Origin of the sequence: Pseudophaeobacter sp. 1A16562 (genome assembly GCF_041008785.1) — a bacterium.
Lineage (GTDB): Bacteria > Pseudomonadota > Alphaproteobacteria > Rhodobacterales > Rhodobacteraceae > Phycobacter > Phycobacter gallaeciensis_A.
The window spans coordinates 338,690-384,878 of record NZ_JAXGFT010000004.1 but is presented as its reverse complement, the minus strand read 5'-3'; the positions used below and the strand labels follow the sequence as shown (position 1 = coordinate 384,878).

At 61.4% G+C, this 46,189-nt stretch carries 45 protein-coding genes and 1 tRNA gene (1 of these 46 only partly in view); 26 read left to right on the top strand and 20 right to left on the bottom strand.

Translation table 11 applies throughout. The annotated features are described in order from the left end of the window. The 6 genes from SM764_RS22580 to SM764_RS08270 form a co-directional block, all read right to left on the bottom strand. A partial coding sequence (locus SM764_RS22580; RefSeq protein ID WP_490363073.1) for a DUF8602 domain-containing protein occupies positions 1-117 on the bottom strand: 117 nt, incomplete at its 3' end. Positions 118-211: 94 nt separating this feature from the next. Beyond that, positions 212-901, bottom strand: a complete 690-nt coding sequence (locus SM764_RS08290; protein WP_369001501.1) for a hypothetical protein — start codon at positions 899-901, stop codon at positions 212-214. Between the two features lie 2 nt (positions 902-903). Next, positions 904-1,488: a hypothetical protein gene (locus SM764_RS08285; RefSeq protein WP_369001500.1), complete on the bottom strand. Its 585-nt coding sequence runs from the start codon at positions 1,486-1,488 to the stop codon at positions 904-906. A 275-nt stretch (positions 1,489-1,763) separates the two neighbouring features. After that, positions 1,764-2,408, bottom strand: a complete 645-nt coding sequence (locus SM764_RS08280) for a hypothetical protein (RefSeq protein WP_369001499.1) — start codon at positions 2,406-2,408, stop codon at positions 1,764-1,766. Further along, positions 2,405-2,653: a hypothetical protein gene (locus tag SM764_RS08275; protein WP_369001498.1), complete on the bottom strand. Its 249-nt coding sequence runs from the start codon at positions 2,651-2,653 to the stop codon at positions 2,405-2,407. Before SM764_RS08275 ends, SM764_RS08280 begins: the two co-directional genes overlap by 4 nt. Then, entirely contained in the window at positions 2,650-2,976 is a 327-nt protein-coding gene (locus SM764_RS08270) for a hypothetical protein (protein ID WP_369001497.1), read from the bottom strand. The genes SM764_RS08275 and SM764_RS08270 overlap by 4 nt, the downstream gene beginning before the upstream one ends. Before the next feature lie 304 nt (positions 2,977-3,280). Between SM764_RS08270 and SM764_RS08265 the strand changes: the two genes are divergently transcribed. The 3 genes from SM764_RS08265 to SM764_RS08255 all read left to right on the top strand — a co-directional run bounded on the left by SM764_RS08265 (position 3,281) and on the right by SM764_RS08255 (position 6,270). Continuing rightward, positions 3,281-3,544, top strand: coding sequence for a helix-turn-helix domain-containing protein (locus tag SM764_RS08265; RefSeq protein ID WP_065271008.1), 264 nt, complete (start codon positions 3,281-3,283; stop codon positions 3,542-3,544). Positions 3,545-3,865: 321 nt separating this feature from the next. Beyond that, positions 3,866-4,147 carry a hypothetical protein gene (locus SM764_RS08260; protein WP_274838520.1) on the top strand — a complete coding sequence of 94 codons (282 nt, stop codon included), beginning with the start codon at positions 3,866-3,868 and terminating at the stop codon, positions 4,145-4,147. Between the two features lie 1,031 nt (positions 4,148-5,178). Next, positions 5,179-6,270: a tyrosine-type recombinase/integrase gene (locus tag SM764_RS08255; RefSeq protein WP_369001496.1), complete on the top strand. Its 1,092-nt coding sequence runs from the start codon at positions 5,179-5,181 to the stop codon at positions 6,268-6,270. A gap of 74 nt (positions 6,271-6,344) precedes the next feature. Here SM764_RS08255 and SM764_RS08250 read toward each other — a convergent pair. The 3 genes from SM764_RS08250 to SM764_RS08240 all read right to left on the bottom strand — a co-directional run bounded on the left by SM764_RS08250 (position 6,345) and on the right by SM764_RS08240 (position 7,663). After that, positions 6,345-6,420 (bottom strand) — tRNA-Val (locus SM764_RS08250). A gap of 73 nt (positions 6,421-6,493) precedes the next feature. Next, positions 6,494-7,069, bottom strand: coding sequence for a histidine phosphatase family protein (locus tag SM764_RS08245; protein WP_369001495.1), 576 nt, complete (start codon positions 7,067-7,069; stop codon positions 6,494-6,496). Positions 7,070-7,192: 123 nt separating this feature from the next. Next, entirely contained in the window at positions 7,193-7,663 is a 471-nt protein-coding gene (locus tag SM764_RS08240; RefSeq protein WP_274828426.1) for an Lrp/AsnC family transcriptional regulator, read from the bottom strand. 127 nt (positions 7,664-7,790) lie between these two features. Here SM764_RS08240 and putA point away from each other — a divergent pair, with 127 nt between their 5' ends. Together putA and SM764_RS08230 are read left to right on the top strand one after the other, a co-directional pair. Beyond that, positions 7,791-11,231: a bifunctional proline dehydrogenase/L-glutamate gamma-semialdehyde dehydrogenase PutA gene (gene putA, locus SM764_RS08235; RefSeq protein WP_369001494.1), complete on the top strand. Its 3,441-nt coding sequence runs from the start codon at positions 7,791-7,793 to the stop codon at positions 11,229-11,231. Between the two features lie 72 nt (positions 11,232-11,303). After that, positions 11,304-12,086 (top strand): rhomboid family intramembrane serine protease, encoded by a 783-nt coding sequence (locus SM764_RS08230; protein WP_369001493.1) that lies wholly within the window; start codon positions 11,304-11,306, stop codon positions 12,084-12,086. A gap of 120 nt (positions 12,087-12,206) precedes the next feature. On the opposite strand, the gene SM764_RS08225 is transcribed toward SM764_RS08230, so the two are convergent. Then, positions 12,207-12,992 (bottom strand): inositol monophosphatase family protein, encoded by a 786-nt coding sequence (locus SM764_RS08225; RefSeq protein WP_065270677.1) that lies wholly within the window; start codon positions 12,990-12,992, stop codon positions 12,207-12,209. A 244-nt stretch (positions 12,993-13,236) separates the two neighbouring features. On the opposite strand from SM764_RS08225, the gene SM764_RS08220 reads away from it, so the two are divergent. Further along, positions 13,237-14,277 (top strand): NADPH-dependent curcumin/dihydrocurcumin reductase, encoded by a 1,041-nt coding sequence (locus tag SM764_RS08220; RefSeq protein ID WP_369001492.1) that lies wholly within the window; start codon positions 13,237-13,239, stop codon positions 14,275-14,277. Positions 14,278-14,343: 66 nt separating this feature from the next. Here the strand turns inward: SM764_RS08220 and SM764_RS08215 are convergent, their stop codons facing one another. Further along, positions 14,344-15,249, bottom strand: a complete 906-nt coding sequence (locus SM764_RS08215; RefSeq protein ID WP_369001491.1) for a LysR family transcriptional regulator — start codon at positions 15,247-15,249, stop codon at positions 14,344-14,346. A 94-nt stretch (positions 15,250-15,343) separates the two neighbouring features. On the opposite strand from SM764_RS08215, the gene metF reads away from it, so the two are divergent. Then, positions 15,344-16,213: a methylenetetrahydrofolate reductase [NAD(P)H] gene (metF, locus tag SM764_RS08210; protein ID WP_065270680.1), complete on the top strand. Its 870-nt coding sequence runs from the start codon at positions 15,344-15,346 to the stop codon at positions 16,211-16,213. Between the two features lie 102 nt (positions 16,214-16,315). After that, positions 16,316-16,807 (top strand): PaaI family thioesterase, encoded by a 492-nt coding sequence (locus tag SM764_RS08205; RefSeq protein WP_369001490.1) that lies wholly within the window; start codon positions 16,316-16,318, stop codon positions 16,805-16,807. 17 nt (positions 16,808-16,824) lie between these two features. Here SM764_RS08205 and SM764_RS08200 read toward each other — a convergent pair whose 3' ends face one another. The 3 genes from SM764_RS08200 to SM764_RS08190 are packed head-to-tail and all read right to left on the bottom strand — an operon-like array spanning position 16,825 to position 21,382. Continuing rightward, complete coding sequence (locus SM764_RS08200; RefSeq protein ID WP_065270682.1) at positions 16,825-17,907, bottom strand: T6SS phospholipase effector Tle1-like catalytic domain-containing protein; 1,083 nt, start codon at positions 17,905-17,907, stop codon at positions 16,825-16,827. Continuing rightward, positions 17,885-20,182, bottom strand: a complete 2,298-nt coding sequence (locus SM764_RS08195) for a xanthine dehydrogenase family protein molybdopterin-binding subunit (protein ID WP_368947079.1) — start codon at positions 20,180-20,182, stop codon at positions 17,885-17,887. Before SM764_RS08195 ends, SM764_RS08200 begins: the two co-directional genes overlap by 23 nt. Positions 20,183-20,224: 42 nt before the next feature. Beyond that, positions 20,225-21,382: a type III PLP-dependent enzyme gene (locus SM764_RS08190; protein ID WP_368947078.1), complete on the bottom strand. Its 1,158-nt coding sequence runs from the start codon at positions 21,380-21,382 to the stop codon at positions 20,225-20,227. Positions 21,383-21,514: 132 nt separating this feature from the next. Here SM764_RS08190 and SM764_RS08185 point away from each other — a divergent pair, with 132 nt between their 5' ends. From SM764_RS08185 to SM764_RS08115, 15 genes are all read left to right on the top strand, one after another. Beyond that, positions 21,515-21,958 carry an Lrp/AsnC family transcriptional regulator gene (locus tag SM764_RS08185; protein ID WP_065270684.1) on the top strand — a complete coding sequence of 148 codons (444 nt, stop codon included), beginning with the start codon at positions 21,515-21,517 and terminating at the stop codon, positions 21,956-21,958. 331 nt (positions 21,959-22,289) lie between these two features. Further along, positions 22,290-25,427: a valine--tRNA ligase gene (locus SM764_RS08180; protein WP_369001489.1), complete on the top strand. Its 3,138-nt coding sequence runs from the start codon at positions 22,290-22,292 to the stop codon at positions 25,425-25,427. A 172-nt stretch (positions 25,428-25,599) separates the two neighbouring features. Beyond that, complete coding sequence (locus tag SM764_RS08175) at positions 25,600-25,893, top strand: DUF1330 domain-containing protein (RefSeq protein WP_065270686.1); 294 nt, start codon at positions 25,600-25,602, stop codon at positions 25,891-25,893. Positions 25,894-25,934: 41 nt separating this feature from the next. Further along, a complete protein-coding gene (locus SM764_RS08170) occupies positions 25,935-26,417 on the top strand; it encodes a tellurite resistance TerB family protein (RefSeq protein WP_065270687.1) in 483 nt (160 codons plus the stop codon). Next, the gene (locus SM764_RS08165) at positions 26,399-26,839 is read left to right on the top strand and encodes a tellurite resistance TerB family protein (protein ID WP_369001488.1); all 441 of its coding nucleotides are present in this window, start codon (positions 26,399-26,401) and stop codon (positions 26,837-26,839) included. Before SM764_RS08170 ends, SM764_RS08165 begins: the two co-directional genes overlap by 19 nt. After that, on the top strand, positions 26,836-27,618 hold the full coding sequence (locus SM764_RS08160; protein WP_368947076.1) for a phosphate/phosphite/phosphonate ABC transporter substrate-binding protein: 783 nt from the start codon (positions 26,836-26,838) through the stop codon (positions 27,616-27,618). The genes SM764_RS08165 and SM764_RS08160 overlap by 4 nt, the downstream gene beginning before the upstream one ends. A gap of 202 nt (positions 27,619-27,820) precedes the next feature. Further along, positions 27,821-28,567, top strand: a complete 747-nt coding sequence (locus tag SM764_RS08155; RefSeq protein ID WP_065273507.1) for an ABC transporter ATP-binding protein — start codon at positions 27,821-27,823, stop codon at positions 28,565-28,567. Positions 28,568-28,611: 44 nt separating this feature from the next. Next, complete coding sequence (locus SM764_RS08150; protein ID WP_065270690.1) at positions 28,612-29,322, top strand: transporter substrate-binding domain-containing protein; 711 nt, start codon at positions 28,612-28,614, stop codon at positions 29,320-29,322. 128 nt (positions 29,323-29,450) lie between these two features. Further along, positions 29,451-30,332: an ABC transporter permease gene (locus SM764_RS08145; RefSeq protein WP_368947116.1), complete on the top strand. Its 882-nt coding sequence runs from the start codon at positions 29,451-29,453 to the stop codon at positions 30,330-30,332. After that, positions 30,329-31,135 (top strand): ABC transporter permease, encoded by an 807-nt coding sequence (locus SM764_RS08140; RefSeq protein ID WP_369001486.1) that lies wholly within the window; start codon positions 30,329-30,331, stop codon positions 31,133-31,135. Before SM764_RS08145 ends, SM764_RS08140 begins: the two co-directional genes overlap by 4 nt. A 147-nt stretch (positions 31,136-31,282) precedes the next feature. Then, positions 31,283-32,602: a glutamine synthetase family protein gene (locus tag SM764_RS08135; protein WP_369001485.1), complete on the top strand. Its 1,320-nt coding sequence runs from the start codon at positions 31,283-31,285 to the stop codon at positions 32,600-32,602. Positions 32,603-32,659: 57 nt separating this feature from the next. Beyond that, positions 32,660-33,340: a type 1 glutamine amidotransferase gene (locus tag SM764_RS08130; RefSeq protein WP_369001484.1), complete on the top strand. Its 681-nt coding sequence runs from the start codon at positions 32,660-32,662 to the stop codon at positions 33,338-33,340. Next, entirely contained in the window at positions 33,340-34,698 is a 1,359-nt protein-coding gene (locus SM764_RS08125; RefSeq protein WP_065270694.1) for a glutamine synthetase family protein, read from the top strand. Before SM764_RS08130 ends, SM764_RS08125 begins: the two co-directional genes overlap by 1 nt. A gap of 73 nt (positions 34,699-34,771) precedes the next feature. Next, a complete protein-coding gene (locus SM764_RS08120; protein ID WP_065270695.1) occupies positions 34,772-36,082 on the top strand; it encodes an NAD(P)/FAD-dependent oxidoreductase in 1,311 nt (436 codons plus the stop codon). Between the two features lie 208 nt (positions 36,083-36,290). Then, positions 36,291-37,499, top strand: a complete 1,209-nt coding sequence (locus SM764_RS08115) for a DegT/DnrJ/EryC1/StrS family aminotransferase (RefSeq protein ID WP_369001483.1) — start codon at positions 36,291-36,293, stop codon at positions 37,497-37,499. Positions 37,500-37,690: 191 nt separating this feature from the next. Here the strand turns inward: SM764_RS08115 and phaR are convergent, their stop codons facing one another. Then, positions 37,691-38,257, bottom strand: a complete 567-nt coding sequence (gene phaR, locus SM764_RS08110; RefSeq protein ID WP_065273509.1) for a polyhydroxyalkanoate synthesis repressor PhaR — start codon at positions 38,255-38,257, stop codon at positions 37,691-37,693. 227 nt (positions 38,258-38,484) lie between these two features. Here phaR and SM764_RS08105 point away from each other — a divergent pair, with 227 nt between their 5' ends. Further along, complete coding sequence (locus SM764_RS08105; RefSeq protein ID WP_369001482.1) at positions 38,485-39,357, top strand: NAD-dependent epimerase/dehydratase family protein; 873 nt, start codon at positions 38,485-38,487, stop codon at positions 39,355-39,357. Between the two features lie 141 nt (positions 39,358-39,498). Here the strand turns inward: SM764_RS08105 and SM764_RS08100 are convergent, their stop codons facing one another. Together SM764_RS08100 and SM764_RS08095 are read right to left on the bottom strand one after the other, a co-directional pair. Further along, positions 39,499-39,942, bottom strand: a complete 444-nt coding sequence (locus tag SM764_RS08100; protein ID WP_065270698.1) for a phasin, PhaP — start codon at positions 39,940-39,942, stop codon at positions 39,499-39,501. Positions 39,943-40,075: 133 nt separating this feature from the next. Continuing rightward, complete coding sequence (locus tag SM764_RS08095; RefSeq protein ID WP_065270699.1) at positions 40,076-41,878, bottom strand: PHA/PHB synthase family protein; 1,803 nt, start codon at positions 41,876-41,878, stop codon at positions 40,076-40,078. A gap of 148 nt (positions 41,879-42,026) precedes the next feature. Between SM764_RS08095 and phaZ the strand changes: the two genes are divergently transcribed. After that, complete coding sequence (gene phaZ / locus SM764_RS08090; RefSeq protein WP_065270700.1) at positions 42,027-43,304, top strand: polyhydroxyalkanoate depolymerase; 1,278 nt, start codon at positions 42,027-42,029, stop codon at positions 43,302-43,304. Between the two features lie 4 nt (positions 43,305-43,308). Continuing rightward, positions 43,309-43,899: a DUF6151 family protein gene (locus SM764_RS08085; RefSeq protein ID WP_369001481.1), complete on the top strand. Its 591-nt coding sequence runs from the start codon at positions 43,309-43,311 to the stop codon at positions 43,897-43,899. A 43-nt stretch (positions 43,900-43,942) separates the two neighbouring features. Here the strand turns inward: SM764_RS08085 and SM764_RS08080 are convergent, their stop codons facing one another. The 3 genes from SM764_RS08080 to SM764_RS08070 all read right to left on the bottom strand — a co-directional run. Then, positions 43,943-44,701 (bottom strand): alpha/beta fold hydrolase, encoded by a 759-nt coding sequence (locus tag SM764_RS08080; protein WP_369001480.1) that lies wholly within the window; start codon positions 44,699-44,701, stop codon positions 43,943-43,945. A 115-nt stretch (positions 44,702-44,816) separates the two neighbouring features. Further along, the gene (locus SM764_RS08075) at positions 44,817-45,254 is read right to left on the bottom strand and encodes a VOC family protein (protein ID WP_369001479.1); all 438 of its coding nucleotides are present in this window, start codon (positions 45,252-45,254) and stop codon (positions 44,817-44,819) included. After that, positions 45,254-46,189, bottom strand: the 3' portion of a protein-coding gene (locus SM764_RS08070; RefSeq protein WP_369001478.1) for an alpha/beta hydrolase. 57 nt of this gene lie beyond the right edge of the window; only the last 936 of its 993 coding nucleotides appear in the window; the start codon falls outside the window, past its right edge; its stop codon occupies positions 45,254-45,256. The genes SM764_RS08075 and SM764_RS08070 overlap by 1 nt, the downstream gene beginning before the upstream one ends.

The following is a 46,189-nucleotide window of genomic DNA, read 5'->3' as shown; positions in this document are numbered from 1 at the left end:
TGCCTCCGAAGGTCGGTCCCGGTTCTGCTTCTCGGCACGTTCATGCGCCTTGCAGTAGATCGTCCCAACCTCAACCAGACGGGAGCACCCGCCCTGCGCACAGGGTTTCTTCGGCATAAGCCCTCCCCCAAACGCAAAAGCGCCCGGAGCAGGATCTCTGCTTCGGGCGCAATTCAGACAGGTGCTTTATGTCAACAGATTGAGATCCGCGTCAACCCCTTTGCCATGGCGTTCTTGGCGGCATCGCCTCCGTCACCACAAAGGACGTCAGATGGCAGGCCGCCTGGAAGATGTGCCGCAGGTGCAAAAGCGCCCCGTACCAGCTGAGATACCGGCGCCGCGCCGCTGCAATCTCCCGCCCCGTCACGCTGTAGCCAACAGGGCACCAGGACCCATCCGCCCGCTTGCCAAGCTGATCCGCAGGCCAGCGCAGCCCGGGCACCCGGCACACCTCCACAGCTGCAAACCGCCCGTGTTTCGTGCCCCGCCAGTCCAGCGGTGCACAGCGCTGCTTTGCATCCATCAGGCAATCCGGTCGCTCGCCGACCCGGGCCAGCTCTGCAATCTGCACCGCCATCCGTCGGCCTCCATAGATCTCGGGCAGGCAGGCCAGTGACGCCGCAACCATATCGGCATCATGGTGGCGCGGCGATGTCCCGCCGCCCTGCACCCGGCATCCCAGCTGCGCCTGCTGCATCATCAGGTATTCCATCCCAATCCCCGGTCGCGCTCCGGTTTCCCGCTCGATCTCGTCAAAGTCGAGCCCGACCTTTTCCCGCTGGAACGCCCATTCGATCAGGTCCAGAACCCCGACCGCCAGCCTGCCACTGCGCGGGGCCCGGACCCCGGTCAGCGCCGCGCCCCGAGCATTACCCAGAACCGGACACTCAAGAACCGCCATGTTCATGCCGCCCCCTTTCGGCGGGCCTGATCCGCAATGTCCTGGCACCTTTGCAGCGCGGCCCGGCGCTGCAGGCGGAACCGGTCTTCGGTCGCGCTGATCGCATCGCCCCGCGCCAGGCGCATCTCGATATCCTCCAACCGCCGCACGGGATTGTCCGCGCTTTCCCGGATCTTGGTCTGGCTCCACCGACCCGGCCATTCCCGCCCGGCGGTGATGAACTCCAGAAGCTCCGGCGCCCAGCCCTGCCGGATCGCCCTGAGGCCCAGCTCATCGCGGAACACATTCAGCATCAGCGGCGATGGCCCGGTATCCGGCGCTTCCTTCTCCCGCGCCTTGGCCAGGATCTTCAGCGCAATAGGAAACCGGTCTTTGTTCTTGCCCTCGGGGTGCGCCTCGATCCACTCCCTGAGATCCGTCAGCCCGTCTTCGCTCATATAGGCAAGCTTCTGGCGCAGTTCCTTCTTCATGACTTCAAACTTGGCCAAAGTCGCCGTTGACGGCCTCGCCAGCCCCAATGCCTCCAGCGGCGCAATCAGGATGTCCTGCACCCGCTTTTCTCCCGCTGCCTGCTCTTTCGCATCCATCGCCTCTGTCTCCTTTCTAAGCCTGTTCCGACATCCCGGTAGCCACGCGGTGGCCCCTCTGGCCCTGCCCGCTGCGGTGCGCGTTCCGTCAGTCTCGTTTCATTTCTTTTCGTTTCTTCTCCTTTCAGCGGTGACGGAAACCGCGCAAAAAAAGGAGAGAACCGTATCGATCCCGGGAACTTCCGTGATTTTCCGGGTCAGTTCCGTGATTTTCAGTGATTGTTCCGTGATGTTCCGTAACCGTCACGGAAAGTCACAGGTGGTTACAGAACCGCTCAGCCCTGCCCCGGGCCGCGCCCCGGCACCTGTCCCTGCAGCTGGAATTCATCCAGCGCCTTGCGGATGAAGGCCTCGCGGCGCTGCACATCGGGATAGGTCTCTTCCAGCCAGCCGTGGAACCGCTCCAGGAAGTCCGGCGCCCGCAGCAGCTGCCCAGCCCCGATCCGCACCTCGATCATGTCGCGCAGATCCTTCAGCCGCTTGTTCACCCGGCGCTGTTCCTTATCCGCCAGATTGGCCCGGCGGGATTTCAGCGCCTCGATGGCAACTTCCGTCACCACCTTATGCGCATAGCGGACCTCGCCATTGTCACAGCGCACCAGCGACCAGTTGTGCAGCGGCGTGATCTCCCGATTACACAGCTGCCGCCAGCGATCGACCGAGATCTCCGCCGCATTCGCCAGCAGCCGCTCATCCGTGGGCAATGTGCCCACCGGCGTTTCCTCGTGGGAGACGCAGAACAGGTTGAACCCGATCCAGCCGACCTCTGGCTCCGCCAGCTGACGGAATTCGCTGCGGCGCCAGCGTTTCAGGTTCCACTGGATGAAGAAGTGACTGTCGAGCCGGTCATGCGACGAAATCGGATAATCCGGCAGATCCCCGGAGTCGACAGGCCGCAGGAAGTTCGGCGCGGTGCTCATGCGAAGACCTCCGTCAGATCCTGCGCCCGGCCCGACTGATACGGCCGCATCTCTGCCGGGCGCCAGCGACCCGCGACAGCCCTACGGCGATAGCGGTGCCCCCAGCCCCGGTGCATGCAGATGTTACGGCAGGTCTCCGCGCTGGCCCCGGTGAAGGCCGCGAGATCAGCCAGTGTGCAATCGCCACCGGCCTCGCAGGTCAGCCACCAGATCTGGTAGGCGATCCGTTCAATCCGCACATTCATGCTGCGGCCCTCCTCATTTCTTCCTGGAAAAAGCCCGGCGCGCCGGGATCGGTCAGCATGACCAGCAGCGCGATATGGCTGGTGGGCGCCGTAACCGCGCTCCACCAGTTGAGCGCCGTCTGGAAGCTGACATCGCAATACAGCGCCACCTCACGCGGGCTGTTGAACCGCTCGCGGAAATACGCAGACCAAAGGTCCGCCGCGGTGGATTTAAGCGCATAGGGGTCAAACCGATTTGACCAAGACGCTGTATCGACAGACGTGCCAGGTTGCTCGCATGGCACATCATTGCTCACAATCAGGGTTAGACGCGGGCCGCTCATGCGGCGGCCCCCTTACCCGAGGACGGCTTAACCATCGCAAACCAAGCTGTTTCGCATTTCAGGCCCCGTGCCTCGCACAAAACCTTTATGCTCAAGTACCAAGACGCAGGGAAAACACCCCGCGCGATGGCGTTGCTTACGGCTGTTGGTCGAACGCTGACAGTGTCGGCGATTTCTTTTCGGCCGATCACATCGGCTATCTGGGTGACATTCATCATGCTGGCAATATCCACGTTTTGTGGATTATCTCAAGTCCACATTTTGTGGTTTGCCTAGAATTCACAAAATGTGATCCAAAGAACCCATGAACATCGCCAACAAAACCTACCCCGAGATCGCTGATCGCCTGGTTGCCATTCGCAAAGCGTTCGCTCCCGACGCGAACCAAAAGGAATGGGCGACCAAGCACGGGTTCAATGCGACTCAGGTCAACAACTGGGAAAAAGGGCTCCGGCGCATTCCCGTAGAAAACGCCGAAAAGCTCTGTGAGACCTACGGCGTGACTCTGGACTTCATATACCGCGGGAGAAGAGACGGCCTTTCAGAGACCGCTTCAAAGGTGCTCTGATTGCACCTGCCTATGTGTTTCACGACGTGATCCAAGGGAACGCCTAGCTCGTCTGCGATTTCAATCATCCTGTCCAATCTCTTGTCTACTGCCTTCATACGCTCTTTGCCCGCAAAGTGTTCTCATTTTGTTCTCGTTTTTGATCCAGAAGTAGAACTTCCAACACATGCTGGTCAATCGGTCTTCTGAGGCCCCACTAGCACCAGTATTTACCTGCCCCGATGAGCTCCTCCGCTCAAAAATCCACTTTTTGTGATTTTATTATTGCAATATCCACTTTTTGTGAATTATCAATACATCCATCAACCGATGGAGGATTGAATGCAAGATTTTAAGAACACCGTGCTGCGGGACGCCCGCCGGATCGTGGGATCCCCGGCAGACTACATTGACGACCCTGACCAGTTCGCCGCGGCATGGGCGGCCATGAAAGCCGGGCGCGGCCAGGGGTTTGATCCCGCTCGCCTGCACCCCCAGCACCTTGTGGACCGGCCCGGCCCGACGCCGGAACCGACAGAGCAGATCCTCGCCCGCGCGGGCCAGAAAGCCCGCGCTGTGATCGAGGCCAAAAGCCTGCCGATCCGTCGCCGCCATGTGGCCTGACCCGGCCCGGCCTGTCGCTCCTACTGCTGTCACTCACGGCAAACATCGAACGACACAGGCAACTCCGCGCGGCCCACCCGCGCCCTCCCACTGAACAACCAAATAAGCGGCGCGGGCTGGAGGATTACCTGCGCCGCTGATCAACAGAGTTTCCGCGCCCGGTCCCCGAAGGCGCGGATAAGCGCGGGCGGCGCAATCCTCCAAATCAAGTCGCCCGCGCATCAAAGACGAGGCCCCAATGCGAAAAACCGCATATCCACACCAACAACAAATCTATTCAGACATGCAGCAGTTGGCGAATACGCCCCTCTTCAGACGCGCCGCCCTGTTCAGGAATGCAGGCGGCACCCTGACCCCGCCACACGAGGACTGCCGCTGGGATTATGATGCAAGCCACTGGTGGGCCTCTTTGCACGGCATGACGGCACATGGCGCCAGCCGGACCGATGCTATCCGCGGATGGTTACATGCGGCTCGGCAAGGTTTTCGGGCCGACCCGTCCCGCCGCGCAACAGATGACCGCCCGGACTGCCCCTACAATGGGCAGGCTGCGCTTTGAACAGAACGACAGAACCAGAAAGCTGTGCACCACCTGCCGCTGTACAGTCGAGAAGCACAAGGCCAGCCTCAGGAACACAGCCCTTTGGCCTACGGGCGTTGTGGCTGCATTTCGCCAATGAACTGGAAGTCAGGCGACTGGCAAAACTCCACCTGCGGATCCAGCGCAAACAGAATGCCCTGAACCAGCTCATCAATGAACGACAAAAAATCATGAACCGATGCATCCGCCGTATGCGCCGCGCCAATGGCAAGAACTGAAAACCCGAGCTTGGCAACCGACAGAAGGAAACAAAAAACATGGCAAATCGGCCAGCACTGTTCACCAAAGCTGACCTCCGCCGCTTTGCAGGTGTAGCCGAGGAATGCGGCAAGACCGTTGCCGTTCGCCCAGACGGCACCCTAGTCATGGTTGATGTGGAAGCCCTGCCGGTACCCAGGCAGACGAAGAAAACCGAAAAAGGCCCCCGACAATGGTCAAGATAGAACTGCCAGGGCTGATCCGCGAACCGATGCCATCTGGCAATTCCCGCCTGCGAGTGCGTGTAGCTGGAGATAAAAGGCGTCGGATCACCCTCAAGGTCGGATTGGACAGCCCACACTTCATGGAAGCCTACCACGCTGCCCGCGCCGGAGTGCTGTACGAGCCTCCAGCGCGCCCGGCGGACATGGCAGTACAGAAGTCAACAGAATGGCTGTGGCTGGTTTTCCTGGAGCACATGGAAGCCATGGAAACCGCCGGAGAAATCAAGCCAGCAACTATTAAACAGCGTCAGCATGTAATCGGGCGCTTCCTGGACCACGAAGTCGATGGCGCGCTATTGCGCGAGTACGACGCCGCTGTCCCGCAGGAGGTGATTGTCGAGTTCCTTGACACCCTGATCGAGAAGCCCGGCGCCCGAAAGAACACCATCGGCGCCCTACGCGCGATGTACAAATTCGCCGATGAGCGCGGATATGTTCGCCCCAACCCAGCCAAGGGGATCAGCACCACGTACAAATCAGCAGGCGGCGCCACACCCTGGACAGTCGATGATCTAAAAAAATTCCGCGAGCGCCATCCCTTTGGCACAATGGCTCACCTGGCCCTGACCGTCTTTATGTTCACCGCCTGCCGCGTCTCTGATGCAATCTGGATCGGACGAAATAACGAATCCACCAGCAACGGTATCCGCTGGCTTGGCTGGCAGCCACGAAAGAAGGGGTCCACATATGTGGAAATCCCGATCATGCCCCCACTGGCCAATGCTATCGCTGCGCAGAAAGTGTCTCATGGGGATGGGTGCTATCTGCTCAGCTCACTCGGCACGCCGTTTTCCTCCAGCGACAGCTTCAGGAACCGGTTCAAGACCTGGTGCAGAGAAGCCGGTCTGCCGGACCGAAGCCCACACGGCATTCGAAAGGCGGCTGGCCACCTATTGGCGCTGGAAGGCGCCACTCAACACCAGATCATGGCGGTGCATGGGCACTCCCAAGCGGCCACGTCAGAGATCTACACAAAAGACGTAGAACGCCGCCGACTGGCCGCTGATGCGGTTGCTAAACTAGCCAGTATGGACTGGTAGGTGTCCCACGCCACCAAATTGCCCCCAAATTTGGGACACTCAGGCATTGATTTAATTGATCATTGGGGAAGGTATGGTGGGTGATGAGAGACTCGAACTCCCGACATCTTCGGTGTAAACGAAGCGCTCTACCAACTGAGCTAATCACCCGATGAAGCGGGATTTAGAGAAATCCCCGTGGCAGCGCAAGAGCTTCCTCGCGTTTTTTGTCACAAAAATTCGCTCAGCGTAAAACCGTTTCCCGGCCCTGCTCCAGAACATAGACACAGCCCTGTCCATTCGACAATTTTGCCTGCTCCGATCTGTCCAATCCGCATATGATTCCACGCATTACCTGCCCCAGAAGACCATGCGCCACCACAACAGAAGGCGCACTGAGCGCTTGCAGGAAATCCAGTGTCCGCGCGTGGAAGCGCTCGTACCCCTCACCGCCGGGCGCCGCGCAGAACATATCCAGCGGCGTGGTGTTCCGCGCAAAGATATCCGGGTAGTCCTGCTCCAGATCCACCAGCCGGTGGCCCTGAAAATCACCGGCGTGAACTTCGGCCAGACGGGCGTCCGTGGTAAATGCGCGACCTGCCAGAGCGATCTCTGCGGTCTGCTGCGCCCGGCCCAGAGGCGAGACATAGCACGGCGGGTTTTCCGCATGCAGGATCGGCTGCATCAATTCGGCCTGACGCTGCGCATGTTCCAACCCCAGCGGGCTGAGACGGGACTCCAACTGCCCCTGAACGCGGCGCTCGGCGTTCCATTCGGTTTGCCCGTGGCGCAATAGCCAGATTTTGGGATACTCGCTCATGTAATGCTGCCTCATTTTCTTACCGAGCGAGGCGCCCCGGCCTGCCCGCTGTTGGAGGCAAGATGGGGGAATTTCCGGGGTCTGTCCATCCCAACGCGCGCAACAGCACCCCCTGCACACCACCTAAAGCTGAGCGAGGGCGCCGTCTTCCTTGACCGCCTGCATCGCCACATAGGTCGAGGTCGAGGCCACATGCGGCAGCGAGGAAATCTTCTCTCCCAGCACCGCGCGATAAGCCGACATCGAATGGGTGCGCACCTTCAAAAGGTAGTCGAAATGGGAGGCCATCAAATGCACCTGCTCAATCTCCGGGATCCGCGCCACGGCAGCGTTGAATTTCGCCAGCGCCGCCTCGCGGGTGTCTTCCAGCTTGACCTCGACAAAGGCGACGTGATCAAGCCCCAGCCGGATCGGATCCAGCAAGGCCCGGTAACCGGTGATAATGCCTTCGGCCTCCAGCCGTTTCAGCCGGGTCTGGGTTGGCGATTTGGACAGGCCGATGCGGCGGGCCAGATCCGCAACCGAAATCCGGCCATCCTCGCCCAGCACATGCAGAATCGCGCGGTCATACCCATCAAGATCGCTATAGTTCAATTGACCCTCCTAGAGCGCAAATTTGCGGCAATTGAACTGAGTATCCCCCACAATCAGGCGAATGTCCCGCAATATTTGCTGTATTCTGGGCATCAGACTTTTTGCGGAACATAGTGGAGCCTTCTGCATGACACACGCCCCCGCCCCCCAGAGCCCCGACACACAGCAGGATCAACTGCGTTATCGCATTGATGCAGGCACCTACGTCGATCAGGACGCCATGCGCGACCAACTGGTTGCCACCGCCGCCCTGCCCGCAACCGAACGTGCGGCGATCTGCGCCAATGCGGCCGCCCTCGTGCGGGATATCCGTGGCCATTCGGCCCCGGGGTTGATGGAGGTATTCCTGGCGGAGTACGGTCTGTCGACCGATGAAGGGATCGCCCTGATGTGTCTGGCCGAGGCGCTGCTGCGGGTGCCGGATGCCGATACCATCGATGCCCTGATCGAGGACAAGATCGCGCCGTCTGACTGGGGCAAACACCTGGGTCACTCCTCCTCCTCGCTGGTCAATGCCTCGACCTGGGCGCTGATGCTGACCGGCAAGGTTCTGGATGAGGCCAAGCCAAGCCCGGTGCGCGCATTGCGCGGCGCCGTCAAACGTCTGGGTGAGCCGGTGATCCGCACCGCCGTGGGCCGCGCGATGAAGGAAATGGGCCGTCAGTTCGTTCTGGGCGAAAGCATCGAAAGCGCGATGAAGCGCGCCGCCGGAATGGAGGCCAAGGGCTACACCTATTCCTACGACATGCTGGGCGAAGCCGCGCGTACCGAAGCGGACGCCTCCCGCTATCACCTGTCCTATTCAAAGGCGATTTCTGCCATCGCCGTGGCCTGCAACAGCGATGACATCCGCAAGAACCCCGGCATTTCCGTGAAACTCTCGGCGCTGCACCCGCGTTATGAACTGGCGCAGGAAGCCCGGGTGATTGAACAGCTGGTGCCACGGCTGAAGGCGCTGGCGCTGCTGGCCAAGGCCGCCGGCATGGGCCTCAACGTCGATGCCGAAGAGGCCGACCGGCTGTCGCTGTCGCTTGAGGTGATTGAGGCGGTGGTCTCTGATCCCGCACTCGCGGGCTGGGACGGCTTTGGGGTTGTGGTACAGGCCTATGGCCCGCGCACCGGTCTGGCGATTGATGCGCTCTATGAGATGGCCGAGAAATACGACCGCCGCTTCATGGTGCGGCTGGTCAAAGGCGCCTATTGGGACACCGAGATCAAGCGCGCACAGGTCGAAGGCATCGACGGTTTCCCGGTCTACACCAACAAATCGCTGACCGATGTGTCCTATATCGCCAATGCGCGCAAACTGCTGGGCATGACCGACCGCATTTACCCGCAGTTTGCCACCCACAACGCCCATACCGTCAGCGCCATCCTGCATATGGCAGAGGACAGCAGTGTCTATGAATTCCAGCGCCTGCACGGCATGGGCGAAACCCTGCACCAGATGGTCAAGGAGCAGAACGGTACCAACTGCCGGATCTACGCGCCCGTAGGCGCGCACCGCGACCTGCTCGCCTATCTGGTGCGGCGCCTGCTGGAAAACGGCGCCAACAGCTCTTTCGTGAACCAGATCGTGGATGAAAACGTCCCGCCCGAGGTGGTGGCCGCCGACCCATTCGACGCGGTTGCCGATGTCAGCCGTAGCATCCCCACCGGCCCGGAGATGTTTGCGCCCGAGCGCAGCAACTCCATGGGGTTTGATCTGGGCCACGCGCCGACGCTGGCTGCCATCGAAGCCGCCCGCGCGCCCTGGCGCGACCACCAATGGCAGGCCGGGCCTTTGCTCGCGGGAGCAGCCGTGCCGGATGCCGCCGAGGATGTGACCAACCCATCGGATCTGACGCCAGTGGGACAGCTCACCCCATCGAGCGTGGCGGATATCGAAACGGCGCTCGCATCCGCCCAGCCCTGGAACGCATCTGCTGCGGATCGGGCGGCGGCCCTCAACAAGGCGGCGGATCTGTACGAGGCAAACTACGGCGAACTCTTCGCGCTGCTGGCACGGGAGGCGGGTAAATCCATCCCCGATGCCGTGGCCGAGCTGCGCGAAGCGGTGGACTTCCTGCGCTACTACGCCGCCCGCATTCCGGATGCTGCGCCAGCCGGGATCTTCACCTGCATTTCGCCCTGGAATTTCCCGCTCGCGATCTTCTCGGGGCAGGTTTCAGCAGCGCTGGCTGCTGGCAACGCCGTTCTGGCCAAACCAGCCGAGCAGACGCCGCTGATCGCCCATCGCGCCGTGCAGCTGCTGCATGAGGCAGGCGTTCCGCGGTCCGCCCTGCAACTGGTGCCCGGTCCCGGCTCGCGCGTTGGTGCGGCCCTGACCTCGGACCCGCGCGTTGGCGGCGTGGCCTTTACCGGCTCAACCGCAACAGCCCTGCGTATCCGCCGTGCCATGGCGGCAAACCTGAAACCCGGCGCGCCGCTGATTGCGGAAACCGGCGGGCTGAACGCAATGATCGTGGATTCCACTGCGCTGCCGGAACAGGCGGTGCAATCGATCCTCGAAAGCGCCTTTCAATCCGCAGGCCAGCGCTGCAGTGCCCTGCGCTGCCTCTATGTGCAGGAAGACATCGCGGATGATTTCCTGAAGATGCTGAAAGGCGCGATGGACACGCTGACCCTTGGCGACCCCTGGCATCTGTCCACCGACAGCGGCCCGGTCATCGACGCAACCGCACGGGCGGGCATTCTGGCCCATATCGACGCCGCGCGCGCCGAAGGTCGGGTGCTGAAAGAGATGCAGACACCGCAGGGCGGCACCTTTGTGGCGCCCACTCTGATCGAAGTGCCCGGCATCGCCGCGCTGGAGCAGGAAATCTTTGGTCCGGTGCTGCATGTGGCGCGTTTCAAATCGCGGGATCTGGACAGGGTGATCGCCGAGATCAACGGCACCGGTTATGGTCTGACCTTTGGCCTGCACACCCGGATCGATGACAGGGTGCAGCACGTTTGCGACCGGATCCACGCGGGCAATATCTACGTCAACCGCAACCAGATCGGCGCCATTGTCGGCAGCCAGCCCTTTGGCGGCGAAGGCCTGTCCGGCACCGGCCCCAAGGCGGGTGGTCCCTTCTACCTGTCGCGCTTCTGTGCACCGGATCGTCAAAACAGCGCAGAGACCTGGTCAGGCGCTGCAGGCCAGCTGCCCGGCGCAATTGGGACGGCGACGGCGCCTGTCACCACCTCTCTGCCCGGGCCGACCGGCGAATCCAACCGGCTGACCGTCACCGCCCGCCCGCCGCTTTTGTGCATGGGGCCGGGGGCCAAGGCTGCCGCCGCACAGGCTAAGGCGGTCATGGAGCTTGGCGGCACCGCCATTCAGGCGAACGGCATGCTCGACCTGCAGCAGCTTGTGAACCTTCAGGACATCGCGGGTGTTCTGTGGTGGGGCGATGAGGACGCCGGTCGCCAGATCGAAGAGACCCTCGCCAAACGGGACGGCCCCATCGTACCGCTGATCCCCGGACAGCCCGACCGTGCCCGGGTCCTGGCCGAGCGCCACGTCTGCGTCGATACGACGGCCGCCGGCGGCAACGCCGCGCTGCTGGGCGGCAGCGCCTGACGGTCAAGATCCGGCAACAGCTCCGCCCGATAACTGCTTGACGCTGGGCCGAAACCGGCCCAGCGTTCCCGCATGTTTCCGCTGCGTGATCACAATCCATCCGGGCGCACGCCCTATGTCGTCTACCTGCTGATGGCAGTGAATATCGCGGTGTTTCTATATGCCGTGACCACCTACACCAGCCCCCGGCTGATGGCAGGCTTCTACTATACCTACGGCATCGTTCCGGCTGAACTCTCCTACGGTCGCCATCTCAGCAGCTTGTTCACCTCGATGTTCCTGCACGCGGGTTTCATGCATCTGGCCGGGAATATGCTGTTCCTTTGGATTTTCGGCGACAACCTCGAAGACGAGATGGGCCACCTGCCGTTTCTGGGTTTCTACCTATTGGCAGGGCTTGGCGCCGGACTGATCCACGTGATGGCAGGCCCAATGTCCAACGTGCCCACGGTCGGGGCATCTGGTGCGATTGCCGGGGTCATGGGGGGCTACCTTCTGATGTTTCCAAAGGCGCGGGTGGATATCCTTCTGGTGCTCATCATCTATTTCCGGGTCTTTTCGATCCCTGCCTTCATCATGCTGGGGGTCTGGCTGGCGCTGCAATTCATCGGCGGGCTTGGCGCTGATCCCAACACCGGCGGGGTCGCCTATTGGGCGCATACGGGCGGTTTCATCGTTGGCATGGCGCTCTGCCTGCCCCTGTGGATGAAACGCGGCGGCCCTGTGTTCTGGAACCGTACCCATGGTCGCCCCGATCATCCTGATACCCATTACACCTATAGCCCCAGCCGCATTCCCCGCCTGCCCCGCAAGAGCCGCCATCCGCATTCAAGGCCGGGTCCCTGGGGCAAATAACCAAATCCTGCCCAGGTGGATAAATGAAGAAGCGCGCGCAACCGCTGGGATTGCACGCGCTTCTTAATGTGGAATTCTTGTGGACGTCCTGAGGATAACCCCGGCACCCCTGTCTTGGGATCAGCCCCGGATCACTTTCGCAAAGGCTTCGAACATCGGCTCGTTCGCGCAAACGACTTCGCCGGATTCGAGAATGCTCTCCTCGGGGTCCAGCGCCTCGATCAACCCGCCGGCCTCTTTGACGATGATGATGCCAGCCGCCATGTCCCAGGCGTTCAGGCGACGTTCCCAGAAGCCTTCGTAGCGGCCAGCCGCCACATAGGCCATGTCCAGCGCCGCAGCGCCCCAGCGGCGCACACCGGCGCAGGCGGGCATCAGCCGCGCCAGATCCTGCAGGGTCGCAGGCAGATCCGAGCGACCGCCAAACGGCAGACCGGTTGCAAAGATGGATTCGATCATCCGGTGACGGCCCGACACCCGGATGCGGGTGTCGTTCATCCAGGCACCGGCGCCCTTTTCGGCAAAGAACATCTCGTCCTTGGCCGCGTCATAGATCACTCCGGCCACGATCTTGCCCTTGTGCTCAAGCGCGATCGAAATCGCCCAATGCGGCAGGCCGTGCAGGAAGTTGGTGGTGCCATCAAGCGGATCCACGATCCAGCGGCGGGTAGGATCCTCGCCGGGGGTCTCTCCGCCCTCTTCGGCCAGCCAGCCGTAGGTCGGGCGCGCGCCCATCAGCTCATCCTTGAGGATCTTTTCCGCGGCGATATCCGCCCGGGACACAAAGTCACCCGCGCCTTTCATCGAGACCTGAAGGTTCTCAACCTCGCGAAAGTCTTTCACGAGGGAGCGGCCTGCCTTGCGGGCGGCCTTGATCATCACATTAAGGTTCGCGCTGCCAATCATATCTGCAGACTCCTGTGTCGGTCGGGGAGATGCCGGTCAAACAGTGCCTATACGCGCCCTGCCCCTTCTTGCCAAGAGCCAATACCCTGCAATTCCGGGACAGCGCCTTTGCCTTCTTTGCCGTCGGGTTATTTTCGAGGATGGTTGCATTCCGCAAAACTGAACTACACAGTTCAGATAAGCCGCATCGCCCCAGTGAGACACAGGTGAGACGGACAGTGACACAATGGATAGGGAGATCCAAATGACCGAACAGATGCAGCGTATCGTGCTGGCCAGCCGCCCGGACGGAGAGCCCACGGATGACAATTTCCGCCTTGAAACCGTTGACCTGCCCCAGCCCGGCGAGGGCGAAGTGCTTGTGAAATCGCACTATATGTCGCTGGACCCCTATATGCGTGGCCGCATGGACGATGCCAAATCCTATGCCGCGCCGGTGCCTATCGGCGGCACCATGGAGGCCGGCGCCGTGGGTGAGGTCATCGCGTCGAACAGCCCGCACTTCAAACCGGGCGATTTCGCCTTTGGCATGCTGGGTTGGGCCAGCCACGGCTGCCTGCCAGCCAAGGAACTGCGCAAGCTGGATCCAGCACAAGGTCCGATCACCGCAGCGCTTGGCGTGCTGGGCATGCCCGGTTTTACTGGATGGCATGGCTTGACCGCCTATGGTCGGCCTGAAGCGGGCGAAACCTTGGTGGTGGCCGCCGCAACCGGTCCCGTTGGTTCAATGGTCGGACAACTGGCCAAACTGGCAGGCCTGCGCGTTGTCGGCATCGCGGGTGGCGCCGACAAATGCAAACTGGCGACCGAGACCTTCGGCTTTGACGCCTGCCTTGATCACCGTGCTTATGCCGATGCGAAATCCCTGCGCAAGGATCTGGCCGAGGCCTGCCCCAAGGGCATCGACATCTATTTCGAAAACGTCGGCGGCAAGGTGCTGGAGGCGGTGCTGCCGCTGATGAACCCGCATGGGCGTATCCCGATCTGCGGCATGATCGCCTGGTACAACGCCGGCGGTCTGGGCGCAGGCGCATCGGATGTGGCGCTGACCGGGCCCAACATCTGGCGCAATATCCTGGTGAAATTCCTGTCGGTGAACGGCTTCATCATCTCGAATCATTTCGACCGCTACCCGGAGTTCCTGAAAGAAGTCGCGCCCAAGGTTGCCTCGGGTGAGATCCGCTTCCTTGAGGACATCGCCACAGGTCTGGAAAACACCCCCGAGGCGTTCCGCTCGCTGCTGAAGGGCGGCAATACTGGCAAGCAGATCGTCAAACTGATCTGACCGCCTGTTTACGTCCAAGAAACCGCCCCCGCCGGGATCAGCCCGGCTGGGGCACTGCCAAACGCGTTATTGCTGCTGCAGCTTGCGCGCCTCGACCTTGGCCATGCGGATCAGCTCTTGCATATAGGGCTTTTCGCGGTCCTCGCTGCGCACCGCAGCATAAAGCCTGCGGGTAATCCCCTCTGCGGTCAGCGGCCGGGTCACATAGTCCGAGGAATACTTGACCTCGCGCACCACCCAATCTGGCAGAACAGACACCCCCCGGTTCGACGCCACCAGCAAGAGGATCACGGCGGTCAACTCGACCTGACGGATAGACGCAGGCTCGACCCCCGCCGGTGTCAGGAGCTGGCTGAACACATCCAGACGGGATTTCTCCACCGGATAGGTGATCAGCGTCTGATCCCGGAAATCCTCAGCCTCGATATAGGGTTTTGCCGCCAGCGGGTTCTGCGATGAGGCGACAAAGACCGGTCGGTAATCAAACAACTCGATGAATTCGACGCCCGGCAGCGTATCCGGGTCGGAGGAGACCACCAGATCCACCTCTTCCTTTTGCAGCGCGGGCAGTGCGTCAAAGGCGAGGCCCGGGCGGATATCCACATCCACGTCCGACCAGCTTTTGCGAAAGGCTTCAAGCACGGGGAACAGCCATTCGAAACAGGCATGGCATTCGATGGCGATATGCATCCGCCCGGCGTGACCTTCGCGCAGGTTGGAAAACTCCGCCTGCGCAGCCTCGACCTGCGGCAGCACCTGTTCGGCCAGACGCAATAGCCGCAGCCCGGCAGGCGACAGTTTCATCGGCTTGGAGCGGCGCAGGAACAACTCCACCCCCGCTTGTTCCTCCAGCCCCTTGATCTGATGGCTGAGAGCGCTTTGCGTGATGTTCAGCTGCTCGGCCGCGCGGGCAAGCCCACCGGCTTCGTGGATGGCCTTGATCGTGCGCAGATGGCGGAATTCGATGTGCATTCTATCGCGTCGCTCATGTTGTTCTTGAGAATTATGAGTTTGTCTCACAATGCTGCGTGTGCAACAAGAGGTCAAATCAGTCGGAGATCCCCTAATGAAGACCCCTGACATCTCGTTCGAGTTCTTTCCACCGCAGTCGCTTGAGGCTTCTTTCCGCCTTTGGGACACGGTTCAGGTTCTGGCACCGCTGGACCCGCGCTTTGTATCTGTCACCTATGGCGCCGGTGGCACCACCCGCGATCTGACCCGCGATGCGGTGGCGACGCTGCATAAATCCTCGGGCCTTAATGTGGCCGCGCACCTGACCTGCGTGCAGGCGACCAAGGCCGAAACGATGGAGATCGCGGACCGCTTTGCCGAGGCAGGCGTGTCTGAAATCGTTGCCCTGCGCGGCGACCCGCCCAAGGGCGAAGGCAAGTTCACCCCGCACCCCGACGGGTTCGCCAATTCTGTCGAACTGATCGAGGCCCTGGCGGACACCGGGAAATTCACCGTGCGTGTCGGCGCCTACCCCGACCAGCACCCCGATGCCGCAACCGCCCAGGCCGATGTGGACTGGCTGAAGCGCAAGCTGGACGCAGGCGCGGACGAAGCGCTGACGCAGTTCTTCTTCGAACCCGAAACCTTCTTCCGCTTCCGCGATGCCTGCGAAAAGGCGGGCATTGACGGCTCGAAACTGACGCCTGGCATTCTGCCGATCGAGAACTGGAAAGGCGCCCGCAATTTTGCCCGCCGCTGCGGCACCAAGATCCCCGCCTGGGTCGAAGATGCCTTTGAAAAGGCGCTGCGCGATGACCGCGCTGATCTGCTGGCCACCGCGATGTGCAGCGAGCTCTGCACCGAGCTGCTCGAAGGCGGCGTCGAAAAGCTGCATTTCTACACGCTGAACCGTCCCGAGCTGACCCGCGATGTCTGTTTCGCCCTTGGCATCACGCCCAAGGTCTCGCTCGAGAACGTGGCGTAAGACTTGCTGGCGCCGTAAGCCGCGCCTAGCCTCATTCCAAAATGGAACTCTGATTGCCCGGCCTTGGCGCCGGGCACTTCAATTGGATGGGGCATCTCTTTCATGTTCATTGCAAAATCGCCTGCGGACCTGCTGCCGATGTCGGAAATCACCCAGCTTTCGGGCCTTGAATTCATGCAAGGTATTCTGGATGGCAAACTGCCCGGCCCGCCCATCGGCGCGCAGCTGGGCTATGCCCTGCACGAGGTTGGCGAAGGCCGCATCGTCTTCCGTGGCACGCCGGAGTTTGCATATACCAATCCCATGGGCACCGTGCACGGCGGCTGGTATGGCACGCTCTTGGACAGCGCCATGGCCTGCGCGGTTATGACCCGCGTGCCCAAGGGATCCGCCTATACGACGCTGGAATACAAGATCAACATCCTGCGCTCGATTCCACTGGGCGTCACAGTGGATTGCATCGGCGTCACCGATCATGTCGGCCGCTCGACCGGCGTGGCCCACGGCGAAATCCGCGGCGTCGAGGATGGCAAGCTTTACGCGACAGGTTCAACCACTTGCATCGTGATGAAGTTGCCCGATCCGAAAGGCTGATCAACCCGCCGCGCGCCTCAGCGTGCTGCGCGCGAGGGCCAGAACAGGCGCCAGGCCGAGCGCTTTTCCTTGATCACAAAACCCTTAGCACTGCTGTGCAGACGCTCGCTCGGGTCCTTGCCCACCGGACGGCGACTGCGCAGCAAGAAGATCTTACCCCAGCCGCGCCAGGTGCCGACCGATGGCGCGCCGGGATCCACCGGGAACCGCATGCGCCAATCCTGCGGCAGCGGCAATCCGCAATCCTCGGCCTTTTCCAGCATCCAGACCAGCGACAGGTTCGCGAGCGGCCGCGCCGCCTCAAAACCGCCAAGCTGCCCGCCCACATCCCCATGGGCGCCGCGGAACCACATCTGCTCCACCCGGCCGTTGAACCCGTCGGGACAGGACCACAACACCGGGGCAAAGACGTCGCGGGTCTCCTCCAGCGCCAGCGCATGATAGCCATTCTTCACATGCGGGCCCAATTCATCGTTGTGAAAGCCATGCGGGTCCTTGGACCAGCGCCACAGCACCGGCAGACGAAAGCCCAGCGCCTTGACCGTGTCCCAGACGCCGATCATTTCGATCTGGGTTTCAGCGTGGCAATAGGCATCGTGAAAGGCGCGGGCGATCTCCGCGTCCTGCCCCTGCTGGTAATGGCGGTAGGCAGTGCGAATATTGCGTTCGGTGGCGTGTTCAGGGCGCAGCAGGCCGACCTCGCCGATCACCCCGGCCAGTGAGCGTACCGCATAGGCCCCGCGGCTGTATCCGATCAGGAAAATACTGTCGCCAGGCCGGTAGCGCGAGGCGAGATAGCCATAGGCGCGACGGATCTGCCGGTTGATGCCGGTGCCCACCATGACATCCCGCGCACTGGACCAGCCAGTCCACTGCACACCGGTTTCGTAGAATACGGAAACTTCCGGGCCGACCTCCTTGCACAGAAGGTAAGTCTGCCCGGCATGGGATTCATGGCCCGGCCGCAGCGAGGTCATGGTCCCGTCCAGAATGATCACATGGGCCTGCGGCCCGCGCAGCGCGGTCTCGGCGGAATGCTCGGACCGCAAAGGCCGTCCGAGCCATCCAAAGACACGTTTACTCAGCTGCGACAGAGACATCCCTTAGCACTTCCCATAGTTTCAACGGCGTGAACGGCATGTCCATCTGGTGCACACCGCGTGCCCAGACCGCATCCTGCACCGCATTGGCGACCGCCGCCATGGCGCCCACGGTTCCGGCCTCGCCGCAGCCCTTCATCCCCATCGGGTTCTGGGTCGAGGGTACGGCCTCGGTCGCAAAGCCGATCATCGGCATATCTGACGCCCGCGGCATGGCATAGTCCATGAACGTTGCCGTGAGCAGCTGCCCCTCTTCGTCATAGACCACATGTTCCAGCATGGCCTGGCCCAGCCCTTGCGCAACACCGCCGTGCACCTGCCCTTCGGCCAGCGCCGGGTTGATCAGGTTACCAAAGTCATCCACCACGGTATAGCGGTCAACCTCGGACGCGCCGGTTTCCGGATCGATCACCACTTCGCAGATATGAGCCCCGTTCGGGAACGAGCGCCCCGGCAGCGTGGCCCGCGCCGAGTGACGCAGCAAGTCGGTCCGGCCCTGCGCGCGGGCCATCTCGGCCGCTTCAAGAACGGTCGGGGTAACGTTAGATCCCGGCGCGCGGAAGGTTTCACCATCAAATTCGAGTGCGTCTTCCTCGACGCCCATTTCATCGGCGAGGAAAGGCGTGAAGGCCGCGACCATCGCATCGACGGTGGCAAGGGTGGCATTGGCCTGCGTGGTGACCGAGCGCGACCCGCCGGTGCCGCCGCCTTTGGCGATCAGGTCACTGTCGCCCTGCACCACGTGGATCTGGTCTGCGGGAATGCCAGTCTGATCGGCAAGGAACTGGGCATAAACGGTTTCATGCCCCTGTCCGTTGCTTTGCGTGCCGACATAGATATTCACCCGGCCGTCCTCCAGAAACTCCACTTCCGCGCCTTCCGAAGGATCACCCAAAATGCTTTCGATATAGTAACACAGGCCGACGCCCCGCAGTTTGCCCGATGCTGCATCTGCAGCCTTGCGGGCCGGATAGCCTGCCATATCAGCCTCTTCCGCGGCGCGGCTCAGCACCCGGTTGAAATCGCCGACATCATAGCTTTCACCAGTTACGGTGGCATAAGGAAAGGCTGCCGGGGCGATGAAATTGCGGCGCCGCAGCTCCCAGGGATCAACGCCAAGTTCACGCGCGGCCCGGTCCATCACCCGCTCCAGCACATAAATCGCCTCGGGGCGGCCGGCGCCGCGATAGGCATCAACCTGGGTGGTGTTGGTATAGATCCCTTCGACACGCAACCAGGCGGTCTGGATGTCATAGACCCCGGCCAGAACGCGGCTGAACAGGGTCGTCTGGATGATCTGACCAAAAGGCGCGTTGTAGGCGCCAAGGTTGCAACGGGTGTTCACCCGATAGGCGGTGATCTTCAGATCCGCATCAAAGGCCAGTTCCGCCAGCGAGGTCAGATCGCGCCCACCATTGTCCGACAGCATCGATTCCGTGCGGTCCCCAACCCAAAGCACCGGTCGCCCCAGAACCTTCGCCGCATGGGCGACAGCATAATATTCCGGATAGGGCTGCGATTTCATGCCAAAGCCACCGCCCACATCCGGGGTCACCACATGTACCTGTTCTTCTTCAAGGCGCAGTTTCTTGGCGAGGTTGGATTTGACGCCCCAGACGCCCTGCCCGCCAAAGGTGAAATGCAGACGGTCGTCCTGCCATTCGGCGAAACAGCCACGCGGCTCCATCGAGTTGACGATGATCCGGTTGTCCTCAACCTGCAGCGCCACGGTATGGGCGGCCTCGGCAAAGGCAGCCTCGGTTGCGGCCTCATCGCCCATGCCCCAGTCAAAGCCGAGGTTGTCCGGCACATCCGGGTGCAGCGGCTCACCGCCCGGCGCGATGTCCATTTTCACCGGCAGGTCGTCGATTTCCAGCTCGATCAATTCTCCGGCATCACGGGCCTGATCCATGGTTTCGGCCACAACAACCGCCACAGGTTCGCCCACATGACGCACGCGATCATGGGCCAGCATCGGCCGATGCGGTGCCGCCGCGCCCGATCCGTCGCGATTCTTGATCAGGATGCCATCGATTCCGGTGTCATAGCCCGCCTCCTGATAGTCGGCGTAAGTCACCACCATCTGTACGCCGTCGGCGGCGCGGGCATCTTCGACGTCCAGACGGGTGATCGTGCCATGCGCCACAGGACTGCGCAGAACCCAGCAGCGCAAGGCGCCCTGGGGCGCAGAATCCTCGATATAGCGGCCGTGTCCCGTCAGGAACCGGACATCCTCGACCCGTTTCACCGGCTGGCTTTTTCCGAACTTTTCCATGCTCATCCCCTTCGCGCGCTCAGTGCTGCTTTGGGGCCGACATTAGCCTCGCGTGCCAGCTTGTCCAGAGAGCTCGATCACGGTGGCTACATCCGAAAGGCCATAGCCATTGAATTGCGTGCTCATGGCGGAAGAATAAGCACCAAGCCCGGGGAACAGCACATAATCGCCTGTCACGCTGTCTTCGGGCAGCGGCAGACCATCCGGCAGACGGTCCAGACTGTCGCAGGTCGGGCCGAACACGATGCGCGGCTTGCGCGGCGCCGACCGGTGCTGCCCCTCGGCGCTGACCACGGTCACGCGCCCGGGCAAACCCATGTCGCGGATGTCGACCAGCCCGCCATAGATCCCATCGTTGAGGTAGACCACGCCACCGCCCTGGCGGAGGCCTTTGATGCGGGCGGCAAGGGTAAAGGCCTCAGACACCATCGCCCGGCCCGGCTCGCAGATCAGCTCTGGCGCGGCGTCACCAAAGGCATCGCACACAGCAGTCCCAATGGCGGAAAACACCGTCTCAAGATCCGGCGCCACGCCATCGCGGTTGGCGGCAAAGCCACCGCCGACGTTCAGTCGCGCCACCTTTACCCCGGCGGCATCGACGATCCGGCGTGCGGCGTGGATATATTCGACCCAAGCCGAGGCATCCTCGCATTGGGTGCCGGGATGAAAACACAGAGCCGGTGTCCAGCCTTCTGCCGCCACCCGTTGCAGCAGCGCGATCGCCTCTTCCGGGGCGGCACCGAATTTGCTGCCAAAATCATAGGCTGCGCCCTCGACCGGCAAGGCAAAGCGCACCGCGATCTCGCAGGTGCGCGGCACATCGGCCAGCTTGTCCAGCTCGCTTGCCTCATCCACCGACCAGCTGGCCACGCCGTGGGCAATACCTGCGGCGATTTCCACATCCGAGCGCACCGGGTTATTGTAATGCATCACCGCATCCGCACTGGCCGCGCGCACCGCCTCCATTTCCGCTGGCGAGGCCACATCAAAGGCCGACACGCCTGCGGCAACCAAATTGGACAGAACCGCAGGATGGGGGTTCGCCTTGACTGCATAGGTCACCAGCCCCGGAAAGCCGGTCAGGAACCGGTCCGCCACCGCGTGCAGCACCCGCGGCGAGAAATAGAGGATGGGATGATCCGGCTGCCGCCGCGCAAGATGCGTTTCGGGGTCAAGCCAGAGCGGAGGAATATGCTGCATAAGATCAAAGCCTTGTTGGACGGACTGCGTGCCGATTGACGGTTTTCTTGCATTTTCGCCCAGTAGCGCGTCGATTTCCCCCGTCACTATTGATATTATGACGGAAATTCCCGTCATTATGGCGCACACAAAATGCAGATAGACGAAACAGACCAGCGACTTCTGGCGCTTTTGCGCGACAATGCCCGCCGCCCGGTGGCCGAACTGGCGCGTCACCTCAATCTTGCGCGCACCACCGTTCAAACCCGGATCGAACGGCTGGAAACGCTGGGCGTTATCGCCGGGTACACGCTGAAAATCTCCCCTGCAGTGCGCCCGCCCTTACAGGCGACAGTGCTGATCTCCATCGAACCCCGCAGCGGCCCCGAGGTTCTGGCCCGTCTGCGCAGCCTTCCGGGGGTCGAAGTGGTGCATACGACCTCGGGCCGGTTCGACCTGTTGGCGCAGGTCGTGGCGCAAACCACGGATGAACTGGATGAAACCATCGACCGCATTGGCGAGGCGCGCGGCGTGCGTTCGTCGGAAAGCCTGATCCACCTGTCGACCAAACTGGACCGCAGCGGCAGCCGGGGCTAGGCGCCGCGCCCATCCTTCAACACCGGTGAAAAAGGAATTTACGGGGTACCAAAAGTAGTGCGCCCGGCCGACTTTGCGGGCATCCGCATCAAAGTCTGGCCGGGCGTCTCGTGAATGGCGGACCGAGGGGAGGACCCGCTGTTCTCTTCATAAACCACCTTAGCGGCTCAGAGTTAAACCACCGTTACCGCCCCGCGCGTTGACGGCGCCAAAACCCGCATTACTCCCCCCGCCTGCCTTATTTTCCTGCCCGCCTTGGCACTTTCCCTTTGCCGCCCCGTTCTATATGGGAGAACGCGACGAAAAATGACACGCACGCAGGACCAAACCGATGGCGATGGAAAAGACATTCAACGCAGCCGAAGCCGAAAGCCGTCTTTACGCGGCCTGGGAAGAGGCAGGCTGTTTCAAGGCAGGCGCAAACGCGAAGCCCGAGGCTTCCACCTATTGCATCATGATCCCGCCCCCCAATGTCACCGGCGTCCTGCACATGGGCCATGCTTTCAACAACACGCTGCAGGACATCCTGATCCGCTGGAAACGCATGCAGGGCTTTGACACCCTGTGGCAGCCTGGACAGGACCACGCCGGCATCGCCACCCAGATGGTTGTGGAACGCGAACTGGCGAAGAACCAGCAGCCCTCCCGCGCCGAACTCGGCCGGGAAAAGTTCCTGGAAAAGGTCTGGGACTGGAAAAGCCAGTCCGGCGGCACCATCGTCAACCAGCTGAAACGCCTCGGCGCCTCCTGTGACTGGTCGCGCAACGCCTTCACCATGTCCGGCGCCCCCGGTGCCCCGGAAGGCGAAGAGGGCAACTTCCACGATGCCGTGATCAAGGTCTTCGTGGAGATGTTCAATAAGGGCCTGATCTACCGCGGCAAGCGGCTGGTGAACTGGGACCCGCATTTTGAGACCGCGATTTCCGACCTTGAGGTGGAGAATATCGAGGTTGCGGGCCACATGTGGCACTTCAAATACCCTCTCGCGGGCGGTGCAACCTATACCTACGTTGAAAAGGACGAGGACGGGAATGTCACGCTCGAGGAAAAGCGCGATTACATCTCCATCGCCACTACCCGCCCCGAAACCATGCTGGGCGATGGCGCGGTTGCGGTGCACCCCGATGACGCGCGCTATGCCCCCATCGTGGGCAAGCTGGTGGAAATCCCGGTCGGCCCCAAGGAACACCGCCGCCTGATCCCGATCATCACCGACGAATACCCCGATCCCGATTTCGGCTCGGGCGCGGTGAAGATCACCGGCGCTCATGATTTCAACGACTACCAAGTGGCCAAGCGCGGCGGCATCCCGATGTACCGCCTGATGGACACCAAAGGCGCGATGCGTGCCGATGGTGCGCCTTACGAAGAGGCCGCAACCACGGCCATGGCCGTCGCCAAGGGTGAGCAGGCCCTTTCGGAGGCCGAAGCCGACGCTATCAACCTAGTGCCTGAGGACCTTCGCGGTCTGGACCGCTTTGAGGCCCGCAAGGCCGTGGTGCAGCAGATCACCGACGAAGGTCTCGCCGTGATGATAAAAGAGGCCAAGACGGACGACGAGGGCAACCTTGTCGAAACCATGGTGCCGCTGGTCGAGAACAAGCCGATCATGCAGCCCTTCGGCGACCGTTCCAAGGTGGTGATCGAACCGATGCTGACCGACCAGTGGTTCGTGGACGCTGAAAAGGTCGTCGGCCCGGCGCTGGAGGCCGTGAAGGACGGCACCGTCAGGATCTTGCCGGAGTCGGGTGAGAAGACCTATTACCACTGGCTGGAAAACATCGAACCCTGGTGCATTTCGCGGCAGCTGTGGTGGGGCCACCAGATCCCGGTCTGGTACGGCTTTGACCTCTCCGGTGAAGGGTTCACCGATGACGAGGGCGATGGCGCGCTTGATCTGGTCGAAAGCCTGCGCCTGATGTGGGAGCAGAAGCTGCTGATCGGCGAAGAGCCGCGCCATTGCGCCGCTGATTTCGACAGCGTCAAACCGCAATTCGACGACATTCTGGTTGGCCTGCCGACGCCGCTGAACCACGCGCAGGTGGTTGAAGTCGAAACCCGCGCCGATGCGGTCAAGGCCTTTGCCGCCGCGCTGGCCGAGTATGAGACCACGCAGGATCCGACCAAACTGGTCTACCCGGTCTGGCGTGACCCCGATGTGCTCGACACCTGGTTCTCTTCCGGTCTGTGGCCAATCGGCACGCTGGGCTGGCCTGAACAGACCGAGGAACTGGGCAAATACTTCCCGACCTCGACGCTGGTCACCGGGCAGGACATCCTGTTCTTCTGGGTTGCCCGCATGATGATGATGCAGCTGGCCGTCGTGGATCAGATCCCGTTCGACACTGTTTACCTCCATGGCCTTGTGCGTGATGCCAAGGGCAAGAAGATGTCGAAATCCACCGGCAACGTCATCGACCCGCTGGATATCATTGACGAATACGGCGCCGATGCGCTGCGTTTCACCAATGCGGCGATGGCGAGCCTCGGCGGGGTGCTGAAGCTCGATATGCAGCGGATCGCCGGCTACCGGAACTTTGGCACCAAGCTGTGGAACGCCATCCGCTTTGCCGAGATGAACGAGGTCTTCGCCGATGCGGTGCCGCAGACCGATGTGGCCGATCTGAAGCCCGCGCAGGCCGTCAACGCCTGGATCATCGGCGAAACCGCCCGCGTGCGTGAGGAAGTGGACGCGGCGCTTGAGGCCTATCGTTTCAACGATGCGGCGCAGGCGCTTTACGCCTTTGTCTGGGGCAAGGTCTGCGACTGGTATGTGGAGCTGTCCAAGCCATTGTTGCAGGGTGAAGACGCCGCAGCCCAGGCCGAGACCCGCGAGACCATGCGCTGGGTCATGGATCAGTGCCTGATCCTTCTGCACCCGATCATGCCCTTCATCACCGAAGAGCTGTGGGGCCAGACCGGAACCCGCACCAAGATGCTGGTGCATGCTGATTGGCCTGCCTACGCCGCCGCTGACCTGGTCAACGCCGAGGCCGACCGGGAGATCAACTGGGTGATCTCGGTCATCGAGAACACCCGCTCTGCCCGCGCGCAGATGCATGTGCCTGCGGGCCTCAAGGTCGCCATGTTGGTGACCGAGATCGACGAGGCCGCCCAAACCGCATGGGACCGCAACGAGGCGCTGATCAAACGCCTTGCGCGGATCGACAGCCTGACCAAGGTTGACAGCCTGCCGAAGGGCTGTGTCTCGATCTCGGCGCCCGGCGCTTCCTTCGGCCTGCCGCTCGCCGATATCATCGACATCGACGAGGAAAAGGCACGCCTTGAGAAAACCCTTGGCAAACTGGCCAAGGAACTTGGCGGCCTGCGCGGACGGTTGAACAATCCGAAGTTCGTGGCCTCCGCCCCCGATGAGGTGGTGGAAGAAGCGCGCGAGAACCTTGCCGCCCGCGAAGAGGAAGAAACCAAGATCAAAGAGGCGCTTGCCCGCCTTTCTGAACTCGGCTGACATACCCCTTGAAGCCGCCCGCGCAAAACGGGCGGCTTTCACTAGGCGCAATCCCGTTATTTAACGAATTTTTTAGATTTTCCGGAACCGAACGGGGAAATTCAGGCCAAGGCGGCCATTGTTTTTGTGTCGCTTCTGTTTCAGCTTATCAAAAAGACAAAAAGGATTCCGAATGCCAAAGGGATATTGGGTTGCCCATGTCGATGTTGACGATATGGAGCGTTACAAGGACTACGTGGCGGCCAACGCGGCGCCCTTTGCCGAATACGGCGCGAAATTCCTGGTGCGCGGCGGCGCGAAAGAAGTCCGCGAAGGACAAACACGCGCCCGCACCGTTGTGATCGAATTCAAGGATTTCGACACCGCAAAGGCCTGCTACGACTCGGTCGCCTATCAAGACGCCAAGGCGCTGCGCGATCCGGTCTCGACCGGCGACATGGAAATCATCGAAGGCTACGACGGTTAGAAACTGTTGGCCCCACCGGCGTTGCAGGGTATCCTGATCTCATGCTCAAAAAGCTCTTTCAAGCCTTCCGCCCGCCGCAGCCCCCGGCGCTGCCGGATCCCGACGCTGAACTGGCCCTCGGGGCGCTGATGGTGCGCGTGGCGCAATCCGACCGGGAATATCAACTGGAAGAGATCAGCCTGATCGACCGGATTCTGGCGCGGCTATATCAGCATAACGCCATTGAAGCGGCCAAGGTGCGCGCCAGCTGCGAAAAATTGCACGCCGCAGCGCCCGAGACCGATACATTCGGCCGCCTGATCCGCGAAACCACCGGGCTTGACGAACGGCTCGCCGCGCTGGACGCCCTGTGGGAAGTGGTGCTGGCGGATGGCGACGAACACGAGGGCGAAGTCAAGATCGTGGAAGACGCCCGCAAGGCCATGGGCCTGTCCTATGCCGACAACGAAACCGCGCGGGAGCGGGCGCGCCGCAAACTCGCCAACGCCTCAGAGGAAACTCAGACTTGTTCCAGGACCTCCTGAACCGCCTTCTGTCCCCCGCGAAGGTCACCCTCGCGGATGAGGACGCCCGACTGGCCCTCAGCGCCCTTCTGGTGCGCGTCGCACGATCGGATCACAACTACTCCGAAGAGGAAAAAGACCGGATCGACCGCATCAACCAATCCCGCTACGGGCTGGACATGGGAGGCGCGATCCTGCTGCGCGAAGAGGCAGAGGCGATGGAGGCCGAAGCCCCCGACACCGTCCGTTTCACCCGCGCCATCAAGGATGCCGTACGCTACGAGGATCGCACCGCGGTGATCGAGGCGCTGTGGATGGTCGCCTTGGCTGACGGCCACAGGGATGACAGCGAGGATACGTTGCTCAGGCTCTCCTCCAGCCTGCTTGGGGTGAACGACCGGGACAGCGCCCTGGCCAGACAACGTGCGGAGGCTGCACTGTGATTGCTTTTCTTGGAATGTACGACCGCCCGGAAACCGCCGAGGCCAATGACCGTCTTTGGGCGGCAATACGTGAGGCGCTGGACGGCGAATGGGACGTCCCGGAGGCGCTGGACCGCAAAAGCGATCCCTGGAGCGCCTGGACGGCAAAGAACCTGCTGCTGGCCCAGACCTGCGGCTGCCCGCTGCGCACCCGTCTATACGGCGAGGTACAGCTGATCGGGACCGCCGATTACGGCCACGCAGGCTGCGCGCCGGGGCATTACTACAGCGTCTTTGTTGCCCGCAAGGATGCAGATGTGTCCCGCCTGAGCCAGCTTGATGGCAAGGTCTTTGCCTATAACGACGGCCTGTCGCAATCCGGCTGGGCCGGGCCGTTGATCCATATGCAGGATGAAGGCATGCTGCCCGGCGAATTGCTGGAGACTGGTGGCCACCGGGAGTCTGCTTTGGCCGTGGCAGAGGGGCGCGCCGATTTTGCCGCCCTTGATATCCTATCTTGGGAATTGATGCAGCAATACGACGATTTCGCCGCCGACCTTCAGGCCTTTGAGCGCACTGCCGAGACCCCCGGCCTGCCCTTTATCACGGCCATCGGGAACGCACCCGACGTGCTGTTCAAGGCGATTGAAACCGCGATTTCCAACCTCGACGAGGACACGCTGGCGACGCTGCACCTCAAGGGTATCGTACAAATTCCCATGTCCGATTATCTGGCGGTGCCGACACCGCCCGGCCCAGTGCTGACCGGACAAAAGATCCGCGCCCGCGCCAAGGCCTGATGCATTGTCCGTTTTGTCGGCAGGCCTGACCGTTTCGTAGGAAACCACGGATCTTTGTGCGGTTTGAACATTGCAATTCGGCTTTTTTTGGGTCCAATAAGACAAAATTTTATCCAACCGGACGACGCGCACCTTGACCGAAACAACGACCAAAGCAACGCCTGCGAGCAAAACTGCACCCGACGCCACTCCGGTTCTGGAGATGCGCGGTCTGCATAAATCCTATGGCGATCTGGAGGTCATCAAGGGCGTCGACATCACCGCCCCGCGCGGCGCCGTGGTGTCGCTGATCGGCTCATCCGGGTCTGGCAAATCGACGCTGCTGCGCTGCTGCAACCTTCTGGAAGACAGTCAGCAGGGGGAAATCCTGTTCAAGGGCGAGCCGATCAAATGGGTCGGCAGCGGCCTGAGCCGTCGCCCTGCCGACGCAAAACAGGTTCTGCGCATCCGTACCAACCTGTCGATGGTGTTCCAGCAGTTCAACCTGTGGTCCCATATGACCATCCTGCAAAACGTGATGGAGGCGCCGCTGACGGTGCTGAAACGCGACCGCGCCGAGGTTGAAGCCTCTGCGCGCAAGTATCTCGACAAGGTCGGCATCGGCGACAAATGCGACGTTTACCCAGCGCAACTGTCGGGTGGCCAGCAGCAGCGCGCCGCCATCGCCCGCGCTCTGTGCATGGAGCCCGAAGCCCTGCTGTTCGACGAACCCACCTCGGCGCTCGACCCGGAACTGGAGCAGGAAGTCGTCAAGGTGATCAAGGATCTGGCCGCCGAAGGCCGCACCATGATGATCGTAACCCACGACATGAAGATGGCCGAGGACGTCTCTGATCACGTCGTGTTCCTGCATCAGGGATTGATCGAGGAGCAAGGCACCCCGGCCGAGGTCTTTGGCAACACCAAATCCGAACGACTGAAGGCTTTCCTGTCTTCGACCAAACGCTAAAACCAATAAAACGACCAATAACCAACCAAAACGGGAGTATACTCATGAAATCCATTCTTCTCGGCACCGCCGCCCTGGCCCTGACCGCAGGCGTGGCACTGGCAGATACCGTGCGTCTGGGCACCGAGGGCGCCTACCCTCCCTACAACTTCATCAACGACAAAGGTGAAGTGGACGGGTTCGAGCGCGAGCTGGGTGACGAGCTGTGCAAACGCGCCGAGCTGACCTGCGAATGGGTCACCAACGACTGGGATTCGATCATCCCGAACCTGACCTCGGGCAACTACGACGCGATCATCGCGGGCATGTCGATCACCGAAGAGCGTGAGGAAGTCGTCGACTTCACCCAAGGCTATACCCCGCCGTCGCCCTCGGCCTATGCCGCGATGTCCAGCGACGTGGACCTGACCGGTGGCATCATCGCCGCCCAGACCGCAACCATCCAGGCCAACCACGTGGTCGACACCGGCGCGACCCTGGTGGAATATCCGACCCCGGATGAAACCATCGCAGCCGTGAAATCCGGCGAAGCCGATGCCGTTCTGGCCGACAAGGATTACCTGGAGCCGGAAGTCGAAGCCTCTGACCTGGTCTTCGTCGGTGACGATGTACCGCTGGGCGGTGGAATCGGCATGGCCTTCCGCGAAAGTGATGACGAGCTGCGCGGCAAGTTCGACGCCGCCATCACCTCGATGAAGGAAGACGGCAGCCTGAACGAGCTGATCACCAAATGGGAAGTCGGCGGCACCTGGTAAGCCACGCCTGCCCTTTCCAAGAGACTGGCAAAGGGGGGCACTGCTCCCCTTTGCTGTTTTCCCCCCGTTGCGCGCATGATCCGGCTCCGTCAGGAGGAATGTGGGTGACATAGACGACGAGGTCAGCCATTTTCTCCTATTGCTCAGACCCGGCCACCCTGGAGGGCCTCCAGTGGCTGTCATGTTACCTGACCACCGGAAAGCACATGGGATTTTATCTCGCTTTCGGGACGGTCCTGCTGCTGCTCGCCATCACTGCGCCGCTGGCGCTCCTGTTCGGCTTTGGTGGCGCTATCGCAGCCCGCTCTCACTTCCCGCCCCTGTCCTGGTTCGGCAAGGGATACATCGCCATCGTGCGCGGTGTGCCCGACATTGCCTTCTTCCTATTCTTCGTCATCGCGCTGGATCAGGGAATTGAATGGCTGCGCCACAAGGTCAAATGCCCGGACTGGGATCAACCGATCCGCCAGGGCAGCGATTTTCTGGTCTGCGACATCGCCAAGATGCCGCTGGGCACCTCACCGCAGTGGATTCACGAAGTCTATGGCTTCTCCCTTGCGGTGGTGACCTTCGCCATCGTGTTCGGCGCCTTTGCAGCCAACGTGCTCTATGGCGCGATGAACGCGGTGCCACGACCGCAGATCGAAACCGCCGAGGCCTATGGCATGACACGCAGGCAGGCCTTCTGGCGCATTCAGGTGCCGCAGATGTGGACTTATGCGCTGCCCGGCCTGTCGAACCTATGGATGGTGCTGATCAAGGCGACACCGCTGCTGTTCCTTCTGGGCGTCGAGGATATCGTCTACTGGGCGCGTGAACTGGGCGGTTCCAAGACGGCCAAGTTCACCGATTACCCGCACGGCGACTGGCGCATGTGGTATTTCCTGGCGCTGCTGGTCTTCTACCTCGCCTTTACCAAGGTGTCAGAGGTGGTGCTGGCCCGGATCACGACCCGCCTGTCGCATGGGCAAGCCACCCTGGGCGGTGAAGCGCAGAGGAAAGCCAAATGAGCTGTATCGAGACCATTCAGGCCTATGCCTTCCGCTCGCTTGGTTACGGGGAACGCCTGCTGCCGCGCAGTGATTTCACCCTGTGCGAACATTTCACCCTGATCGGATCAGGGATGATCTGGAACATCTATTTCGGCACCCTTGCGGTGATTACCGGCTTCTTCTTTGCCAATCTCCTGGCGGTGGCGAAGAACTCCTCCTCCGCGGTCTGGCGCAAACCGGCAGAGTGGTTCATCTTCATCTTCCGGGGATCGCCACTCTTCATCCAGTTCTTCTTTGCCTATTTCCTGTTCCTGGAAATGAAAGGCTTCTCGCCCATCCTTGATGCCTTCTCCTCGGCCTGGTTGGGGGCGCTGGTGGTGTTGTTCTTTAACACCTCGGCCTATAGCGCCGAGATCTTCTATGGTGCGCTGCGATCGATCCCCAAGGGCGATATCGAGGCGGCGGACGCCTATGGCCTGTCGGGCTGGCACCGGTTCCGGCGCATCATGTGGCCGACGATGATGCGTCTCGCCTGGCCGTCCTACACCAATGAGGCAATCTTCCTGTTCCACGCCACGACGCTGGTCTTCTTCTCCGGCTTCCCGGCCTGGCGGCAAAAGGGCGATGCGCTCTATTACGCGAATTACTTTGCGGACAAGACCTTCAACCCCTTTGTGCCCTATCCGATCCTGGCCTTCTATTTCATCCTGCTGACGCTTTTGATCATAGGTCTGTTTGGCCTTGTGAACAAAAGACTGAACCGGCACGTACCGAAAGAAAGACGGGTCAAAATGCGGTTCAGGCCAAGCCTTATCCGCTGAACGCCGCCACAGAATAGCACTTTAAAAATGGCTCCTTCGGGAGCCATTTTTTGTGCGTAGGCGCGGCTGCGACAATTTTTGATCAAATTTTGATTGCGTCTTTACGCGGCTCGGGTAGAACTATGGTCAGAAACAATGGAGCCCCCCATGGACCTGTCCGGCCTCAGAACCGTCCGCATTGCCGCCTGTGACATGAACGGACAGATGCGCGGCAAGCGCATGCCCGCAAGCGCAGCACATAAGCTGGATGATGGCACCGCGCGCATGCCGGTCTCGGTGCTCAACGTGGATATCTGGGGTCGCGACATCGAAGACAGCCCGCTTGTGTTCGAGACCGGCGATGCCGATGGCATCCTGCTGCCCACGGACCGGGGCGCCGTGCCCATGCCCTGGCTCAGCACGCCGTCCGCCCTGGTTCCGATGACCATGATGCTTGAGGATGGAACGCCGTTCATGGGCGACCCCCGTCAGGTTCTGGCCCACGTTCTGCAGCGCTATGCGGCACGGGGATGGAGTGTGGTTGCCGCCACCGAGATGGAATTCAACCTTGTGGATGATGGCGGCGCCCAACCCGGCCCGCCGATTGATCCGCTCACCGGACGCGAGCTGGACCAGCAATCGGTTCTGTCGGTGGCCGAGCTCGACGCCTTTGACGCCTTCTTTTCCGATGTCTACGAGGGCGCCGAGGCGATGGGCATTCCCGCCAAGGACGCCATTTCCGAGGCCGGCCTCGGCCAGTTCGAGATCAACCTTGACCATCAGGATGCCATGCGCTGCGCCGACGATGCCTGGCTGTTCAAGGCCTTGATCAAAGGTCTGGCACGCAAACACGGGTTTGCGGCGACCTTCATGGCGAAACCCTATGCCGAGGAAGCCGGCAATGGCATGCACGTGCATTTCTCGGTGGTGGACGAAGCCGGAAACAACATTTTCGACAATGGCACCGACGCCGGGTCCGAGCTGCTCCTGAACGCGGTGGCTGGTTGTCTGGCCGCCATGCCTGCCAGCACCCTGATCTTTGCGCCCCACGGCAATTCCTATGACCGGCTGATCCCCGGCGCCCATGCACCGACCAGCGCGGCCTGGGCCTATGAAAACCGTACTGCCGCAATCCGCATTCCCGGCGGCAGCCCCAAGGCGCGCCGGATCGAACACCGCGCCGCAGGCGGGGACATCAACCCCTACCTGATGCTGGCAACGGTGCTGGGTGCGGCCCTTGTCGGGATCGAGGACGCAATGCAGCCGCCTGCCCCCTCGAGTGGGAATATCTATGACATCAAGGGCCTGCCGCAGCTTGCCGCGACATGGCAGGAAGCAATCGACCTGTTCGAGAGCGATCCCATCATCGCCCGCATCCTGCCAAAAACCGCGATCCGCAATCTGGTGATGACAAAACGGCAGGAACTGGAGGAATTCGCCCGCCGCCCTAAAGAGAACCACTGGCTGTCCTGGCTCGAAGCGGTATGATCCCTTGCCTGGCCTTTATGGCTCGGCTACAATAAATTTGATCAAATTTGGTGACCCATGAAAATCGGCATTCTGCAAACCGGCCATGCCCCGGACGACCTGATCGACAGCTCAGGTGATTACGACCAGATGTTCTGCGACCTGCTGGCCGGGCACGGTTTTGAATTCCAGACCTGGGCCGTCGTTGATGGGGTGTTCCCGGACGGTCCCGATGCGGCGGACGGATGGATCATCACCGGATCAAAACACGGCGCCTATGAAGACCACGACTGGATCCCGCCGCTAGAGGAGTTGATCCGCAAGATCGACGCCGCGAAACGCCCCATGGCAGGGATCTGTTTCGGACATCAGATCATAGCACAGGCCCTCGGCGGCAAGGTCGCCAAATTCGATGGCGGCTGGGCGGTGGGTCACGTGACCTATGAACAGGACGGCCAGCCGGTGACCCTGAACGCCTGGCATCAGGATCAGGTTGTGACCCGCCCCAAAAGCGCCCGGGTGCTGGCCGGCAACGATTTCTGCGAAAACGGAATCCTGGCCTACGGTGACCACATCTGGACCGTGCAGCCCCACCCCGAATTCTCCAACAGTTTTGTACAGGGCCTGATCGAGAAACGCGGCCGCGGCGTAGTGCCGGACCCCATTCTGGAGCGCGCAGCCGCAGGCCTCAGCACCCCCGTAGACAACCTTAAGATCGCAACCTTCCTCGCAGAGTTTTTGAAGAAAGAGAGGACCTGATGTCCGCCTGGCTCGATACGCTTCCCGACGCCGCCAAATCCTACCTGGAGGGCCGTCGTCTTGACGAGGTGGAATGCGTTATCTCGGATCTGCCGGGCATCGCCCGCGGCAAGGCTGTCCCGGCCACCAAATTCGCCAAGCAGGAATATTTCCACCTGCCCGACAGCATCTTTTACCAGACCATTACCGGGGACTGGGGTGAGGCCGCCGACGAGGATGGCTTCATCGAAAAGGACATGACGCTTTATCCCGACATGACCACCGCCACGGCGGCGCCGTGGACCGGGGACTGGACGCTTCAGGTCATTCACGATGCCTTTGACCGCGACGGCAACCCAATTGCCTGCTCGCCCCGCAACGTGCTGAAACGCGTTGTGCAACTTTACCACGACAAGGGCTGGGAGCCGGTGGTGGCACCCGAGATGGAGTTCTTCCTGGTTGCCCGCAACGTGGATCCGGCCCATGAGATCAAACCGATGATGGGCCGTTCGGGTCGCCCCGCGGCGGCGCGGCAGGCTTATTCGATGACGGCCGTGGACGAATTCGGCCCGGTGATCGACGATATCTACGATTTCGCCGAGGCACAGGGGTTCGAGATCGACGGCATCACCCAGGAAGGCGGCGCCGGGCAGCTGGAAATCAACCTGCGCCACGGCGATCCGGTGAAACTGGCGGATGAGGTCTTCTACTTCAAACGCCTGATCCGCGAGGCCGCGCTGCGCCACGACTGTTTCGCCACTTTCATGGCCAAACCGATCGAGAATGAGCCCGGATCGGCCATGCATATCCACCATTCGATCATCGACAAGGCCACCGGAGAGAACATCTTCTCCGGACCGCAAGGCGGTGAAACCGACGCCTTCTATCACTTTATCGCCGGTCTGCAGAACCACCTTCCCGCCGGGATCGCAGTGATGGCACCCTATGTGAATTCGTACCGCCGCTACGTGAAGGATCACGCCGCGCCGATCAATCTGGAATGGGGCCGCGACAACCGCACCACCGGCATCCGGGTACCGCTGTCCAGCCCCTCGGCCCGCCGGGTGGAAAACCGCCTCGCTGGCATGGATTGTAATCCCTATCTGGGGATCGCCGTGTCGCTGGCCTGTGGCTATCTTGGCCTGATCCAGGAAGAGCGCCCACGCCGCCAGTTCAAGGGCGATGCATACGAGGGCGAAGGCGATATTCCGCAGGTCATGGGCCAGGCCCTGGATCTGTTCGATACGGCCACTGAACTGCACGAAATCCTCGGCCCTGAGTTCGCGCGCGTCTATGGCATCGTCAAACGCAGCGAATACGAGGAATTCCTGCAGGTGATCTCCCCCTGGGAGCGTGAACACCTGCTGCTGAACGTCTAGGCAGCAACCGTTCCCGCCCACTTCCCGACCACCGTGCCGCTGCTGCGGCGCGCCCGCCCGCACGAGGTAATCTATGGCTTTGAACCTGCTTTATTCCAACGACCGCAAGGGACAGTACCCTGCCAGCTGGTACAATGCGACGGCAACAGAGCAAAAGCCCTATGACGCCCTGCGCGGGGATATACGGGCCGATGTCTGCATCGTCGGCGCGGGCTACACCGGCCTGTCCGCCGCGCTGCATCTGGCGGAGGCAGGCATGGAGGTTGCGCTTCTCGACGCTCACCGCGTCGGCTTTGGCGCCTCCGGGCGCAATGGCGGGCAGCTCGGCAGCGGACAGCGGATGGATCAGGAAGATCTTGAAAGCTTCATGGGCGAAGCCGAGGCCCTGAAGCTCTGGCGGCTGGGGGAAGAGGCCAAGGATCTGGTCAAATCCCTGATCGCCCGGCACGATATCGACTGCCACCTGAAACCCGGCGTGGCGTGGACCGGCTCCTCATGCAGTGAGGTGTCGCATCTGCACGACTATGCGCGCCACCTGCAGGATTGGTACGGCTACGATCAGATCGAAGTTCTGAACGACGACGCATGCCTCAAGCTTTGCCCTTCGCCCGATTACAAGGGAGGCTTTCTGGATCATGGCGCCGGGCATCTGCACCCGCTGAACTATGCGCTTGGCCTCGCCCGCGCAGCCGAGGCCGCAGGCGCCAAGATATACGAGCAGAGTGAGGCGCTGGAGATCACCGAAGGCGCCGAGGTCACTGTGCGCACCGCCGAAGGCACAGTCACGGCAGACCACCTGATCCTGGCCTGCAACGGCTATCTTGGCGGACTCAACCGTCAGGTCGCGGCCAAGGTCATGCCGATCAATAATTTCATCGTCGCAACCGAGCCTTTGGGGGATCGCGCCAATCAAGTGCTGACCCGCGACGTCGCGGTGGCGGACAGCAAATTCGTGGTCAACTATTTCCGCCTCAGCCATGACAAGCGGCTGCTGTTCGGCGGCGGCGAAAGCTATGGCTATCGCTTCCCCGCCGATATCGAAGCCGTGGTACGCAAGCCGATGCATCAGATCTTTCCGCATCTGAGCGACGTCCGCGTCGATTACGCCTGGGGCGGCACGCTGGGCATCACCATGAAACGGATGCCCTATCTGGCACGACTGGCGCCAAATGTCCTGTCGGCCTCCGGCTATTCTGGCCATGGGGTCGGCACCGCCACCCACGCCGGGCAATTGATGGCGCTTGCCATTCAGGGGCAGGCCGAAGGCTTTGATACTATGGCACGGGTTCCCGCCCCGGCCTTCCCCGGTGGGCCGCGCATGCGCTCACCGCTGCTGGCCCTCGCCATGACCTGGTACGCGCTGCGCGACCGGCTTGGTATTTGATCCGGCTCTGATCCCCTCCCCTTTTACCATCCCCTGCCGGGACCGACGGCCAGAACGCACCCCGTGCCTTCTGGCCGTTGTCGCTCTGCGCGCCTTCGCAACAGTTCTGTGAAATTTTCACCCTTGCGCCGGGAAATGCACCGTCGGCCTTGGCTTTGCGCGCCCATTGTTTTAGATTTATGAAATGATCCATTTGGGAAATTGAAATATGACGCAGCCACCGAATGTTCACGACGCCGAACCGATCCCCGCAGCAGCCCGCGAAGCCATTGATGCGCTGATGCAATCCGGCGATCTGTTTCGCTATACCGCGCCCCAGGATGCCCCTGTTGCCCTGCTGGAACAGGAATTCGCGGAACTCATTGGCTGCAAATATGCCCTCGCCGTCTCTTCCTGCTCGGCTGCGCTGTTCCTGTCGCTGAAGGCGCTGGACCTGCCGCGCGATGCCCGCGTCCTGATCCCCGGCTTCACCTTCGCCGCGGTGCCCTCTTCGGTGGTACATGCCGACTGCGTTCCCGTGCTCTGCGAAGTTGGCGAGAACTACCGCATCGACATGGCCGATTTTGAGGCCCGTCTGGATCAGGATATCGCGGCCGTCATCATCAGCCACATGCGCGGTCACACCTCGGATATGGACGCGATCATGGCGCTTTGCGATGCGCGCGGCATTCCGGTGATCGAAGATGCGGCGCATTCGCTTGGCACCACCTGGAACGGTCAGAACATCGGCACCATCGGCCGGGTCGGCTGCTTCTCCTTCCAGTCCTACAAGATGCTCAACGCCGGTGAAGGCGGTATTCTGATCACCGATGATGCCGAACTGGTGGCCCGCGCGGTCATCATGTCCGGCGCTTATGAGCACAACTGGCAAAAGCACAAAGGCCCCCGCGGCGAAAACACCCCGGATCTGGCGCAGTCCTTTGCCAAGTGGCAGAACCAGCTGCCGCTTTATAACCTCCGGATGAGCAACCTGTCCGCTGCCGTCATCCGCCCGCAGATCCCGGAACTGGCCCGCCGGGTCCGCGACGGTCTGAAGAATCACGATTACGTCGCCGGACGGCTGAACGCCTCGCCCTATTTTGATGTACCCGCCCCGCTGGCGCCCGAACAGCGCGCCCCGGATTCGATCCAGTTCAATCTGGTTGGCATGACCGAGGACGACATCAGGGCCTTCTCCAAATCCGCCGCGGAAAAAGGCGTCAAGGTGCAGGTCTTCGGCCTCTCCGAGGACAACGCCCGCGCCTTCTGGAACTGGCAGTTCCTCAAGGACCTGCCCGAGCTGCCGCAGACCCGCGCCATGCTGATGAAAGCCTGCGACGTGCGCCTTCCGGTCCGCCTCACCAAGGATGAGCTGGACGTGATCGTCGACATCCTGCTCACTGCCGCCAGCGAAACCATGGAACGGGTCGCCGCCTGAACCGGCCCTGCGGTCTGCTCCGCCGGGCCCAACGGATCCGGATCCCCACAATGGGGTGTCCGGGATCGGGCGGGAGCCTGCCGCCCCTTGCCGACTTATCGCGCAGTAAAGCCTGACCCAAGATACGAAAAAACCCGGGCTTGCCCCGGGTTTTTCTCTTTCATCCGATCAGACGCTTTTTCGTGCGTCCGTCACTTTATCTTCGACAGCTTGTCCTGCAATTCGCTCAGCTGGCGCTTGATCGATTCCAGATCTTCTTCGCCATCAGCATCCGATTTCGCGCCTTCCGGTTCCGGGCCGCTGCCGCCGCTCCAGCCGCCGGACAGGCCACCGGTCATTGCCTTGAGGAAAGCCTCCTGCTGAACCTTCATCGCTTCGAACCCCGGCATGGTGGCCATCGGGTTCATCGCCGACATGTTTTCCATCATCTTTGACTGGCTGTCGCGCAGCATGTCGAATGAGGTCTGCAGGAACTGCGGCATTACCCCGCCGCCTGGCACCATATAGCTGCGGACCAGATCATTCAGCACATTCACCGGCAGCACGTTTTCGCCGCGGCTTTCGTGTTCTGCAATGATCTGCAGCAGATACTGGCGTGTCAGGTCGTCCCCCGTTTTCAGGTCGACGATCTGGACCTCGCGTCCATCCCGGATAAACCCAGCAATATCCTCCAGCGTGACGTAGTCGCTGGTCTCCGTGTTATACAGCCGACGGCTGGCGTAGCGTTTGATAAGCAGGGGTTTTTCCTGTTCCGCCATGGTCATACCTCCCCAGACATGATGCATTGCAGAAACCCTATGCGAGCGCAGAACAAAAGAAAAGCCTCGCGCCGCTTTGGAAAACAATTGTTCTTCCTGTCTCTCTGATCCGCCTTTGTGAACCACCGGTCAAAACTGTCTTCACATCAAGAAAACCGCCTTGACCTCAAGTATACTTGAGATTTTACCCCAGACCTCACAATCAGTTTCAGACCGAAGGACGAAACATGCGGGTATTGTTGCTTGGCGCGACAGGATCAATCGGAACCGCCATCACGCGTGAACTGGTCGGCCGGGGCCATCAGGTAATCGGTCTGGCCAGATCAGAGGCCAGCGCGCAGAAGATCGCCGCCCTTGGCGGTAGCCCCCTGCCCGGTGACCTGCGGCAGCCTGAGGCATGGGCGCCCGTGGTGAAAGAGGTCGATGCCGTTGTGCAGGCCGCCGCGACCTTTGATCAAGACATGGGAGAGACCGACGAACGCGCCATAGAGGCGATCCTTGATCATGCCGCGGATCGGGGCACCCCGCTGAGATTGATCTATACGGGCGGTTGCTGGCTCTATGGCGCAACCGGCAACCGTATTGCCGATGAAGCTTCGCCCAAACGGCCGATTGCCAGTTTCGCCTGGATGACAGAACAAAGCCGGACAGTACTGCAGGCGAAGGGGGTTTCAGGCGCCGTAATCCACCCCGGGATGGTCTATCATGAAGACGGCGGCGGCGTCTTCGAACGCTACCTGACAGCAGCCCGCAGCGACCAGCCGATCGAAATCTGGGGCAATTTAAATACCCGCTGGCCGCTGGTGCATCGTTACGATCTGGCGGTGGCCTATCGCATCCTGTTGGAGCGTCCCGATCTGACGGGGGAATTCAACGCCTGCGCCCAAAGCGGCGTCGCGGCATCGGACATCGTCGCCCATATCGCGCAGCAGACGGATCATGCGGGCGGGTATATGGTGCGCACGCTCAAACACGTTCTGTGTAAATACGGGGCCTGGGCCGAGGGGCCGACGCTGGACCAGCAGATGTGCGCAGAAAAGCTGCGGCGCCTGTGTGGCTGGACACCGCGATACCGTTGTTATTCGATGGCCACCTTCTGACAGCCTGCATCGGGCGGCCACAAAAGCAACAGTCCGAAAAGACCGTTCCACAATATAAAAAGGGCAGGCCCGCGTGGCCTGCCCTTTCATCACAATCCGGCACTGATTGGGAGGAGAGCTGGTGCCGTCTTGTGGACTTTCTTATTTGGTTGCAGCTTTCTTGGCTGCGGTGGTCACCTCTTCGGTGGCCTTTTTCACGGCGGCAGTCGCTTCTTCGCTCATATCCTTGCCTGCGGCCATCAGCAGCTCGACGGTATCCGTCTGTGCTTTCTTGGCGACTTCGGCAAAGGCAGCCATGTTTTCGGCAGCCACTTCAGCAGAGGCGCTGGCGAAATCGGTTGCGGCTTTGGCATAGTCGGCAGGCTCGGCCTGGACTTTGGACATCGCGCCCATCTTGGACAGGGTGTCTTTGGTCCATTTGGTCGAAATCTCGGCGGACTGCTCGGCAGCACCGATCGCAACGGCGGCCAGCTTTTCATTCAGAGCAGCAGAGCTCTTGAAGGCGTCTTCCATGGCCTTGGTGTCCATGGGGAATGCGCCCATCATGTCTTTCATCATCGCGGTAAAATCTTGGGTCTTAGCCATCGTACTAGTTCCTCTCGTTGCCGTGGCAGGGAGATGCCCGCCCGCTGTGTCTGACAACAATATGCTTTCTGCATCGCAGCATTTCAAGAATTTTTTGCTGCAATGCAGAAAAATTATGGGAACCGCAGCAATATCAGGACTTTACCATCTTGCGCACATAGTCGCCGGGGGCCTGCACCAGTGGCGGATGGGTCGAATCACCCGGTTCGCGGGCTGGAACCTGCTTGCCGGAACGCTTTTTCAGCCAGGCTTCCCAGCGCGGCCACCAGGACCCTTCATGGAAGGTTGCGCCTTCCATCCAGGCAGCGGCATCCAGTTTCAGATCGTCATTGGTATAGTGACCATACTTGTTGCGGGTGGGCGGGTTCACGATGCCCGCGATATGGCCGGATTGCGATACGATGAAATTCTTGCTGCGCGATCCCATCTGCTGAACGCCTCGGTAGCAGTCCTTCCAGCGGGCGATGTGATCCGTTTCGCACGTGACGGCCATCAGCGGAATGTCGACATCCTTGAGCTGCAGCTTGTGCCCGAGCAACTCGAAACCGTCTTTGGCAAACTGGTTTCCCTGACATAGCCCACGCAGATATTGGATCGCCATCTTGCCCGGCAGGTTGGCGCCATCGCCGTTCCAGTAGAGCAGATCAAAGGCAGGAGGCGTCTCTCCCATCATATAACTGCGGATCGCCGGCCCGTAGACCAGGTCATTGGCGCGCAGGAAAGAGAAGGTCCGCGCCATGATATAGGAGGGCAGCATGCCATCGTCGCCGATCTGCTCCTCGATGGCATCCACGAAATCGTTTTGCAGGAAGGGCGTGAATTCCCCCTGATCGTCAAAATCGGTCAACGCGGTAAAGAAGGTCGCCGATTTCACCGATTTGTCGCCGCGCTGTTTCAGCAGAGACAGGGTCAGACCCAGCGTTGTGCCAGCGATGCAATATCCGACGGCGTTGATCTGTTTGACCTTGCAGATCTCCTTCACCTGCTCGATCGCGGTCAGGAAACCGTCCTGCACATAATCCTCAAGCCCCACATCCGAATAAGAGGCATCCGGATTGACCCAAGAGACCACGAACAAGGTATAGCCCTGATCGGTGACCCATTTGATCAGGCTGTTCTGCGCCTTGAGGTCGAGAATGTAGAACTTGTTGATCCAGGGCGGGAACAGCAGGATCGGCGTTTCATGCACCGTATCCGTGGTCGGGCGGTACTGGATCAGCTCCATCATGCGGTTGCGATAGACGACTTCACCCGGGGTGGTGGCCAGATTGCGGCCAATTTCAAAGGCGGTATCATCCGCCAGCCGGACCACTAGCTCGCCATCATTGGCTTCGAGATCTGCGACCAGATTTTCCAGCCCCTTGATCAGCGACTGGCCCTCGGTCTCCAAAGCCCGCTCCAGCGCATCCGGATTGGTGGGCAGGAAATTGGTCGGCGCCATCATGTGAATGATCTGGTCCGCGAAATAGGACAGCCGCTGCCGGTCAACCCGGTCCAGATCGCCCGCCTCGTCAACAGCCTCGCGGATAGCGGCGGCATTGGTCATGTACTGCTGTTTGATAAAGCGGAAATAGGGGTTCTTGTCCCACATCGGGTTGGTGAAGCGGCGGTCCGAGGGTGCATCGTCGCCTTCCCCGTCCTGTTGCCCGGCCAGCGCCTGCTGGGCCTCGGCGAAATTCAGCACCGATTTGCCCCAGTATTCGATCTGATGTTCCAGCAGCTTTGCCGGGTTTTGCAGCATAGAAGCCCAGTAAGACGTTGCTGCACGTGCGAACAATTCCTGATTCGGACCGTCCAGTCCGGGATGATGCGGCTTCTTGCTTGCCATCACCTCGACCAGCCGTTTCGACAGATGTTCTACCTTTTCTAAATTTTCCTTAAGTCGATCAATGTGTTCTGGAGAAGTTCCGGCACCCTGCACGTCACTTGTTGTCATCTTAAGGAATCCCCCCTAATCTTTCTGCTATGCAGAATACTTGCTCAGGTAGTCTACGAGAAAGTGACAGCAAGTTCTAATCTCTGCACTTAATCCGCCCATGATTTATGATAATGGGTTGCAGGGCGGACACCTAAAGGAGACACCCATGCGCTACATGATGTCCTACGACCTGATGGAAACGACCCGGAACATGAACCAGTGGCTGGGGGCGACCGCATTGTCGATGGCATCCTATCCGGCGTTTTCCGCGATCCCCAATCCGGCGCTCAACTGGCTGGCCGCATGGGGTGAGGTCACGGAGCGCACCTTTCAGCGCATGGTTGCCCGGCCCGACTGGGGCATCGGCACCTTCACCTGTGAAGACGGCAAGGACCATACCGTCGAAATCGACACGGTTCTGGAGCGCCCCTTTGGCGATCTGATCCACTTCCGTGTCGTCGGCCGCGAAGTGCAGCCGCGCAAGGTGCTGCTGGTGGCGCCAATGTCCGGACACTACGCAACCCTGCTGCGCTCGACCGTCAAAAGCCTGGTGGAAAACTGCGAGGTCTATGTCACCGACTGGCACAACGCCCGGGACATCCCGGTCTCCGCTGGCAAGTTCGACATCGAGGATTACACCCTTTATCTGGTGGATTTCATGCGCGAGATGGGTCCTGAAACCCATGTCATCGCCGTCTGCCAGCCCGCCCCGCTGACCCTCGCCGCCACCGCCTACTTGGCCGAGCAGGACCCCGAAGCGCAGCCGTCCTCCCTGACCCTGATCGGTGGACCGGTGGACCCGGATGCAACGCCGACCGAAGTCACAGATTTCGGCCGCCGCGTCACCATGGGCCAGCTTGAGGAGACCATGATCCAGCGGGTCGGTTTCAAATACGCAGGCGTCGGCCGCAAGGTCTATCCGGGCCTGTTGCAACTCTCGTCCTTCATGTCGATGAACATGGACCGCCATTCCAAGGCCTTCATGGATCAGATCCAGCGGGTCAGCAGTGGCGAAGCCTCTGATCACGACGCCCATAACCGGTTCTATGACGAATATCTGGCGGTGATGGACATGACTGCGGAATTCTACCTGTCGACCGTGGACCGCGTGTTCAAGAAAGGCGAGATCGCCAAGAACGAATTCGTCGTCGATGGTCACAAGGTCGATATCGGCAAGATCACCGATGTGGCGGTCAAGACCGTCGAAGGTGCCAATGACGATATCTCCGCCCCCGGGCAATGTATCGCGGCGCTGGACCTTTGCACCGGCCTGCCGGATTCGAAAAAGGCCAGTCATGTGGAACCGGGCGCCGGTCACTACGGGATCTTTGCGGGCCGCAGCTGGCGCAACAACATCCGGCCCTTGGTGATAGAATTCATGAATGCCAACAGCCGTCCAAAGGGTAAGGCAAAGCGGAGCAAACCCAAGATCGCAGCGGTCTGATCCGATGGCGTCAGAGCAGGACCATTCAGGCCGCGCCTTCTCCTGTTCTTGCGGGACAATGCAGGGATACATCACGCCAGAGGCACTGAAGTCCGGAACCCATATCGCCTGTTTCTGCGCCGATTGCCGTGCCAACGAGCTCTATCACCACAGGCCGGATCCTGCCCCGGGTCCGGTGGCGCTCTTCCAGATGTCGCCGGATGGCATCCACATCACCCAAGGCGCGGAAGAGCTGCGCCTGATGCGGCTCAGCCCCAAGGGGTTGTTTCGCTGGTACGCAGGCTGCTGCGGCATGCCCTTCGCCAACACGCTTGCGAAACCCGGCCTGCCCTTCGCCGGGATGCGTACCAATCTGTTCGACCAACCCGAGATATTCGGCAAGATCCGCACCCGCGCCTTTGAACCCCAGCCCGGCAGACCGCCCCGCACCAAGGGCGCCGGGACGATGGTCTATGCCCTGTTCCGCCGCATGATCACCGCGCGCCTATCTGGCAAGTGGACGGAAACGCCTTTCTTTGACATCGAAACAGGCCGCCCGGTGAGCGAGCCAATCGTGCTGAGCAAGGCAGACCGGGACGCGCTGACACAGGGCTGAAGACCCCCTCCCGCTACATCGGCACCCTGCCAGGAAACCGGGATCAGGCCTGATGGGCCGCGTCCGGCGCGCGCGACAACCAGTGCAGCAGTGCCCGGTTCACCGCTTCGGGCTGCTCCAGCACCGGCAGGTGCCCTGCCCCAGAGATCACCTCCAGCTCTGCATGCGGGATCAGGTCGGCGAGAAATTCATGCCGTTTGACGGGCGTCAGGCGATCATATTCGCCGCACAGGATCAGCGTCGGGACATGACAGCGCCGGGCCACGCCCTGCTGATCCATGCGGCGCTGCAAAGCCCGGCTTTGCGCGACGAACAGATCGCTGCCCAGATGCACCCCCATCTGCCGCACCGTGTTCAGAACTTCCAGCCGCCCCGGTCCGGGCGCCAGGCAATCCGCAGGCAGGGCCTTGGCGAGCATCTCTTCCAGCCGTCCGGTGCGGGCCGCCACGATCATCGGCTCCCGTTCGGCGGCCTGCGCCGGAGTTTCCGCCAGAGGCGTCGTGTCCATCAGGCACAGGCGGCTGACCCGATCCGGCGCACGGCGCAGGATCTCAAGCGCGATAATCCCGCCCATGGACAGCCCGGCCAAGGCAAACCGTTCGGGCAGCATGTTCAGGATGTGCGCGGCAATCGCCTCAATCCGGTCACCGCCCAGCAGTGGCGCCACCGTGACCGGCAGATAGGCCGAAAGCGCCTCGATCTGCGCTGCAAAGACGCGCGCATCGCACATCATCCCGGGCAGCAGCACCAGCGGTTCTGATCCAAGCTGGGCCAAAGCATCCGGGGAGGTGGTGTATTGCATCTGCGGTGCCTCGCTGTTCTGCGCCCTGCAGTCTGCCGCAAGGTCACACAGGTCTCATACTGCAACTTTGTAGAGAGTTTTATGAAATTGCAAGAAGTTAGAGGTCAATTAGAGATCAATCCGCCTCGGGAAATCCATTCCAGCGAAAGGCGCCATCTTCAGACAGGGGCGAAAACGGATTATGGGCGATTTCCCAGATATGGCCATCCGGCGCGCGGAAGTACCCGATGTATCCGCCCCAGAACGCCTCGCCCGCGGGGCGCAGCACCTCTGCCCCCGCAGTTCTTGCGGCCTCCATCAGCACGTCCACCTCTTGGGCGCTGCGGGTGTTGTGGCTGAGCGTCATCGCCCCGGTCCCCAGCGCCTCTACCGGCAGACCGATATCCTCGGCCAGTTTTTCAATCGGATAAAGGCCCAGCGTCTGCGAAATCAGATCGAAGGCAACAACCCCATCCGGGCTTTGCGCCCTTTGCCAGCCCAGCGCCTCGTAAAAGGACGTCGCCACCTCCATATCCGGCACCCCCAGGGTGATCAGGCTAATCCTCTGTTCCATCACTTCACCTCCAGATCGGCCAGCCAGGACAGGATATCCTCAACGGCGGCCTCGGTTTGGCCCGGCGACATGATATCCCCGGCCATGACATGCGCATAGGGATCATCACCAGGACCGGGCGTGTGGTTCTTCACCTCGACCGGCCCGCCCCAGCGCGCCGCCACTCCAGTGGTCAAATCCGGGCGGACCACGCGGTCCTGCAGGGAATACCAGAACAGCGCCGGAATCTGCGCCTTCTCCACGGGCAACGCCATCACCGCGCGCACCAGCGCCGCCATCGGCATCGCCGCCACGGATGGGTAAGAGGTGGTCCAGAACCGACCATGTTCCGGGCTGCGCGCCGGAAAATTGCGTTCTTTCCCTACCAGTAGCGGCAGCCAATAGCGCGCAGCGGGCCAGGTTAGTAGCGGCGCTGCCGGATGATTGACGCCGTAGTTCGGGGAAATCATTGCGAGCCCCACCAGATCCTGCGAGAGCGCCGGATCAAGCGCCGCGGCGGTCATCAACGTCGCCCCTGTTGAGGTGGCGATCACCACCACCCGATCGCCGACCGCGCGCGCCGCCGCCAGAGCCTCGGCCACGTCCTGCATCCAATCGTTGACCGTTGGTTCGGCCATCGCCGCGCCGGGGCGCCCGTGGCCCGCCAGCCGGGTATAGACAAGGTTCGCACCCAGCGCCGCCGCAACCCGATCCGGCACCGGGCGGATTTCCTCGGAGGTGGCAGAGAAGCCGTGGATATAGACCACCGACAGCGGCGTACGCACTTCGGGCTGCCCGGCCCAGATCACCCGTTTTTCCGCACCGGGCGTGATATCGGAATAGGCGCTTTCGACGGTCTCGAAATAGACCCCCACCCCTTCACCAAAGCGGCGCGGCTCGAAGGAGGCTGAAAGGTTCACCGGCTCATAAGGCCCAAAGGCCCAGAGCGCCGCCCC

Excerpts from the sequence above, each read along its gene's own strand:
- SM764_RS08290 (WP_369001501.1), bottom strand. The coding sequence starts at position 901 with ATGGCGGTTCTTGAGTGTCCGGTTCTGGGTAATGCTCGGGGCGCGGCG.
- SM764_RS08285 (WP_369001500.1), bottom strand. The coding sequence starts at position 1,488 with ATGGATGCGAAAGAGCAGGCAGCGGGAGAAAAGCGGGTGCAGGACATC.
- SM764_RS08280 (WP_369001499.1), bottom strand. The coding sequence starts at position 2,408 with ATGAGCACCGCGCCGAACTTCCTGCGGCCTGTCGACTCCGGGGATCTG.
- SM764_RS08275 (WP_369001498.1), bottom strand. The coding sequence starts at position 2,653 with ATGAATGTGCGGATTGAACGGATCGCCTACCAGATCTGGTGGCTGACC.
- SM764_RS08270 (WP_369001497.1), bottom strand. The coding sequence starts at position 2,976 with ATGAGCGGCCCGCGTCTAACCCTGATTGTGAGCAATGATGTGCCATGC.
- SM764_RS08265 (WP_065271008.1), top strand. The coding sequence starts at position 3,281 with ATGAACATCGCCAACAAAACCTACCCCGAGATCGCTGATCGCCTGGTT.
- SM764_RS08260 (WP_274838520.1), top strand. The coding sequence starts at position 3,866 with ATGCAAGATTTTAAGAACACCGTGCTGCGGGACGCCCGCCGGATCGTG.
- SM764_RS08255 (WP_369001496.1), top strand. The coding sequence starts at position 5,179 with ATGGTCAAGATAGAACTGCCAGGGCTGATCCGCGAACCGATGCCATCT.
- SM764_RS08245 (WP_369001495.1), bottom strand. The coding sequence starts at position 7,069 with ATGAGCGAGTATCCCAAAATCTGGCTATTGCGCCACGGGCAAACCGAA.
- putA (WP_369001494.1), top strand. The coding sequence starts at position 7,791 with ATGACACACGCCCCCGCCCCCCAGAGCCCCGACACACAGCAGGATCAA.
- SM764_RS08230 (WP_369001493.1), top strand. The coding sequence starts at position 11,304 with ATGTTTCCGCTGCGTGATCACAATCCATCCGGGCGCACGCCCTATGTC.
- SM764_RS08225 (WP_065270677.1), bottom strand. The coding sequence starts at position 12,992 with ATGATTGGCAGCGCGAACCTTAATGTGATGATCAAGGCCGCCCGCAAG.
- SM764_RS08220 (WP_369001492.1), top strand. The coding sequence starts at position 13,237 with ATGACCGAACAGATGCAGCGTATCGTGCTGGCCAGCCGCCCGGACGGA.
- SM764_RS08215 (WP_369001491.1), bottom strand. The coding sequence starts at position 15,249 with ATGCACATCGAATTCCGCCATCTGCGCACGATCAAGGCCATCCACGAA.
- metF (WP_065270680.1), top strand. The coding sequence starts at position 15,344 with ATGAAGACCCCTGACATCTCGTTCGAGTTCTTTCCACCGCAGTCGCTT.
- SM764_RS08205 (WP_369001490.1), top strand. The coding sequence starts at position 16,316 with ATGTTCATTGCAAAATCGCCTGCGGACCTGCTGCCGATGTCGGAAATC.
- SM764_RS08200 (WP_065270682.1), bottom strand. The coding sequence starts at position 17,907 with ATGTCTCTGTCGCAGCTGAGTAAACGTGTCTTTGGATGGCTCGGACGG.
- SM764_RS08195 (WP_368947079.1), bottom strand. The coding sequence starts at position 20,182 with ATGGAAAAGTTCGGAAAAAGCCAGCCGGTGAAACGGGTCGAGGATGTC.
- SM764_RS08190 (WP_368947078.1), bottom strand. The coding sequence starts at position 21,382 with ATGCAGCATATTCCTCCGCTCTGGCTTGACCCCGAAACGCATCTTGCG.
- SM764_RS08185 (WP_065270684.1), top strand. The coding sequence starts at position 21,515 with ATGCAGATAGACGAAACAGACCAGCGACTTCTGGCGCTTTTGCGCGAC.
- SM764_RS08180 (WP_369001489.1), top strand. The coding sequence starts at position 22,290 with ATGGCGATGGAAAAGACATTCAACGCAGCCGAAGCCGAAAGCCGTCTT.
- SM764_RS08175 (WP_065270686.1), top strand. The coding sequence starts at position 25,600 with ATGCCAAAGGGATATTGGGTTGCCCATGTCGATGTTGACGATATGGAG.
- SM764_RS08170 (WP_065270687.1), top strand. The coding sequence starts at position 25,935 with ATGCTCAAAAAGCTCTTTCAAGCCTTCCGCCCGCCGCAGCCCCCGGCG.
- SM764_RS08155 (WP_065273507.1), top strand. The coding sequence starts at position 27,821 with ATGCGCGGTCTGCATAAATCCTATGGCGATCTGGAGGTCATCAAGGGC.
- SM764_RS08150 (WP_065270690.1), top strand. The coding sequence starts at position 28,612 with ATGAAATCCATTCTTCTCGGCACCGCCGCCCTGGCCCTGACCGCAGGC.
- SM764_RS08140 (WP_369001486.1), top strand. The coding sequence starts at position 30,329 with ATGAGCTGTATCGAGACCATTCAGGCCTATGCCTTCCGCTCGCTTGGT.
- SM764_RS08135 (WP_369001485.1), top strand. The coding sequence starts at position 31,283 with ATGGACCTGTCCGGCCTCAGAACCGTCCGCATTGCCGCCTGTGACATG.
- SM764_RS08130 (WP_369001484.1), top strand. The coding sequence starts at position 32,660 with ATGAAAATCGGCATTCTGCAAACCGGCCATGCCCCGGACGACCTGATC.
- SM764_RS08125 (WP_065270694.1), top strand. The coding sequence starts at position 33,340 with ATGTCCGCCTGGCTCGATACGCTTCCCGACGCCGCCAAATCCTACCTG.
- SM764_RS08120 (WP_065270695.1), top strand. The coding sequence starts at position 34,772 with ATGGCTTTGAACCTGCTTTATTCCAACGACCGCAAGGGACAGTACCCT.
- SM764_RS08115 (WP_369001483.1), top strand. The coding sequence starts at position 36,291 with ATGACGCAGCCACCGAATGTTCACGACGCCGAACCGATCCCCGCAGCA.
- phaR (WP_065273509.1), bottom strand. The coding sequence starts at position 38,257 with ATGGCGGAACAGGAAAAACCCCTGCTTATCAAACGCTACGCCAGCCGT.
- SM764_RS08105 (WP_369001482.1), top strand. The coding sequence starts at position 38,485 with ATGCGGGTATTGTTGCTTGGCGCGACAGGATCAATCGGAACCGCCATC.
- SM764_RS08100 (WP_065270698.1), bottom strand. The coding sequence starts at position 39,942 with ATGGCTAAGACCCAAGATTTTACCGCGATGATGAAAGACATGATGGGC.
- SM764_RS08095 (WP_065270699.1), bottom strand. The coding sequence starts at position 41,878 with ATGACAACAAGTGACGTGCAGGGTGCCGGAACTTCTCCAGAACACATT.
- phaZ (WP_065270700.1), top strand. The coding sequence starts at position 42,027 with ATGCGCTACATGATGTCCTACGACCTGATGGAAACGACCCGGAACATG.
- SM764_RS08085 (WP_369001481.1), top strand. The coding sequence starts at position 43,309 with ATGGCGTCAGAGCAGGACCATTCAGGCCGCGCCTTCTCCTGTTCTTGC.
- SM764_RS08080 (WP_369001480.1), bottom strand. The coding sequence starts at position 44,701 with ATGCAATACACCACCTCCCCGGATGCTTTGGCCCAGCTTGGATCAGAA.
- SM764_RS08075 (WP_369001479.1), bottom strand. The coding sequence starts at position 45,254 with ATGGAACAGAGGATTAGCCTGATCACCCTGGGGGTGCCGGATATGGAG.